The sequence below is a fragment of the Sphingomonas sorbitolis genome, assembly GCF_036663875.1.
Taxonomy (GTDB): Bacteria; Pseudomonadota; Alphaproteobacteria; order Sphingomonadales; family Sphingomonadaceae; genus Sphingomonas.
Map to the genome: position 1 here is coordinate 1 of NZ_JAXOJS010000009.1, position 57,671 is coordinate 57,671.

The 57,671-nt window shown below is 61.1% G+C and carries 55 protein-coding genes and 3 pseudogenes (1 of these 58 running past the window's edge); 34 read left to right on the plus strand and 24 right to left on the minus strand.

All coding sequences use genetic code 11. The features are described from left to right. Together U1763_RS19085 and U1763_RS21145 are read right to left on the minus strand one after the other, a co-directional pair. A partial coding sequence (locus U1763_RS19085; protein WP_503676875.1) for a transposase occupies window positions 1-151 on the minus strand: 151 nt, incomplete at its 3' end. A 567-nt stretch (window positions 152-718) separates the two neighbouring features. Further along, window positions 719-1,018, minus strand: coding sequence for a transposase (locus U1763_RS21145; protein ID WP_443026944.1), 300 nt, complete (start codon window positions 1,016-1,018; stop codon window positions 719-721). Window positions 1,019-1,653: 635 nt separating this feature from the next. Here U1763_RS21145 and U1763_RS19095 point away from each other — a divergent pair. The 10 genes from U1763_RS19095 (at window position 1,654) to U1763_RS19140 (ending at window position 10,586) form a co-directional block, all read left to right on the plus strand. Further along, window positions 1,654-2,508 (plus strand): manganese catalase family protein, encoded by an 855-nt coding sequence (locus tag U1763_RS19095; protein ID WP_332756509.1) that lies wholly within the window; start codon window positions 1,654-1,656, stop codon window positions 2,506-2,508. A gap of 75 nt (window positions 2,509-2,583) precedes the next feature. Further along, a complete protein-coding gene (locus U1763_RS19100) occupies window positions 2,584-2,757 on the plus strand; it encodes a hypothetical protein (RefSeq protein ID WP_332756510.1) in 174 nt (57 codons plus the stop codon). A gap of 339 nt (window positions 2,758-3,096) precedes the next feature. After that, on the plus strand, window positions 3,097-5,052 hold the full coding sequence (locus U1763_RS19105) for a hypothetical protein (protein WP_332756511.1): 1,956 nt from the start codon (window positions 3,097-3,099) through the stop codon (window positions 5,050-5,052). A gap of 2 nt (window positions 5,053-5,054) precedes the next feature. Then, window positions 5,055-5,795: an SDR family oxidoreductase gene (locus U1763_RS19110; RefSeq protein WP_332756512.1), complete on the plus strand. Its 741-nt coding sequence runs from the start codon at window positions 5,055-5,057 to the stop codon at window positions 5,793-5,795. Window positions 5,796-6,165: 370 nt separating this feature from the next. Beyond that, the gene (locus U1763_RS19115) at window positions 6,166-6,570 is read left to right on the plus strand and encodes a hypothetical protein (protein WP_332756513.1); all 405 of its coding nucleotides are present in this window, start codon (window positions 6,166-6,168) and stop codon (window positions 6,568-6,570) included. 88 nt (window positions 6,571-6,658) lie between these two features. Then, a complete protein-coding gene (locus U1763_RS19120; RefSeq protein WP_332756514.1) occupies window positions 6,659-7,201 on the plus strand; it encodes a DUF4142 domain-containing protein in 543 nt (180 codons plus the stop codon). Between the two features lie 80 nt (window positions 7,202-7,281). Further along, window positions 7,282-7,644: a hypothetical protein gene (locus tag U1763_RS19125; RefSeq protein ID WP_332756515.1), complete on the plus strand. Its 363-nt coding sequence runs from the start codon at window positions 7,282-7,284 to the stop codon at window positions 7,642-7,644. 190 nt (window positions 7,645-7,834) lie between these two features. Further along, a complete protein-coding gene (locus U1763_RS19130; protein ID WP_332756516.1) occupies window positions 7,835-8,500 on the plus strand; it encodes an HAD family hydrolase in 666 nt (221 codons plus the stop codon). Between the two features lie 5 nt (window positions 8,501-8,505). Continuing rightward, a complete protein-coding gene (locus tag U1763_RS19135; protein ID WP_332756517.1) occupies window positions 8,506-9,543 on the plus strand; it encodes an SDR family oxidoreductase in 1,038 nt (345 codons plus the stop codon). Continuing rightward, the gene (locus tag U1763_RS19140; RefSeq protein WP_332756518.1) at window positions 9,540-10,586 is read left to right on the plus strand and encodes a patatin-like phospholipase family protein; all 1,047 of its coding nucleotides are present in this window, start codon (window positions 9,540-9,542) and stop codon (window positions 10,584-10,586) included. Before U1763_RS19135 ends, U1763_RS19140 begins: the two co-directional genes overlap by 4 nt. A 27-nt stretch (window positions 10,587-10,613) precedes the next feature. Here the strand turns inward: U1763_RS19140 and U1763_RS19145 are convergent, their stop codons facing one another. The 3 genes from U1763_RS19145 to U1763_RS19155 form a co-directional block, all read right to left on the minus strand. Beyond that, complete coding sequence (locus U1763_RS19145) at window positions 10,614-11,126, minus strand: sensor histidine kinase (RefSeq protein WP_332756575.1); 513 nt, start codon at window positions 11,124-11,126, stop codon at window positions 10,614-10,616. Continuing rightward, window positions 11,111-11,371, minus strand: a complete 261-nt coding sequence (locus U1763_RS19150; protein WP_332756519.1) for a hypothetical protein — start codon at window positions 11,369-11,371, stop codon at window positions 11,111-11,113. Before U1763_RS19150 ends, U1763_RS19145 begins: the two co-directional genes overlap by 16 nt. A 116-nt stretch (window positions 11,372-11,487) precedes the next feature. Then, a complete protein-coding gene (locus U1763_RS19155; RefSeq protein ID WP_332756520.1) occupies window positions 11,488-11,805 on the minus strand; it encodes a hypothetical protein in 318 nt (105 codons plus the stop codon). 948 nt (window positions 11,806-12,753) lie between these two features. Between U1763_RS19155 and U1763_RS19160 the strand changes: the two genes are divergently transcribed. From U1763_RS19160 to U1763_RS19170, 3 genes are all read left to right on the plus strand, one after another. Continuing rightward, window positions 12,754-13,926: a zinc-dependent alcohol dehydrogenase gene (locus U1763_RS19160; protein WP_332756521.1), complete on the plus strand. Its 1,173-nt coding sequence runs from the start codon at window positions 12,754-12,756 to the stop codon at window positions 13,924-13,926. An 80-nt stretch (window positions 13,927-14,006) separates the two neighbouring features. Beyond that, window positions 14,007-14,471 (plus strand): hypothetical protein, encoded by a 465-nt coding sequence (locus U1763_RS19165; RefSeq protein WP_332756522.1) that lies wholly within the window; start codon window positions 14,007-14,009, stop codon window positions 14,469-14,471. 358 nt (window positions 14,472-14,829) lie between these two features. Continuing rightward, window positions 14,830-15,030, plus strand: coding sequence for a hypothetical protein (locus tag U1763_RS19170; RefSeq protein WP_332756523.1), 201 nt, complete (start codon window positions 14,830-14,832; stop codon window positions 15,028-15,030). Between the two features lie 28 nt (window positions 15,031-15,058). Here U1763_RS19170 and U1763_RS19175 read toward each other — a convergent pair. After that, a pseudogene (locus U1763_RS19175) lies at window positions 15,059-16,079 on the minus strand (IS3 family transposase); the annotation flags it as partial. Between the two features lie 23 nt (window positions 16,080-16,102). After that, window positions 16,103-16,405 (minus strand): hypothetical protein, encoded by a 303-nt coding sequence (locus U1763_RS19180; RefSeq protein WP_332756524.1) that lies wholly within the window; start codon window positions 16,403-16,405, stop codon window positions 16,103-16,105. Between the two features lie 176 nt (window positions 16,406-16,581). Between U1763_RS19180 and U1763_RS19185 the strand changes: the two genes are divergently transcribed. Next, entirely contained in the window at window positions 16,582-17,307 is a 726-nt protein-coding gene (locus tag U1763_RS19185; protein ID WP_332756525.1) for a Crp/Fnr family transcriptional regulator, read from the plus strand. Between the two features lie 528 nt (window positions 17,308-17,835). Beyond that, window positions 17,836-18,579 carry a Crp/Fnr family transcriptional regulator gene (locus U1763_RS19190; RefSeq protein WP_332756526.1) on the plus strand — a complete coding sequence of 248 codons (744 nt, stop codon included), beginning with the start codon at window positions 17,836-17,838 and terminating at the stop codon, window positions 18,577-18,579. A 137-nt stretch (window positions 18,580-18,716) separates the two neighbouring features. Here U1763_RS19190 and U1763_RS19195 read toward each other — a convergent pair whose 3' ends face one another. From U1763_RS19195 to U1763_RS19205, 3 genes are all read right to left on the minus strand, one after another. Then, window positions 18,717-18,953, minus strand: coding sequence for a DUF6894 family protein (locus tag U1763_RS19195; RefSeq protein WP_332756527.1), 237 nt, complete (start codon window positions 18,951-18,953; stop codon window positions 18,717-18,719). Window positions 18,954-19,113: 160 nt separating this feature from the next. Next, the gene (locus U1763_RS19200) at window positions 19,114-21,291 is read right to left on the minus strand and encodes a sensor domain-containing phosphodiesterase (RefSeq protein WP_332756528.1); all 2,178 of its coding nucleotides are present in this window, start codon (window positions 21,289-21,291) and stop codon (window positions 19,114-19,116) included. Between the two features lie 447 nt (window positions 21,292-21,738). After that, window positions 21,739-22,194 (minus strand): Lrp/AsnC family transcriptional regulator, encoded by a 456-nt coding sequence (locus U1763_RS19205; protein WP_332756529.1) that lies wholly within the window; start codon window positions 22,192-22,194, stop codon window positions 21,739-21,741. A gap of 123 nt (window positions 22,195-22,317) precedes the next feature. Here U1763_RS19205 and U1763_RS19210 point away from each other — a divergent pair, with 123 nt between their 5' ends. Both U1763_RS19210 and U1763_RS19215 read left to right on the plus strand, forming a co-directional pair. Beyond that, window positions 22,318-23,187, plus strand: coding sequence for an EamA family transporter (locus U1763_RS19210; protein WP_332756530.1), 870 nt, complete (start codon window positions 22,318-22,320; stop codon window positions 23,185-23,187). A gap of 54 nt (window positions 23,188-23,241) precedes the next feature. Next, window positions 23,242-23,742, plus strand: coding sequence for a B3/B4 domain-containing protein (locus tag U1763_RS19215; RefSeq protein ID WP_332756531.1), 501 nt, complete (start codon window positions 23,242-23,244; stop codon window positions 23,740-23,742). A gap of 685 nt (window positions 23,743-24,427) precedes the next feature. Here the strand turns inward: U1763_RS19215 and U1763_RS19220 are convergent. Next, window positions 24,428-24,832, minus strand: coding sequence for a BLUF domain-containing protein (locus U1763_RS19220; protein WP_332756532.1), 405 nt, complete (start codon window positions 24,830-24,832; stop codon window positions 24,428-24,430). Between the two features lie 334 nt (window positions 24,833-25,166). Further along, the gene (locus U1763_RS19225; protein WP_332756533.1) at window positions 25,167-26,114 is read right to left on the minus strand and encodes a manganese catalase family protein; all 948 of its coding nucleotides are present in this window, start codon (window positions 26,112-26,114) and stop codon (window positions 25,167-25,169) included. A 420-nt stretch (window positions 26,115-26,534) separates the two neighbouring features. On the opposite strand from U1763_RS19225, the gene U1763_RS19230 reads away from it, so the two are divergent. The 5 genes from U1763_RS19230 (at window position 26,535) to U1763_RS19250 (ending at window position 31,273) form a co-directional block, all read left to right on the plus strand. Further along, complete coding sequence (locus U1763_RS19230; RefSeq protein WP_332756534.1) at window positions 26,535-27,155, plus strand: OmpA family protein; 621 nt, start codon at window positions 26,535-26,537, stop codon at window positions 27,153-27,155. Between the two features lie 26 nt (window positions 27,156-27,181). After that, window positions 27,182-27,874 (plus strand): CsbD family protein, encoded by a 693-nt coding sequence (locus tag U1763_RS19235; protein WP_332756535.1) that lies wholly within the window; start codon window positions 27,182-27,184, stop codon window positions 27,872-27,874. Between the two features lie 111 nt (window positions 27,875-27,985). Beyond that, window positions 27,986-29,272, plus strand: coding sequence for a cation:proton antiporter (locus U1763_RS19240; RefSeq protein ID WP_332756536.1), 1,287 nt, complete (start codon window positions 27,986-27,988; stop codon window positions 29,270-29,272). A gap of 94 nt (window positions 29,273-29,366) precedes the next feature. Further along, entirely contained in the window at window positions 29,367-30,638 is a 1,272-nt protein-coding gene (locus U1763_RS19245; RefSeq protein WP_332756537.1) for a YihY/virulence factor BrkB family protein, read from the plus strand. 110 nt (window positions 30,639-30,748) lie between these two features. After that, on the plus strand, window positions 30,749-31,273 hold the full coding sequence (locus U1763_RS19250) for a DUF937 domain-containing protein (RefSeq protein ID WP_332756538.1): 525 nt from the start codon (window positions 30,749-30,751) through the stop codon (window positions 31,271-31,273). Between the two features lie 431 nt (window positions 31,274-31,704). On the opposite strand, the gene U1763_RS19255 is transcribed toward U1763_RS19250, so the two are convergent. Then, the gene (locus tag U1763_RS19255) at window positions 31,705-32,115 is read right to left on the minus strand and encodes a DUF3597 family protein (RefSeq protein ID WP_332756539.1); all 411 of its coding nucleotides are present in this window, start codon (window positions 32,113-32,115) and stop codon (window positions 31,705-31,707) included. A 156-nt stretch (window positions 32,116-32,271) separates the two neighbouring features. Here U1763_RS19255 and U1763_RS19260 point away from each other — a divergent pair, with 156 nt between their 5' ends. From U1763_RS19260 to U1763_RS19275, 4 genes are all read left to right on the plus strand, one after another. Next, window positions 32,272-32,856, plus strand: coding sequence for a DUF4142 domain-containing protein (locus U1763_RS19260; protein ID WP_332756576.1), 585 nt, complete (start codon window positions 32,272-32,274; stop codon window positions 32,854-32,856). A 157-nt stretch (window positions 32,857-33,013) separates the two neighbouring features. After that, window positions 33,014-34,897 (plus strand): AI-2E family transporter, encoded by a 1,884-nt coding sequence (locus U1763_RS19265; RefSeq protein ID WP_332756540.1) that lies wholly within the window; start codon window positions 33,014-33,016, stop codon window positions 34,895-34,897. A 199-nt stretch (window positions 34,898-35,096) separates the two neighbouring features. Beyond that, window positions 35,097-35,603, plus strand: coding sequence for a pyridoxamine 5'-phosphate oxidase family protein (locus U1763_RS19270; RefSeq protein WP_332756541.1), 507 nt, complete (start codon window positions 35,097-35,099; stop codon window positions 35,601-35,603). A gap of 78 nt (window positions 35,604-35,681) precedes the next feature. Next, a complete protein-coding gene (locus tag U1763_RS19275; RefSeq protein WP_332756542.1) occupies window positions 35,682-37,157 on the plus strand; it encodes a deoxyribodipyrimidine photo-lyase in 1,476 nt (491 codons plus the stop codon). Window positions 37,158-37,254: 97 nt separating this feature from the next. Here U1763_RS19275 and U1763_RS19280 read toward each other — a convergent pair whose 3' ends face one another. The 8 genes from U1763_RS19280 to U1763_RS19315 form a co-directional block, all read right to left on the minus strand. Then, window positions 37,255-37,434: a hypothetical protein gene (locus U1763_RS19280; protein ID WP_332756543.1), complete on the minus strand. Its 180-nt coding sequence runs from the start codon at window positions 37,432-37,434 to the stop codon at window positions 37,255-37,257. Between the two features lie 108 nt (window positions 37,435-37,542). Continuing rightward, complete coding sequence (locus U1763_RS19285) at window positions 37,543-37,929, minus strand: type II toxin-antitoxin system VapC family toxin (protein WP_332756544.1); 387 nt, start codon at window positions 37,927-37,929, stop codon at window positions 37,543-37,545. Further along, window positions 37,926-38,294 carry an AbrB/MazE/SpoVT family DNA-binding domain-containing protein gene (locus U1763_RS19290; protein WP_332756545.1) on the minus strand — a complete coding sequence of 123 codons (369 nt, stop codon included), beginning with the start codon at window positions 38,292-38,294 and terminating at the stop codon, window positions 37,926-37,928. Before U1763_RS19290 ends, U1763_RS19285 begins: the two co-directional genes overlap by 4 nt. A gap of 125 nt (window positions 38,295-38,419) precedes the next feature. After that, complete coding sequence (locus tag U1763_RS19295) at window positions 38,420-38,935, minus strand: hypothetical protein (protein WP_332756546.1); 516 nt, start codon at window positions 38,933-38,935, stop codon at window positions 38,420-38,422. 236 nt (window positions 38,936-39,171) lie between these two features. Further along, complete coding sequence (locus U1763_RS19300) at window positions 39,172-39,465, minus strand: hypothetical protein (protein ID WP_332756547.1); 294 nt, start codon at window positions 39,463-39,465, stop codon at window positions 39,172-39,174. A gap of 402 nt (window positions 39,466-39,867) precedes the next feature. Continuing rightward, window positions 39,868-40,875: a family 43 glycosylhydrolase gene (locus tag U1763_RS19305; RefSeq protein WP_332756548.1), complete on the minus strand. Its 1,008-nt coding sequence runs from the start codon at window positions 40,873-40,875 to the stop codon at window positions 39,868-39,870. Next, entirely contained in the window at window positions 40,872-41,390 is a 519-nt protein-coding gene (locus U1763_RS19310; RefSeq protein ID WP_332756549.1) for a hypothetical protein, read from the minus strand. The genes U1763_RS19305 and U1763_RS19310 overlap by 4 nt, the downstream gene beginning before the upstream one ends. Window positions 41,391-41,448: 58 nt before the next feature. Continuing rightward, on the minus strand, window positions 41,449-44,289 hold the full coding sequence (locus U1763_RS19315) for a TonB-dependent receptor (RefSeq protein WP_332756550.1): 2,841 nt from the start codon (window positions 44,287-44,289) through the stop codon (window positions 41,449-41,451). 330 nt (window positions 44,290-44,619) lie between these two features. On the opposite strand from U1763_RS19315, the gene U1763_RS19320 reads away from it, so the two are divergent. Next, a complete protein-coding gene (locus U1763_RS19320) occupies window positions 44,620-45,759 on the plus strand; it encodes a cellulase family glycosylhydrolase (protein ID WP_332756551.1) in 1,140 nt (379 codons plus the stop codon). Window positions 45,760-45,807: 48 nt separating this feature from the next. Here the strand turns inward: U1763_RS19320 and U1763_RS19325 are convergent, their stop codons facing one another. Next, the gene (locus tag U1763_RS19325) at window positions 45,808-47,598 is read right to left on the minus strand and encodes an IlvD/Edd family dehydratase (RefSeq protein WP_332756552.1); all 1,791 of its coding nucleotides are present in this window, start codon (window positions 47,596-47,598) and stop codon (window positions 45,808-45,810) included. 31 nt (window positions 47,599-47,629) lie between these two features. Next, window positions 47,630-48,775, minus strand: coding sequence for an aldose epimerase family protein (locus tag U1763_RS19330; RefSeq protein ID WP_332756553.1), 1,146 nt, complete (start codon window positions 48,773-48,775; stop codon window positions 47,630-47,632). A 155-nt stretch (window positions 48,776-48,930) separates the two neighbouring features. Between U1763_RS19330 and U1763_RS19335 the strand changes: the two are divergent. Next, window positions 48,931-50,241 (plus strand): annotated as a pseudogene (locus U1763_RS19335) (sugar MFS transporter). 65 nt (window positions 50,242-50,306) lie between these two features. Here U1763_RS19335 and U1763_RS19340 read toward each other — a convergent pair. Beyond that, window positions 50,307-51,080 (minus strand): FadR/GntR family transcriptional regulator, encoded by a 774-nt coding sequence (locus U1763_RS19340; RefSeq protein WP_332756554.1) that lies wholly within the window; start codon window positions 51,078-51,080, stop codon window positions 50,307-50,309. Between the two features lie 108 nt (window positions 51,081-51,188). On the opposite strand from U1763_RS19340, the gene U1763_RS19345 reads away from it, so the two are divergent. The 6 genes and pseudogenes from U1763_RS19345 to U1763_RS19370 all read left to right on the plus strand — a co-directional run. Further along, entirely contained in the window at window positions 51,189-52,739 is a 1,551-nt protein-coding gene (locus U1763_RS19345; RefSeq protein WP_332756555.1) for an aldehyde dehydrogenase (NADP(+)), read from the plus strand. Between the two features lie 58 nt (window positions 52,740-52,797). Continuing rightward, window positions 52,798-53,790 (plus strand): AraD1 family protein, encoded by a 993-nt coding sequence (araD1, locus tag U1763_RS19350; RefSeq protein WP_332756556.1) that lies wholly within the window; start codon window positions 52,798-52,800, stop codon window positions 53,788-53,790. 2 nt (window positions 53,791-53,792) lie between these two features. Beyond that, entirely contained in the window at window positions 53,793-54,719 is a 927-nt protein-coding gene (locus U1763_RS19355) for a Gfo/Idh/MocA family protein (protein WP_332756557.1), read from the plus strand. Window positions 54,720-54,726: 7 nt separating this feature from the next. Further along, window positions 54,727-56,301 carry an alpha-N-arabinofuranosidase gene (locus U1763_RS19360; protein ID WP_332756577.1) on the plus strand — a complete coding sequence of 525 codons (1,575 nt, stop codon included), beginning with the start codon at window positions 54,727-54,729 and terminating at the stop codon, window positions 56,299-56,301. A gap of 51 nt (window positions 56,302-56,352) precedes the next feature. Beyond that, entirely contained in the window at window positions 56,353-57,396 is a 1,044-nt protein-coding gene (locus U1763_RS19365) for an arabinan endo-1,5-alpha-L-arabinosidase (protein WP_332756558.1), read from the plus strand. Further along, a pseudogene (locus tag U1763_RS19370) lies at window positions 57,393-57,671 on the plus strand (glycoside hydrolase family 43 protein); its annotated part runs 756 nt beyond the window's last position; the annotation flags it as partial. The gene U1763_RS19365 and the pseudogene U1763_RS19370, both read left to right, overlap by 4 nt.

Here is a 57,671-nt window from a genome sequence, read left to right on the forward strand (position 1 = left end):
ACTCATGCAGCGTCTGCGGAACGCAGCCGATCTTCTCCGCGATCGACACCACCGCTGCCCATCGCGAGGGGTGATCCCGCTCGTGGTCGAAAACCATACGTACCGCGCGTTCGCGAATTTCCGGCGCAAACTTGTTCGTTGTCTTGCTCATACAGGCTCCACCTTCTCAGGAGTTGGAGCCTCCGACAAACCCGGTGCGGTTCAGTTGAGATTAAAATAGGTCAATGACCAATATTAATATACTGCATCAGGTTAGTATGACCGTTTGGCGGTAAACCGTTGATACTCAACCAACGCGACCGGAACGGCTTTCGAGATTATCTGCTTTTTTTGGTAGCGAAAAACGTCCTGCCGATCTGAATTACCAGCACAAAATCAAGAATGTTCGAGCGCGCGCGAATACGCTGACATTGCCCGATCGCGGGATTGGCTGAGCGAGATTTCAGCGCGCTGGCGGTCGGTAGAGTCCGTGACCCGGTTGATCAGCTTCAATTTATAAAGCTGCTCACTCCAGCGCTGCGACGTAGTGACCGGGGCGTCGGACAGGCTGGCTAGGGCTCAGACTCATTCATAGCCAAAAGGCGACCGCTGTGGCGAGCGCGGCAGCGGACAGGAAGTTAGCCGCGAGCTTGTCGTAACGGGTAGCGATGCGGCGGAAGTCCTTCAGGAGACAGAAGTCGTTCTTGATGAGGTGGCGGCCTCGGTATCGCTGTTTGTCCTAGCGAATGGTTCGCTTTCGGTTGCAGCGTCCAGGAATGGCGGGGATAGCGCCTGCCTCCCGAAGGGAACGGCGCAGGCTGATGGCATCGTAGCCTCTATCACCTAGCAGGTATCGGATTCGACTGGCGCGTCCGAGAAGGGCGGGCGCGGCCTTGATGTCGCTGACGTTGCCCGGTGTCAGCATCAGCGAGTAGGAACGACCGACAACGTCGGTGAGCGCATGGATCTTCGTGGTCCAGCCGCCCCACGACCGCCCGATCGCTTGCGCCGAGCGCCCCTTTTGCGCCGAATGCGGCACGCTGGATCTTGATATACGTACTGTCGATCGCGGTGCTCTTTGTCACCACGCCGGCGTCGACCAGCGCAGCGAGTAATTGCAACCAGAACCCCCGCTGCGACCAACGGTTGAAGCGATTATAGATTGTCGTCGAAGGACCGTAGTCCGCCGGGCAGTCGCACCATCGCGAGCCTTCAGCACGTGGATAATACCCGAAATCACCCGCCGGTCATCGACCCGACGGGCGCCAGGCTGGTTCGTCGGCAAATGCGGCTCGATTGCCGTCCACGCCTCGTCCGACAACCAGAACAACGCCATGTACCGCCTCCATCGTCACACACTCTGTGAATCAGGACGCCCCGTTCAGATCAATAGCCTGAATGGGTTAAAGCCTAACGCAGTCATAATAATCATCATCAACTACTAATACTATAGTTTTATCTTGACAACAAAATGTGTTGATTTGGATCATGACGCTCGCCGAAGAGAGGTATTGGTGAGATAATCTATTCATCTTTACTGAAGTACGCAGATTTTCCAGCCAGAAACTTGCTAACATAAATTAGCATACCCAAAAATGCTGGAAACCCTCTTGTGCTTATACGTTCAGACCGAGTTGCCAGCCAAGGCGATATTCAAAAACCTCGGAGTATTTCATGTATTATCATGACAATAAGCTGCAGTACCCCGTACAGGTCACCAATCCAGACCCGGCGTTCGCGCGCATGCTTCAGCAGGCGATCGGCGGTGTCGAGGGCGAAATCCGCGTTTGCATGCAGTATTTTTTCCAGGCTTGGGGCAACCGGGCGCCGACCACGAAGTATCGCGACATGCTGCTGCACACCGCGACCGAGGAAATCGGCCATATCGAGATGCTGGCGACGGCTGTCGCGCTCAATCTCGACAAGGCTCCCGCCGCGCTGCAGGAAGAAGGCGTAAAGGACAGCATCGTCGGTGCCGTCATGGGCGGCGAAAACCCGCGCCAGAGCATCGAAGGCATCATCCACAAGAACTTGCTGTCGGCAGGTTTAGCCGCGATGCCGATGGATTCCGACGGCGTGCCGTTCAATATGAGCCACATCTACGCAAGCGGTAACATCGCTGCCGACATGTACTGCAATGTCGCTGCCGAAAGCACCGGCCGCGTGCTCGCCGTGCGGCTGTTCAACGCCACGCAGGATGAGGGCATGAAGAAGATGCTACATTACATGATCGCGCGCGACACCATGCACCAGCAGCAGTGGCTCGCTGTTATCGAGGAACTCGGCGCCGAGGCGGTCAACCTGCCGGTTCCCAACAGCTTTCCGCAGGACATGGAAGACCAGCAGAACAACTACAACTTCTACGCGACTTCGGTCGACGGGACGTTCCCGGAGGGTCGCTGGACGTCGGGTCCGTCGATCGACGGCAAGGGCGAATTCACCGTGTTCCGTAACGAACCGCTGGGCGACGTACCGGTCCTTGGACCTGCGCGTCCCGACAGTGGTGCGCAGAATCAGCAGATCGGGTGAGGTTTCTAGAGGGGGCAGCGATGTCCCCTCTCGATACGTCGGCCAGATATCGGATCTCGTAAGTGGGGGAGTATCATGTCCACGGAAATGCCTAAGGATCAGCATCACGACAAACGCCTGACGCGTATTACGGCGACCGTTATGATCGCCATCGTGACCTTGGTCGTGATCGCCTTCGTCGGTCTGAATCTGCACGATGTGAAGAAATCGTCGGATAGCAAGGCTGGGAGTGCCCTCGAACGGGAATAGAAGCCGTCACAAGACATGCGATTTAAATTCGGCGAACATGCCGATCAGTAGCGGATGTAAGATACTAAAATGGCAACGGAAACACTAAACCCTGAGACTGATGCCGTCAGTCCCTATGTCCTCGCAGTACGCCAGGTCGTTGAGTCCAAGGACACGAAGACTATCACCAAATTCCAACTTGGTGAACTTACCGTCGATGTATGTTCTTCAGCCGACTCCGTCTGGGCGATCATTCGCCGACCGGGGCAGGGGGGCATTGCACTCAGAGCTGTTCATCTTGGCGCGCCCTTCACGTGCCGAGCTTTAAAGCCGCAGCCCGGCGAAACGTCACGCGTCAGCGTGGTCAGTTCCGTTGGTCGCTACATCCTCGTGTTTCGTGCCGGTACAAGCGCGCTGGAGAACCTGCGCATGACGGTGCACTTGACCCCCGATGCAGACACGTTGATCCCGTTCATGCCGCGCGATCTCTATCCCCTTGATGCCAAGGGGGATCCGCTCGGGGCAAGCGGGACCATCGAGGCGGAGCAGCGGAAGCTCAATGCCGGCGTCCTGTATTTCCGGATGGACGAACCCGCCTTCGGCAGCGTGCTCTATTTTCAGAACCTCACTGCGATGAACGATTATTACCGCGCTACCAAGACGACGCCGGACGGTGCGGTCGGCGGGGTATGGCCCGAGCTCGGCTATCTGCTACCCACGCCACCGCAGACCGAGACCCCGCCGACCGAGGCACTGGCGGCCGGCGTCGAGGTGACGCTGTCCGACGCGATCCTGGTATTCCGGCACGACGCGCCCCCGCACGAGCGCGAGTCCGCACGACGGTTTCTGCAGATGCTGGGGGTCGCGTATCAACTGCTCGAGCTGCCGCACATCGAGTATCACGACTGGGTCGACCGTGCAGAGCGGACGCTGCGCGATCTCGATCAAGCGCCCGAGGCGACGATCGAGCATTACGGTCATCGCTATATTCACCCCTACACGAACGCCGAATATCCCGACATCATGGTTCAGATGTCGATCGTTGCGTCGATCCACGCCTGGGGAAAATGGTCGGGCATGCCGCATCCGCTAGAGGCGGAGTTCAAGGCGGGGTTAGAAAAATTCTACGATTCCAAACTGAAGTCGCTGCGGCGCTATCTCCCGAATGTCGGGGACGACAAGGACGCCGATGCGGTCGACAGCTGGTATCTCTACCACCCGATGCTCAATCTCGGCGTGCTAGCGCTCGACGGCGACGAGGACGCGAAGGCGCTGCTGCTGAAGTCGCTCAATTTCGGGATAGAGGCGGCGCGGCACTTCGAGTACAAATGGCCGGTCCAGTACAAGGTTACCGATTTCAGCATCATCACTGAGGTCGCGGGCGCGGATGGCCGCGGGCAGACCGACGTCGGTGGCATCTATGCCTGGGTGATGTTGCAGGCGTTCGAGCTAACCGACGACAAGCGCTACCTCGACGAGGCGCGCAACGCGATCGACGCGGCGATGGGCCTGCGCTTCAACGTCAATTACCAGGCGAACCTGACCGCGTGGGGTTCTGCGGCCTGCATGCGGCTGTGGCGGATCACGAACCAGCCGGTCTATGTCGAGCAGAGCTACGTGTATCTCGCGAGCTTCTTCCACAATTGCGAAATCTGGGAGAGCGAGATCGAACTTGCGGTGCACTACCGCAATTTCCTCGGCGTGACCTGCCTGCAGGATGCGCCGTACATGGCGATCTACGAATGCTTCGATTCCTTCTCGGCGTTCGAACGCTATCTGGCCGATAGCGGCCCCGATCTCGAACCCGCCGCGCGAATGCTGATCTCGGAATTCTGCAAATACGCGCTCGATCGCGCCTGGTATTATTACCCCGATGCGCTGCCTCCCGAAGTGCTGTCGCCGAAGCAGCGCGAGACCAACGGCCATATCGACCGCAAGCTCTCGTTTCCGCTCGAGGACCTGTACCCCGACGGCCAGCTTGCCGGGCAGGTCGGGCAGGAGGTCTACGGTGCTGGCGCTGCGTTCATCTTCGCGACGCACAGCGTGCACCCCGTCGAGGGCGCGCCGTTCCGCCTGTATTGCGATCATTTCGTGCGCGCGATGGAGCGGACTGGCGACCGCGCGTTGACGTTGACGCTCGATGGCGGCGAGACCTGCAACGCGCATTTGAGCGTGGTGCGGCTGGCGCGACGCAAGCTCGGCAAGATCACGGTGACAGCGGTCAGCGGCGACGTCCTGCGACCCTATGAAACCTCCAACGACCGCGTGGCCTATCATGTGCCCGCGAGCGGTCGTCTCATCCTAAACTGGGAATAGGCATGCAAGATCACATCAGTCTCGACGGCAAGCGGATTCTCGTCACTGGCGGTACGACCGGCATCGGCCGCGCGACCGTTGCAATGCTCGTTGCGGAAGGCGCACGGGTCTTGACGTTCGGCAGACACCAGCTGGAACTCGACAACGCGCTTATCGAGGCACGAACCGGACGCGGCCGTGCCGATGGACTCATTGCCGACGTCGCCACGAAGGAAGGCATCGACCGGGTGTTCGATACTGTCGATGCGACGCTGGGTGGGATCGACATGCTCGTGACCTGTGCCGCGCTCGGCGCCGAGCCGATCCATGAAATGGATGAGGACGCCTGGCGGTACGTGGTCGAGACGAATCTGATCGGAACGCTCGCCAGCGCCCGACGCGCGATCCTCCGCATGGGTGCGCAGGGCGGCGGGCATCTGGTGTTCGTCGGATCGATCAGCACCGAGATCAAGGCTGCCGGCGAGAGCGTCTACTCGGCGACCAAGGCTGGCATCCAGGCGTTTGCGGAAACGCTGCGCAAGGAAGTCGCCGAGAAAAACATCAAGGTCAGCGTTATCCAGCCCGGCTCGGTCGACACGCCGATGCAGGAATGTAGCGCAGAGCAAAAAGCGCAGGCGGTCGCGGATCACAGGATGCTTCATGCCGTCGAGGTCGCCGAGACGATCGCGTTCGTGCTGACCCGGTCTGCCAGCGCGGACATAGTCAATCTGCGGATCGAACCTCGTATTCAGAAGACAAGCTGATCCCTCGGCACTGATACGTTTCAACGTCGTAATGCTCGTTCACGTTGATATAGGTTAGCGTGGCTTAGGTCGTAAATCAGAAAATTTTTTGGATACTGAAACGATGCAAACCTAGTAGCTCTGTATAAATATTCATGCGCCGCAACGAACGTTGATGAATCAATTGAAAATCTAATCATAGATTTAGATCAGTACGGATCGTGTGAACAATTCATCATCGAGTACGTTATTAATTGGAGCGGATTGGGGCTTAGTATTTATTGGCAGGAGTTGGCTTGTGGCACTGGATCATATCGTCGAATCCGTGGCCGCTGGGCTGCGATCCCTTGTCTCGACGGGGGCTGGGGACATCACATCCGATCGCGCGGACGTGCTTCAGGATTTGCATCTTGCAGAGCAGGCGTGGGCGACCGACGGCGTGCTGAGCGGACCCTGGTTCCTGCGCGACGGCGATCACGTGGCGTTCACGCCAACAACCCGCAACGGTGCAGCGCTCACCATCGGCGGGCAGACGACGAATTTCATCCCTGCCGACCGCTTCGCCGACTATCTGGTAAACGTTCGGGACGGCATCGAACGCGGCGACTTCGATACCGAGATTTCCAATGCCTTGCACGGGTCTGCCGGCGTCGGCGGGATCGCGGAAGTGCTGATCCCGCTGCCCCGCGAGGGCGCCCAGGATCAGGTCCGGCAGTCGCAACAGGACGAGGCGCTCGCGCGAGGCGGTCGCAATCCTGACGGGTCATTAGCTGCGATCGTCGGATCAAGGCCTTAGCGGGCGGGGATCGCGCAACGCCTTTTGGCTTACCGGCCAGCTTAATACGCCAATTCACTATGAACACGTTCGGAGAAAAACGATGCCAATGAAGTACGTCGTCCTGTTGCTCGCTGCCGCAACGTCCACCGTAGCGCTGGCGCAGACGCCGCCACCACCACCGCCGGCTGAAGCAAAGACTGCGGCAATGCCCTATGTGATGGCCGCGGGTATGAGTGACCTTTATGAGATCAACTCGAGCCAAGTGGCGTTGCAGAAGTCCCAGACGCCTGCAGTGCGCCGGTTCGCCTCCATGCTGATCAAGCACCATCAGGCAACGACTGCGGCAACGTTGAGAGCTGCGACGAAGGCGGGACTCACCCCTACACCGCCCGTTCTTGACCCCGGCGCTACCGCTTCGATTAACGAGTTGCAGTCCGCCCCCGCAGTGGACTTCGATCGCCTTTACATCGGGCAGCAGATTCCGGCGCATCAGGCTGCGCTCGATCTTCACCGTAGCTATTCGACCGGCGGTGATCAGGCCCCGCTTCGGATGTCGGCCAAAGCCGCGGTGCCGATCGTCAAGCAGCATTTGGACGCTGCGATGAAGCTGCAGAACGGCAAGCCCATGGCCAAAATGTCGGGCATGTAAGTGTTATGGAGCGCCGTCCACCGCGCTTCAAGCCGTTCAGGTTCGCACGAGGCTCGAAAATTGACGAGCGGGAGTAGATTATGGTCACCACCCCACTGCCATCGCCCGAAACGGATTCCGGCCCCAAGCTCGTCGGTAACAAGGACGGAACGGAGGGTCATTATTCCGGCGAGGAATATGACAGCTACGAGAAGACGCAACCTCGCAACGTCGAAGTCGGCGCAAGTCGCGGCAATCGTGAAGCGAATGTCCTGGCGTCGAATGCGGCACCTGGCGAAAGCATCCCAACCGATGCAGGACGTCGCGCGTACATCGACGAGAAGACCGGCGAGGTACACGGCAGTGGTGCTGGCGCGGGCGGTGGGAACCCGACCGAGGATTATGGTGCAAACACCACGGGTGGCGGCGGCGAAGTTCGCGAGACGCAAAGTCCCAAGCGTTAAGGCTTAGGGGTTTGCCGTAGGGGCAACCGAAAAGCCGCTTGGATCTCATGGGATATCGCGCCTTCCGAGTCCAGATCGCTCTCCCTTCTGAAATAGCCGACCCCGCCAGGACCACGGCCGGCCTGCCAGAAAATTGGCACACTCCGCTGTCGCGTCGCCGAAAATTCTCGATCAAGATTGCAGGACATCCATGCGCATCAAGGCCATTCTCTTCGATATCGACGGTACGCTGGTCGATACGAACGACATGCACGTTCTCGCCTGGGAGGAGGCGTTTGCCGGCGTAGGCGCGTCGTTCGACCGCCAGATCATTCACGACCAGATAGGCAAGGGGACCGACATGCTGGTGCCTACGCTACTGCCGGACTTCGGCGACGATGAGGTAGACAAGCTGGGCGACGCGCATGGCGCGATCTTCAAGGCGAAATACCTGGAGGCGGCCAAGCCGTTCGCGCAGGCGCGCGATTTGCTCGCGCATGCGCACGGGCTTGGCCAACGCGTCGTATTGGCGTCATCCGCGTCGGGATCCGAGCTCGACCATTATATCGACCTGCTCGACGCGCGCGACCTGATCGCTGCGACGACGAGCAGCGACGATGTAGAGAAGACCAAGCCTGCGCCGGATATCTTCGCGACCGCGCTCGAAAAGCTGCCAGGGATCGATCCGTCCGACGTGATCGTGGTAGGCGATACCCCCTATGACATCGAAGCTGCGGCCAAATGCGGTATTGCCGCGGTGGCAGTCCGATCTGGCAAGTTCGCGGACGAGCAACTGCGCGATGCAGGTGCGATTGCGATCTACGACGACGTGGCGGCGCTGCTCGCTGATTATGCAACCTCACCGCTGGGACGCTGATAGACATGGCAATTACGCTCAAACCGCTGCGTGATCAGGTTATCGTCGTTACCGGCGCAACCAGCGGCAACGGTCTCGCAACGGTCGAAGAGGCCGTACGGCGCGGTGCAGCCGTTGTCGCCTCCTCGCGTAACGAGGCGGCGCTGGAGATCCTGCGCGATCGCCTCACCGCCGAGGGAGCGCGTATCGCGATCTGCGTCGCCGACGTCAGCGACATGGCGGCGGTGGAGCGTATCGCCACCGTCGCCATCGACGCGTTCGGCGGGTTCGACAGCTGGGTCAACAACGCCGGCACCGGCACCTACGGCACGCTCGAGCAGGTACCGGTCGACGACCATCGTCGCGTGTTCGACGTCAATTATTTCGGCGTGCTGCACGGATCGCTCGTTGCAGCACGGCATCTGCGGACGCGCGCCGGGACGCACGGGCGCGCGCATGGGAGCGCGATAATCAATATCGGGTCGATCCTCAGCGACCGTGCGATCGTCCAGCAGGGCCCGTATTGCGCGACCAAGCATGCGGTCCAGGCCCTGACCGATACGTTGCGCATGGAGCTGGAGCAGGAGGGGGCGGACATCTCAGTGACGCTAATCAAGCCCGGCGCGATCGACACGCCGTTCCCCGAACACGCGCGCAACTTCATGGTTCAGCCGCCACGGCTGCCACCACCACTCTACGCGCCCTCGGTCGTCGCCGACGCGGTGCTTTTCGCCTGCGCAACGCCGCGGCGGACGCTGTATGCAGGGGGCGGGGGGCTGATGTCCTCGCTCCTGGCGCGCGCAGCACCGCGGCTTAGCGACAAAATCATGGAACTGGTCGGCACGTCCGCGCAGCAGAAGCCGGACGATCCCGGCGATCCGTTGCGCCGCGATATTCTTTATGCGCCGCGCGTCGATGCTTTGCGCGGTAGCCAAAATCTTCACGCCCGCAAATCAAGCGTCGCGTTACAGGTCCAGAAGCTCCATCCAGCATTATTGGCGCTAGGCGTGCTGGGTGCCGGTGTCGCGGTGGCGCTCAGTCGCCCGAGGGATACCCGCGGTTGACGCCGGATGCGGCAAGGGCAGGGGCCGGGCGCGACTTCGATGTCGTGCTGGTCCTCGGCGGAGGAAATGCCTTGGGCGCGTTCGAAGCGGGCGTGTACGAAGCGTTACACGATCACGGGCTGCGGCCCGACTGGATCATCGGCGCATCGATCGGTGCGATCAACGGCGCGCTGATCGCAGGTTCTGCGCCGGATCGCCGGATCGAGACCTTGCGCACTTTCTGGCGGCCCGCCCCACCGCTGTCGGCACCGCCGTTTGCATGGCCGAGCATGTTCGAAACGAGCCGGCGGACGACTGCGGTAGGATGGTCCGCGATGTTGGGTCGGCCCGGTATTTTTGGACCGCTTCTCTCCGCAATGACGCCCTGGGCGGACAACCAGCCGTCGATCTTTGAGACCAACCAGCTTGCTGCCACGCTGGAAACGCTGGTGGATTTCGACCGTCTTAACACCGGCCCCTGCCGTTATACCGCAACCGCGGTCGACCTCGACACCGGGGATGACGTCGTGTTCGACACCGCCGACCTGCAGATCCGCGCCGAGCATGTCCGCGCCAGTGCGGCGCTACCGGTCGCGTTTCCAGCGGTCGAGATCGATGGCCGCGGACTGGTCGATGGAGGATTATCCGCGAATCTCCCCCTCGATCCGGTACTTGGCGATCCGCCCGCAAGGCCGACACTGTGCATCGCGGTCGACCTATTGCCGCTGCACGGGCCGAGGCCGACCACGCTGGGTGAGGCCGCCAGCCGCCTGCAGGATTTGATCTTCGCCGCGCAGTCCCGTCGCACGATGGACCGGTGGCAGGCCGCCCATGCCGACCGTCGGGATTTCGCGCTCTCGCTCGTCCGGCTTGCCTATACCGAGCAGGATGACGAGGTTGCGGGAAAGGCGCTCGACTTCTCGGCCGTCACCATCGAACAGCGCTGGTCGGCGGGGCGCCGGGCGGGCATGCTGGTCGTCGCCGGAATCGAGGCAGGCGCTCTATCGATTGCCGTCCCGGGTCTCAGCGTCGTCGACATCGCAGGGGCTGGCACGTCCGAGTAAAGGTTTTCGCATCGAACCGCACCCCGGTCACTTCGCTTCGTCGCGGGTCTGCGGGAATATTATCGTGATCTGGCGGACCAGCGTCCGAATGATTCCATACCCCAACGACCCCTCACGCCCGCCTGCCATGCCGATACCGTCGTCACAGATGACGACCTCGACCTTGTCCTCGTCTCGACGGCGCAGTTCGGTCAGCAAACGTCCAGACCGCGAGTCCGGAAAGGCATATTTCAAGGCGTTGGTAATGAGCTCTGTAAGGACGATCCCGAGCGGCACGGCGGTGTCTGGTTCGACGAGAATGCCGCTTTCCAGGTCCGTTTCGATGCGGATCCGGCCTTCGTCGCCCGCGATCGGACGATGCGCTTCGCAAAGATCGCGCAGGTAACTCGATACATCGACAAGCTGCGCCGTTTCCGACTTCGACAGGAGGTCATGGACGCGAGCCATCGCGACCAGTCGCTCCTGCGTCTCCATGAACATCGATTTCACCGTATCGTCCGGCTGCCGGTGCGCCTGTAAGCTGATCAGCGAAGCGGCGATGGCGAGACTGTTCTTCGCCCGGTGATTGACCTCCGCACCAGCATCTCGCGTTCGTCGACCAGCTGGGACAGCACCTGGTTGGCAGCTTCCAGGTCCTGCGTTCGTGCGGCGACCCGCGCCTCGAGTTGCTCCGTCATGCGTCGCAGATTTTCTTCCGCTTCATGCCGGGGGGTGATGTCCAGATAGGACAGGAAATGGTTGGTCACCATTCCCTCGTCATCGCCAAGCGGCGTCGCGAACAGCATGGCGCGGAACGTGCTGCCGTCCTTGCGGTATTGCAGGATCTCCAGCGTGGCGTTTTAGCCTTGCCGCATGGACGTCTCGTAGCTGTCGATTGCGGACGGATCGGTGCCCTCGCCATTCATGAAATGCGGGTCCTGTCCCAGCATCTCATGGCTCGAATAGGCCGACAGCTTGAGCAGGGCTTCATTGGCAAAGATGATAGGATGCCCGGGAGCGTTGCGTCGGTCACCATCATCGGCATGCGCGTCACGCGTACAGCCTCGACGAACATGCCGCCCCGAAGGCGTACGGTCTCGAGCTGCCGTTCCGCCTGATCGCGCCCTGTCGGGTCTTTTAAGGTCTCATCAAACTTGTTCATCAATGCCCCTTTCTGGTTGATGTACGATTCCACCGCGTTCTTGCTTTCGAACTGTTGACCTGTGCCGGTGCCATCCAACTCGCGTTATTACAGCATGCCGGCGACCTTGAAGCTCAACGCCTCAATCGTGAACAGCTTGGTCAATAACTTATACCGGGTTCGACATCGCCATCCCCGACCGCGGCATTCTCGGCGTACCCCGTGATGAGCAGGATCTTGAAGTCGGGGCGCAGCGATCGGGCAGCGTTACCGACCTGGCGACCGTTCTTACCGTTGGCAGTTCGATATCGGTGATAAGCAGCTCAAACAGCCCTGTGGGTCGTCGGAGTGGGTGCCTGCCTCCTCACTGCCTATGTCAATTTGGTCATGGATTACCTGTCGGGCGGAAGACACGCCGACGGTCGCGAAGCCTCACCCCAGGCGGAAACGTACATACCGTTCATATCGACCATCGTAGCGGCGGCCTCAAAGAAAACGGCTTTGATACGCACAAGCCATCTCGAACTTTTGAGTTATGCGCCCGGCAAAGGAGATGACTCACTCCGTTGAAGGCGAAGCGGGCAAACGGCGCCTGTAGCGGAGCGAAAGTTTGCAAACATTCCAATCTTCGAACTACCCCCGTCTTTCACAGTCTCGTCAACACATTCTCGGCTCACTAAAGCAGTTATCCTGGTTGAGAACCGCGCTTGCAACGTAGTTATGTATAATCTAGCCACAAAAATTGGAAATTCATAGCCTCCGTCATGCCTAGATGTCTAATCTGCATACTAATATAGATTAGTAACAAATATAAATCGGCGAAATCTGGCCAAGCTAGGAACTATGGTACGACATTGATCGCTGTACATTGGGTTAAACAAGCGTGTGGCCGTAACTGAGCCTGGTAAGGTCTCATACTAGAGACCGCAGCTCTATTGCGTGGCAATGCCGATAATCGGTGTGTCGTCCTATTTTACGATTTTTGCCTGATACGACGCTGTGCCGCGCGTGGGTGAAATGCCGCAATCTCATAACGGGAATTTACTTATGCGCGCACTGGTTTGGCATGGAAAAGGCGATGTTCGGGTCGATACTGTTGCAGATCCCGAAATCAAGCATCCGCGCGATGCGATCATCAAGGTCTCGGCCTGTGCGATCTGCGGATCCGACCTGCATCTGCTAGACGGCTATCAGCCGACCATGCAGGCAGGCGACATTCTCGGTCACGAGAATATGGGCGTGGTCGTCGCGCTCGGCTCCGAAGTCACCAATCTGAAGATCGGCGACCGCGTCGTCGTGCCGTTCACGATCAGCTGCGGCGACTGCTTCTTTTGTCGCAAGGGGCTGTTCTCCGCCTGCGAGCGGACCAATCCCAACTCCGAGATGGCGATCAAGGCGATGGGTCATTCGCCCGCCGGACTGTTCGGGTTCAGCCACATGCTGGGCGGCTATTGCGGTGGCCAGGCCGAGTATCTGCGCGTGCCGATGGCGGATATCGGCCCGATCAAGGTGCCCGATAGCATCACCGACGAGCAGGCGCTGTTCCTCTCCGACATCTTCCCGACCGGCTATATGGCCGCCGAGAATGCGCAGATCGAGCCAGGCGATACCGTGGCGATCTGGGGCTGCGGTCCGGTCGGCCAGTTCGCGATCCGGTCAGCGCTGATGCTCGGCGCGGGCCGCGTGATCGCGATCGACGAGGTGCCCGAGCGGCTGGCCATGGCCGAGGCCGGCGGTGCGGAGACGATCAACTTCGCCGAGGTCGACAGCGTCTATGACGAGCTCCAGTTCCGCACCAAGGGCCGCGGTCCCGACAGCTGCATCGATGCGGTCGGCGCCGAGGCTTCGGGTCATGGCGCCATCGATGCGGTGATCGATAAGGTGAAGGCGGCAACGTTCCTCGCCACCGACCGTGTCCACGTGCTGCGCGAGGCGATCATGAGCTGCCGGATGGGCGGTACGGTTTCGATTCCCGGCGTCTATGTCGGGATGGGCGACAAGATCCCGATCGGCGCGATGATGAACAAGGGGCTGACGATCAAGACCGGGCAGACCCATGTCCAGGCCTATACCAAGCCGCTGCTCGCACGGATCGAGGCGGGCGATATCGACCCGAGCTTCGTCGTGACGCACCCGGCCAGCCTCGAGGATGCGCCCGAGATGTACCAGAAGTTCCGCGACAAGCAGGACGGTGTCATCAAGGTCGTGCTGCGGCCGTAACCCCGTCCCGACCCGGTCCGCTCCCGTCGAGCGGACCGGGTCGGCCTCTTTTGATCCGCTACATTCAGAAGGACGTACCGATGAGTGACAAGGTTCAGACCCCCGTGCCAGGCAACCCTGAGAGCAAGGGCGCACCTGACGGCGTCTCGGACTCGCCGCGCGGCACCGATGGCGCCGACGTTCACGGCCGCAGCGAGGGCGGCGAAAGCGGTGGTGGGTCCTATCCCAACCCGCATGCCGGCAAGACCGAGACGAACACCGGTTTCATGGCTCATGGGGGCCAGACCGACATCGCCTATCACGGTGGCGGCCAGGCCGGCGAAGACGGCGGCAATGCCGGAAACGGTGTCGCAGGCTCGGATGGCGGTGACCGCACGACGATCGCCGCTGACCCGGATGCTGATCGCACGCCACATGCGATTGCGACTAAGGGCAATGCCATCGAGGTTGTCGAAACGTCAGGCATCGCCGAGGCTGAGGCCACTGGAAAAGTCGGTACCGACGCGCGGTACGAGGAAGAGCAGAAGCAGCCAGGCTCAGGCTAACTTTGAACGCCTAAATAAGCGGCTTGTGCTGTTCAATGCGCCCGAAAGGTAGACCTCTGGATCGTAGTCACGATGTCGCCCGACTGTCGGGCAATGACAGAGGCCTACGCTTACCTAAACGGTCCATGATCATGCCGCCAATAGAGGCTTTACCATAAATCAAGGATTTAAATGGTGTCTAACAATAACCCAGAATTTGATAGGTCGAATGACACAAACGAGCAGGAATACGTCGACATTTTATCAGCCGACGATGCTCACAAAACAGAGAAAGTTACAAAGCCCGGACGGGAAGATATGGATCCTGATGAGGGCAGTGATTAACTATCCGGACAGATTTTGGCTTTAGGAAATTATCATGGGTAAAGATTACGACGCTACGCAGAAAGGCTTTAACGCTAAGATTGAGCGTGATAGTGACGATAATCAGGTTGACAAATCGGACACCACGGGCGGCGAGAGCGGTGCCGGTGGCGGTGAAGACGATAGCAGCACCGAGATCGAAGGCGATGATAGCCACCTTCACGAAGACCAAAAATCACGACGCTTGGAGGTTTGACAGCATTGTGCTTGTATGTTGTTGCCACCTAAAGGCCTGACAAAGCCTCGCAGGTTTGCGCGATGAACTTGCGTGGGGATCGATAGCGCAAAGCGCGGTGTGGATGCACCTCGTTATAATCGGCGAACCAGCCGGGCAGTTGGTCGATGACGCTCTGCGCATCCGGCCTGGGGTTCACGCGGACATAATCGCGCTTGAGAGTGCGAACGAACGCCTCAGCCATGCCATTCGATTGAGGACTGCTGACTGGGGTCGTGCGCGGGATCAACCCGATGTCCCGGGCGAACGCACGTGTGTTGCGAGCGGTGTAGCAGCTGCCGTTGTCGGTAAGCCACTCGATCGGTTCGGGTACGCGGTTCACCTGTCCGTAGCGATGCTCGACCGTGGCGACCATCAAGTCCTGGACGTCCTCTGCGGTGATGCCGCCCGTTGTCGCCACGTGTCTCATGGCCTCGCGGTCGCAGCAGTCGAGCGCGAATGCGACACGCACCTTCTCGCCATTGTCGCAGGTGATCTCCAACCCGTCGGAGCACCAGCGGGTATTGCGCAGATCGACGGCGACCCGGCCATCGTGACGCCGTTCCTCGCGGCGTTCGCCGGCCCGCTGTAGCAGCAGCCCGTGCACCTTCATGACGCGGTAGACGCGTTTCGGATTGGGCACTTTTCGGCCTGGCGGCGCAGCAGAGCATGAACGCGGCGATAGCCGTAGGTCGGCAGATCGGCGACGAGCGCGCGGATGTCGGCGACCAGCTCGGTATCCGGCAGCGGCGGTCGTCCGCGTGGTCGGGGCGCCGGGCGATGGCGCATTGCGGACAGGTGTGGGCGAGTGATGCCGACCGCCTCTGCGACCGCGCTCACCGTCCATCCCGCAGCAACGAGATCGAGCGCAACAGCAGTTTTTTTGGGCCTGCGGCCCGGGACACGGCCTCGCGGAGCAGCTCGTTCTCCATAGCCTTCTTGCCGAGCAGCCGGTGTAGTTCGCGCACCTGCGCCTCAAGCGCTCGGTACTCGGACGCCGGCACCACTTCCTCGCCCGCTGTCGCAGCTGTAGGCGATATCTTGTCGATGTTTTTTATAAAACCAGATGTGGAAATGGTCGATCGTCGTCGGCATCGATACCTAGCGATGCAGCGATAGATTGCAGCAAGGTATGGGAATGCCAATGGGGCTCCCCTGCGTCATCGGCTGCGATGGCAAGATCATACTGAACCTCAACGGCGCGTTCGACAATCTCGACAGCCTGATTTGTGTTCAAAACAGAATGCTCGCAAAGGCCGTGAATCAGGCTTTCGACGAGTAGTAATGCCGCAGCGCCGTGCGCATCGGGCACAGAAGGGATTGTCCCTTGCTCAAAGTTGTTGTCGTTGGTTGTCATTGGACGACTTTCGATACAGGCGGGAGCACACGTGGCTCTCAGCGGCGACGCCTGGTAAAAGTGGCCGACGATGCTCTGTACTACCCCGCCTTCGCGCTCAAAACATCAACCTGCAACAATAATGAACAATAACATTAGGCAATGTTTTAAACGTGGCAGGGGCGGTAAGGCTACATATGATCAATCCGTTTGTGAAAAAATTGAGCGGGTTGGCCGAGCTGACGCCTGGTGACGTTACGTCATTGGAAAAAGCGACATCGCGGCCCCGTCGATACACGGCCCGAAAAGATCTGATCCGCGAAGGCGACGAACCCGGGCCGATGTTTGTCGTGCTTGAAGGCTGGGCGTGCCGGTACAAAATCCTGCCGAGCGGGACGCGCCAGATCATGGCGTTCCTGATGCCTGGTGACGCTTGCGATCTGCACATCAAGCTTCTGGCAGAGATGGATCACAGCATTCAGGCGATCACGCCTGCCCTGGTTGCCACCGTTACCAGGGACGAGATGCACGCGATGATGAGCGCGCATCCGAACATAGCGAGCGCAATGTATTCAGCGCAGCTTGTCGATGAAGGTATCATGCGGGCCTGGATCGTCAGCATGGGGCGGCGCAGTTCGACAGAACGGGTCGCACATCTGATTTGCGAGCTTTACCTCCGCGCGCGTACTATCGGACTGACGGAGGACGAGGAGTTTGCGTTGCCGCTATCTCAGCTGATCCTCGCTGACGCACTTGGCATGACGGCGGTCCACATCAATCGTGTTTTCAAGGAACTACGTTTGACGGGAGCCATGGCGCTCAAACGGGGCAGTGTGACAATTCAGGACCCCGTGAAGCTTGTTCAGATCGCAGGTTTCGACGAGAACTATCTGCATCGCCGGCTGCGCCGAACTGACCGATAATCTGACATGACCGATCGACCGACCGACCGATCGTTCATTGTAGCAGGACACTGTAGAGATCGCGGCGTCGATCCTTCGCTACTGAAACCGGCTCTGTCGACCACTGAACCGCTCCCAGTTGGGAGCGACGTTCGGGACGGACCCGGCGGTCTCAAACAGGAGTTTCGGGAACTGCAAGATTGTTTAAAAACAAAAGGCCGCCCCTTCCGGGACGGCCTTTCCATTGTCAGCCAGTAACGGCTAATTCCTTAGAGCTGGACTTCCCCGCCAGCGGGGGTCGCACTCACAAGGTTCGCCATTAGCGGCGTGATACAATGAGACATTTGACCACCTCCTTCCAGTTGTTGAAACAGTGATTACGAGATGGGTCGGCTGGATCGAGATGCAAGGCGCGAAAGGGTAAAACGAGACCACATCATCAACATTAAGCATTGATCTTGATGTATGTTCGAGACCCTTTCAGACACATCGGTCAAGCGCGGCGGGAGAACGAGTAGGGCCCGTGCGCCCGTTAGACCGGTATCGCGTATGACGCCTGCGTTTCCCCTCCACCGCTTCGCAGAATTTTCCGATCTCACAGTATGCCAGTGCTCGGCTCTCGAAAGCCTCACGTCCCGGCCGCAGCGCTACGAGAAGCGGGCAATAATCCGAACAGAGGATTCGCCTACGTCGTGCGTTTGGCTTTTGCATTCCGGTTGGGTTGGCGCAGCGGTCAATCTCCCCAACGCAAAGCGTCAACTGGTCAAGGTCCACTTGCCTGGTGACGTGCTGGGATCGTCGAGCATGTGCCTCGAGCGGGCTGGTGATACCCTGGAGGCTATATCGGATGCTGTGGTCAGCGCAGTTTCCTACAGCACGCTTGGTCAGATTTTTGTCAACGATCCCCGGCTGGCTGCGACCTTCCTACTGAGCGTTCAGAAGGAGCGCGTATCGTTAATGCACAAGCTGGCCGAAGTCGGTCGGGTATCGGCTTACGAACGCGTTGCGGGGATGATGCTCGACTTGTTGGTGCGCTGTCGCCAGGCAAATATGGCGGACAGTAACGTCATCCATTGCCCTCTCACTCAGGAACAGATCGGCGATATGCTTGGCCTGACTAACGTCCATGTCAACCGGATGCTTCGACAGATGAATGATACAGGCGTAATCGAAGGTATGCATACGCAATTTAGAATTGTCGATGAACCCCGACTTCGATCTCTTGCAATATTTCAAACTAGATTTGCTAGATCGCCGTCCTGGCTGCCGGGAAATACTCCCGATCACGGATAGGTAGACGTATATAGCGCGATAAATCAAACAGCTCGCTGCGGCCTCGGTTACAAGGCTGTTTTAGAGCTGAATCGAACAAGCGTTATATGATTTGTCGGTCCATCGTATTTACGAAGCCGCCAGGAGCTCGAGTAGCGTCATAAAAATATAATGGCGTCCTGAAACGCAACGCTCAGGATAAAATTCCCCGTCTCGTCCTGCACTTCGATGTGACAAGCAAAGCATAGATGACCGTTGGAAATGTCAGCTGCCATTAGCTGACGCGCTTCATGAAGCGCGTTTAGGCGTGCTGCATCGGCATTTATGAAATCCGCACCTTCCTCATCGATAAGAGCATAACCGCGCTCATGGAGATTGAAGAAGAATCGTGCCATTTCAGCATCATGACATGCTTTTGAGCTGGTGTCTGAAATTTCGATCCGCTTTCCATGCCCGGGTTCCTGCGCATTTATCCTCGGCAGCTACTGACGATGTGCAAACCCCAGGCACGGAAGCGCTAACCGTTCCATTGACCTAAAGCGACCCGGTGGCAGCTTATCCGACGTCTGGAACAAGCTGCAGCCCGGGCAACCGCGTCCAGCGCATGATGGCATTGGCATCCATCGGTTTGCCGTACATGTAGCCCTGACCCTCACCGCAGCCGATCGCCAGCAGCGTGCGTTCCTGATCCATTGATTCTATTCCTTCGGCAATCACCGACAGGCCTAGGCCCTTTCCAATGGCAGCGACATTCTCAACGATAACGGCACTTTGTGCGTCCGTTGCGATGTTCATGACGAATGAGCGATCGATTTTGAGGCGCGTCAGCGGGAAGCGCTGTAACGTGCTGAGCGAGGCAAAGCCGGTACCGAAATCATCCAGCGCAATTCCAACGCCGGCGTCGAACAGGCTGCGCATCGGTCGCAGCGCATCGTCATCATGGCGAATGGCGATTGTTTCGGTAATCTCCAGTTCGAGATCTTGCGGACGCAAGGCGTGCGTCATTAGCGCGTTGCTTACCATCGCCTCGAGCGTTCCGGCCCGAAATTGGGAGCCGAACAAGTTTACCCCGACCCGGCCGACATCCAGCCCCAGCTCTCGCCACGCAGCGAATTGCCGGCATGCCTCGTTTAAGACCCAGCAGCCGATCTCATAGGCGACAAGATGGGTCTCAAGGATCGGCATGAAGGTAGCAGGCGGGAGAAGGCCGCGTGTGGGATGTTGCCAACGGAGCAGGGCTTCCACGCCGATAAGCCTACCGTCACGCAGATTGACCTGGGGTTGATAGTGCAGGCGCCACTGACCAAGCTCATAGGCTCGGCGCATTTCGTCCTTGAAGGCGCGCCGCGCCGTCTGCTCGCTCGCCATCGCGGTATCGAAAAGGCAATAGGCGCGTCCGCCCCGCTTTTTGGCACGGAACAGGGCAAGGTCGGCGCGAACCATAAGTTCGTCGACTTCCCCAGCATGCAACGGTGCAATCGCAATGCCGATGCTCGCTCCAACCGAGACTTCATGATCACCAATCGTGAAGTCGTCCGCAAATGCGTCCAGCAAAGCTTGAGCGGCTGCCACAATCCGGAACAGGTCCGTGCACCCGGGCAAGAGTAGCGCAAATTCGTCACCCCCAACCCGCGCCAGCAAGCCGTCGTCGATGACCGCGGTCATGCGAACGGCGATCATTTGAAGAAGCGCATCCCCGGCATCATGCCCGAACGCATCATTGACCAGCTTGAATCCATCCAGATCGATCGCCAGCAACGCTCCCGAATTCTGGTCTTCGAAGCATTGCTCAAGGCCTTGACGAAAACCACCACGGTTCAGCAGGCCGGTAAGATCGTCATGGAGGGCAAGATGCTGGAGTCTGTTCTCGCGCTCACGCCTCTTGGTAATGTCGTGAATTTGACCACCAAATTCGATACCGCCAGGCCCCTCCCAGACCGATAGCGCAAGCTCAGCCGGGAACTCCGAGCCATCACGGTGCCGGGCGATTACCTCCACCCGCTTACCGTTCAAACGAGGTTTGGCCGATCGAGACATGCGCGCGAGACCAGCCGCATGCGCCGCTTGGAAGCGGGCTGGCATGATCAGCTCCAAGGGCCGCCCAATTGCGTCCGATGCCTCGTACCCGAACAGCATGCTGGCCGCCGCATTCCAGTATGTGATTAATCCTACGGCGTCGCATGTTACCAAGGCGACTCCTGTGGCTTCCGAAAGGCTGTTGAGGATCCTGCCAGTCCGGCTTGTGCGGTGTTTTTCAAGACGTTCGGAAACGATGCCGGCAAAGCTGATCAATCGGTCAATTTTGGTCGCCGTAAAATCGAACCGCGGCCTTCGATCCAGAACGCAGAAAGCGCCAAGGCGTACGCCGTCATAGCTGACGAGCGGGGCCCCGGCGTAAAATCTTATTTGCTCGGGCCCGGTAACCAGCGGATTGCACTGAAACCGCTCGTCGAGGGTTGCATCGGGAACAATCAGCGGCTGATTGGACAGGATCGTATGTGCACAGAACGCAATGTCCCGCGGCGTTTGAGAGACACCAAAGCCCCGTTGTCCGTAAAGCCACTGTTGCTCATCATCCATGAGCGTAACGAGGCAGAACGGTACATCGAACAGATCGGCCGCAAGATCGACGATCCGGTCAAACGCATCCGTGGCAGGGCTACCTAGGTCGTAGCTCGGCAAGCTGAGCACCCGCCGTTCTTCATCGGCCGGCTTGCGAATGGGATTAGACAACTGGCACACCTAACACGCTAACTGACGTACTTTATCGGCGCGAAACTGATAGATCACATTGTCTAAAGTTAATATAAACGGTTCTCATCCGGGATCTGAAAGGCATACTGCTCTGACCGATAGCGATGATCCAACACGTCAAGCAGTGGGTAACAGGCATTCCTCGCGCAACGTCAGATAGGTCCGGTTTCCTCCAAAGTGACCGTGATCAAGATAGCCGCACCGGCCCGAGGCGGGAACACCTGTCTCAGCCAGCCAATTTTTCCACAACCTGTTCCCGATCAGATTCCCTGGTAATGAGCAGCCGGCGAAGGAATGGAAAAAGTTCGCGTCGCAAATGTCCTAAGTTTCGAACGTCTCGAATGTCGCTACTTTTGCGACAACGATTAGCACTTTGCGCGTACGCAGAAGTGCTTTTGGAAGACTGCCACGATGCAACGCGTTTGGTCAGTCGGTAGGAACAGGGCTGAAGGGTTTCACCTCCCGGATCACCACCAGCGTCTTGAAGCTGCGGACGCGCTCGTTAGCCGAGAACAGCCGCTGCGCCAGTTGGTCATACCCTTCCATGTCACGCGCAACGATCCGGACCGCAAGGTCGTGATCACCGGTGACGTTCCACGCCTCGATCACCTCCGGCTCCACCTGTAGCAGGTGCCTCATCTCATCGATGGTCCGCGCGTCTTCGCGTTCCAGTGTGACCATCACGATCAGGGAAAGTGGCCAACCCAGCGTCCGCGGCCGAACGATCGCAATCTCTCGTTCGATCACGCCAGTTTCGCGCAGCCGGCGGATACGGCGGTAGCAGGCCGGCGCCGAAAGCCCGACAGCTTCCGCCATATCCGCCATGGGTCGATTTGCATCGAGCTGCAGCAACTCGACCAGCTTCAGATCGAACATATCCATGGCGACCGCTTTTCGCATGGTTACCGGCGTATGCGATAAACTTTATCAAATCACTGCCAATTTTGACCGCACAGATCGTACTCGCTCGGTACATTCGTGCTTCTGATTACTTGCGAGCACTTGATGATCACAGCTACTAGCTCCCGGCGGTTCGGCCAGGGCATCGACCTGACAGCCGTCGGGGCTCTGTTAGGCTCGCTTCTTGCGATCAGCATCGGCGCGTCGTTCGCCAAGGGCCTGTTCCCGGCGATCGGCCCTGAGGGCGCGACTGCACTTCGCCTGATCGTGAGCGCCTGCATGCTATCGGCCGTGTTCCGGCCGTGGCGGGTGATGACCCGATCGGACTGGTGTTCGCTGCTGCCCTACGGGCTGGCGCTCGGGATCATGAACCTCCTCTTTTACAAGGCGCTGACGTTCATCCCGTTGGGGATCGGGATCGCGATTGAGTTCAGCGGGCCGCTCGCGGTCGCGCTGCTGACATCGCGGCGCAAGGCGGACTTCCTGTGGATCGCATTGGCGGTGGCCGGCCTGCTCTTGCTGCTGCCGATCTGGAAGGGCGTCGCCCATCTGGACTGGCGGGGGGTCGCGCTAGCCGCCTCGGCAGGCGCCTGCTGGGCAATTTATATCGTGGTGGGAAAACGGGCGGGGCAGGACCATGGAACCGCCGCGGTCGCGGGCGGCATGATCATTGCGGCCCTGATCACCGCGCCCATCGGAATCTACCACGCAGGGGCGGCGATGCTGCGGCCGGAGGTGCTGGTGCTGGGCGTAATCGTGGGTCTAGTGTCGAGCGCGCTTCCATATACGCTCGAGATCATCGCCCTCCCGCGCTTGCCAACGAACACATTCGGTACGCTCCTGAGCGCCGAGCCCGCGGTCGGTGCTCTGGTCGGCCTCGTCATCCTAGGCGAGACGTTGGCAGGATCGCAGTGGCTGGCAATTGGATTGATCGTCTGCTCATCGGTCGGCGCCGCGCTGACCGCGAAGCGCTAGAAAGCCTGCTGTGGCCTGGATCGTCATCATCGTCGCGGGCCTCTTCGAGGTCGTGTGGGTACCTACACTCGCTTTGGCGCCAAGCCGAACCGGACACCGTGTTCGGCACAGGCTCTGCGCAAGCGCGTGTTGAAAGACGGGACGCTGCCAACGATCAATCCGGTAGTGGACCTCTACAATGCCATCAGCCTTCGCTACGCGGTGCCGGTCGGGGGTGAGAACCTCGGTGCCTATGTGGGTGTGCCGCACCTGACGATCGCCGACGGCAGCGAACCGTTCGATGCAATGTCGAATGGTGAGCAGGTGATCGAGCATCCGTCACCTGGCGAAGTCATCTGGCGCGATGAGGTGGGCGTGACGTGCCGCCGCTGGAACTGGCGGCAGGGCACACGAACACGCCTGAACGGTGGGAAGCGATTCATGTGGTTCGTGCTCGAGGCACTGACCGGGATGTCGCACGACCTGCTCCAGGAAGCCGGCTCGCGGCTCGCTGACGATCTGACCGACCGGTTGCCAGCTGCTTCCGTCAAACTCGTATCGATGCCGCCCGCCTGATCCTGCATCCGCAATCGCAATCGCAATCGCAATGACTGGTCGCGTATGTCCTGATTTTCGCGACAGCCTCACTACGACCAGCGAGCCGAGGGCTGGGCTGTCGCGAATGTCGTTCGCGAAATGCATGCGGGTCGAAACACTTCCGACACCATGACCCCGTTAGGGCGATTTATGACATTCTCATCGATAGCCCCACTCAGGCACCGTCAATATGGGTATAACCAAAAATTACGCCGAGAGTCTGAGCTGTACGATCAGGGTCGATTTGGCAACTGAACAGGTGTCATTTCCATACCCTGGCAGGACAGCTGAAAGGGCAGATTGGCGTCATTCGAAGCGGGGCAGGGGAAGAGGGGCCTCCCTCGCGACCATGGTCTGCGCTGCCCTCTCCAACTGGAGAAGCCTACCCAGCTCATGCATGGGTAAATCCGCCGCCTCCGGAACCAACGTAAATTATAGCGTTTATTGCAAGTCACGGTCGTCCTCCGACTAAGGCCGGTCCGTCCTTGCTACCCTGTGGGGGCGGGCCGTTACCACCCGTAATGGAGTGGTAAGTAGGGCCGGTGCTGTCAGATCCTGCGAACAGCTCTGTCTTGACTGTCTTTTGGTATAATCCATCGGAAAGTTCTCGATCGCGGCAACCTGGTGCATGCTAGCGATCCGTGCCCCCAAGATGGTGATGGGATCACACGGCATGTTTTTTCGAAAATTCCGCAAAGTATGCATGGACTATGGGATCTGTAATCGGGGCGATGAGTGCGTCCACGTCACGAGCGACTGTGCCCGCAGCATGAGGCGTGCTAGCCGGTTGATAGCCCATCGCCCATCCGGAAAAGCTACGCTCAGAGATTTCCCGATCGCTCAACACGACCGAGGCAAAGTGCCGATCATCCGCTTTGATACGGCCATACGTGTTCCTGACCGCTTCCGAGGGGCCTTCGAGCGCCTGAAGAAACCGCCGACCGCCAACGATCAGAAGGCCTGTGACGCCGACCGCCTGGTTGTTACGGCGCGACACGCGCAGAATCTCGTCCAGTGCCTGCGTTGACAGTGCCACGCGCGCGGTACTGATATATATCAATCGTATCAAAGGCCGCCTCCGTGAGGGGAGACGATACAGTCTAAATCATAAACGCCCCGTCAATCCGCGCATGAGCATGCCAGCGACGTACACCAGCACTCTTGCCGTCCCGGTAGGCGCCTGATTCTTGGAAGAGCGGCTGTCCCGCGTTAATTTAATCGATGCCACCAGTTTCCCGAGAACTGTCTGTTCGCCTTGTCTCCGGTCGCGCCGCACGGGACGCGTCGACCGCTGATCATGTCGCCTTGCGACTTAAAAAGATAAGCGTCCTCCTGCCAACCTCAAGAATGACGTCGACATGCGAGTCGGTCGGGCCGGCACCGAACGATGCCGGCCCGCTCCGTCACATTGCGTTTGCCATTGCAGTGGCTTCGGCGATATCCTTGGCGCCGCCAAGATCCTCGCCCGTGATAAGTCCGGCACCCGGCCCCGCACCAAGATCAACGCCCGTTTCCGGATCGCTCGAGGGATCAGAAGCAGTTCGCGCTGCCAGCTTATCGGCAACCGCCTGATCGTCCTTGGTAAGCCTTACCGATGCCGTGCCATCACCTTCGTCGATCGGCATGGTTTGCTCGAGATCGTCGATACGCTCCCACTGATCGCCCGAATTCCACGGGCCTGAAGTGTCCCCTTCACCCTGCGACGTGTTGACGTACAGGTTCGCATATTTCTCGATCCCGGGCAGCTTGCCCGAGGGGAAGTTGTCTTCCATCGCATACAGTGCCTTTTCGAACGACTTCTGATGCGCGACTTCGCGCGTCATCAAAAAGCCGAGCGCGTCTTTGATGCCTGGATCGTCGGTGATCGCGATCAGGCGCTCGTAAACGATTTTCGCGCGGCTTTCAGCGGCGATGTTGGAGCGCAGATCACAGCTCGGATCGCCGCGGCTGTCGACGTATGCCGCAGTCCAGGGAACGCCGGACGAGTTGGTCAGCGATGGACCGCCGCCATACAACAGCGACTGGGTGTGGCTGTTACCGCCCGACGTCATTGACATGTAAAGGTCGGCCTCTTTCATCGACGCCTCGGCAAGCTGTGCCTTGGCACCCTTGTTGAGCATCGCAACGATCGAGCCGATGACTTCAAGATGGCTCAACTCTTCCGTCGCGATATCGAGCAACAGATCCTTGCGTCCCGCGTCAAGTTCACCCAGGCCTTGCGTAAAATACCGCATTGCTGCCGCCAATTCGCCATCGGCCCCACCAAATTGCTCGAGCATCAACGATGCAAGTACCGGGTTGGGTTCCGCAACACGCACAGTGTATTGCAGTCGCTTGTTGTGCATGAACATTATCATAATCCTTCGATCGTGCTTCGAAGGCATCAGCGATTTCGCCGTCGCCATCGTTCCTTTTGCGATGCATTCTCAAGCAATTATATTTCGTATTGATCATCATCAATACAAGATAATATAAAATCTCTCAGTATATCCGCGAGCAAGTTAAGAAATTAAAATGATTTAGGTGTCAGTATTGCGCGAGATCAATATGCGGCATCTGTTATCTGATATTGGGTATATCTGGTAATCCCGTGCAAGATATATGATTTGGACTGCCAAGATTTGACGCCCCCTCCAAAATCAAAAATTGTCTTACGCGATATCGTATAGATTTGGAGCAATAGGTCCGAAATACCGGAACCCGAATAACGGCTCTGGTCGTTACGCGTCGGTACCAAATCAGGGCCGCACCAGCGGTAGGAGGGGAATAGAATGGCTGATCCAGAAAATACCGACGGAGCGCCTCCGCGGTCGATACACATCGAAAAGAAGAAAACGAATTGGCTTGCCTGGATCGCGCTAGCTGCAGGCGTTCTGGCGCTCTTGTTTGCGCTGAGCCGCTGCGGTCATGACGAGAGCGTCGCCGTTGCACCGTCGCCCGGCTCGACGCCGACCGAAGTCGTAGCGACGACGCCAGGTGTAGCCTCTGCAACAGCACTTGGCGGTACCTCTGGCCTCGGCAGCTACCTGGGCGGGACCGAAGCTGCGCCGCGGACATTCCAGTTCGAGCAGCTGACCTTCGATACGGCAAAGAGCACGCTGCGCCCCGGCGACGCGCAGGAGGTGGCGACCATTGCTACCGTTCTCAAGCAGTACGGTAACACGCATGTCCGCATCGCAGGCTACGCCGACGCTCGCGGGCCGGCAGCCGCCAACGTCGCTCTCGGCGAGGCACGCGCGGACGCTGTCAAAGCCGGCCTGGTCGCACAGGGCATCGATGCCGCGCGCATCGAGACCGTCTCTGGCGGTGAGGCCGACCCCGTCGACACCAACGCGACGACGGCTGGTCAGGCCGAGAACCGTCGCACCGAGCTTGTCGTGACCTCACGCTAATCAATTGACATATCTGGAGACTATCTATGACCCGTACCATCACCGCGTTATTCGATGACCGTAGCGATGCCGAAGCTGCACAGGCGCGGTTGAAGCAGTCGCGTGTCGATGCCGATCATATCCGCATTCATGACAAGTCCAGCGACGGTTACAGCGAAACCGCACACTCGACGCATGAAGATCGCGGTATCTGGGCATCGATCAAGAACGCGTTCTTGCCGGACCACGACCGTCATACCTACGAGGAAGGCGTACGCCGTGGCGGCTACCTTCTGACGGCGGACGTCGACGATGATGCTGTCGGCGAGGCCGTCAGTGTCTTGGAAGAAGCCAACACGGTCGACATCGACGAGCGCGCCGAATCCTGGCGTTCATCGGGCTGGGACTATGCGCCTGCCGAGGCTGCGGCAACCGCTGCCAGCTATGGTCTCGATGCTTCGCCGGATCGGGCGTTTGCCACGTCTGGCGATGACATTGCACCAGCTAATACGTCGTCGATCTACGGTCGCCGTGATCTCGACCGCGGTTCGTCGCGCGTCCGTTCGTACGGCAACAATCACAGCACCGGCAGCAAGGCCAAGGGCATGGCCGACGAGGCGCTTGGAAACGTCAAGCAGGCTGCTGGCAGCGTGTTCGGGAATGAGAGCCTGAAGCACGACGGTATCGAACAGGAACGTCGCGGCGAGATCGAGCAGGGCAAGGGCCCGGACCGCTCGTAAGCTGATGTGGAGCGGTGGCAGTGCCATCGCTCCTTTCTATTGCAATGTTTCACATCGACTGATGCGCGCGCTGCTGCGGCAAGGTTTCGTTACCTCCCGGGAAAACCCGTCATGATCGCCGCTTCCGGGTTTCCGGATACATACATCCTCGTTCTTACCGGCTTTGGCCTGCTTACTGCGCTTGTCGTGTGGTTGCCCCTGGCTCTCCGCAAGCTGCCGCTATCATTGCCGATCGTGTGCATCACGCTTGGTGCTGCACTGTTCTCGCTCCCGCAGGTCACGTTGAGGCCGCTGCCGCTTCTCTACCCCGAGATCACCGAACGATTCACAGAGTTCGTCGTCATCATCGCGCTGATGGGCGCAGGCCTGAAGATCGACCGGGTTTTCCGATGGAGCGACTGGGTGGTCACATGGCGGCTTCTCGCCATCACGATGCCACTTGGCATTCTTGCGATTACCGTAGTGACGGCATGGGGTATGGGACTGCCATGGGCGATCGCGCTGCTGCTCGCGGCCAGCCTGGCGCCGACGGATCCTGTTCTCGCAGCCGACATTCAGGTTGGCCCACCCAAGAGTGAGGACGAAGATGAAGTACGGTTTGGACTGACGTCCGAAGCCGGGCTCAACGATGGGTTTGCGTTTCCGTTCGTCCATCTCGCCATCATGCTGGCGGCCGCGGCCGGGACACATCAGTCGGTGTTGGGCGAATGGCTGAGTTACCGGGTCTTATGGGAGATCGGTGCTGGCGTGGGTGCCGGATGGCTGATCGGCCGCGCCTTTGGGTGGGTGACCTTTCATGTCCCGGCACAGACCAAGCTCGCCCAGACCGGTGACGGACTGATCGCGCTGGCGGCGACCTGCATCTCCTACGGCTTTACTGAACTCATCCATTGCTACGGCTTCCTTGCCGTGTTCGTGACAGCACTGACGTTTCGGGGGACGCACCGGACCCACGACTTTCATCACGACATGCACGACGTCACCGAGCAGATCGAGCGACTGGCGATGATGGTGTTGCTGCTGCTGTTTGGCGGTGCGCTGGTCAGCGGGCTCCTGGCGTCGGTTTCGCTGACCGATGTGGCCATCGCGCTCGTGATCCTGCTGGTCATCCGGCCGATCACAGGCCTTATCGGTCTATTCGGTCACCGAGCGGATCGCTCTGAGAAGCTGACTCTTGCTTTTTTCGGCATTCGCGGCGTCGGATCGATCTACTATCTGGCGTACGGGCTGAGCCACATTCACGTGGATGCCGCTGAGCGCCTTTGGGGCCTTCTCGGACTGGTCGTGCTGTTCTCGATCGTTCTGCACGGGCTCACCGTGACGCCAGTCATGCGTCTCCTCGATCAGCAACATGGTCGAGATCCAGACAAGGATGCGCCGCCAGCCGTGGGCGTGTGAGACAACTCTGAATCAGGGATCGTATCGAAACTGGCGTGTACCGAGAAAACGGTGATCGCATGCCAGGTGCAAGAAACGCGTAAAGGGACGAGGCATGACTGAGACGAGCAAGACGGACGCAAGGGGGCACGATGCCGCCAGTCCCTGGGCTATCCCGGCAAAGGGCTGGAAGGACATTGCGCTTCGAGCATGGAAGGAGGCAGGCCAGGATAACATCAGCCTGGTAGCCTCCGGCGTGGCTTTCTGCGGCGTCCTCGCCATGGTGCCCATGCTCGGCGCGGTGGTGCTAAGCTATGGGCTTGTAGCGACACCTGAGACGGTCATGAAGAATGTCCAGTCGCTGACGTCGGTCATGCCAACCGATGCTGCCAAGCTCATCGGTGAACAGCTGGCCAACGTTGTCACCACGTCGGACGGCAAAAAGGGGTTCGGCCTCCTCCTTGCGCTCGCCATTGCCTTGTACGGTGCGATGAAGGGCGCAACCGCGCTCATCACCTCGCTGAACATCGCCTATGACGAAGAGGAAACGCGCAGCTTCATTCGGCTGAACCTCATCGCGCTCGCTATCACTGCCGGCGCGGTCCTCATCGCGATCTTCGCGATCATAGCCATTGCGGCGATGGGAAGTCTGGATACGCTGTTTCCCTCAGCTCCCGCCATCCTTCTCATAGCGGGCAAGGTCGTCTCGTACATCGTCATGGCCGGAGTAGGCGCTGCAGCTGCTGCAACGCTCTACCGCTACGCACCAAACCGAGACGAGGCCAAATGGACGTGGCTGACGCCCGGCTCGGTACTGACGACGGTGTTGTGGCTGGTCGTTACTCTGGGCTTCGGGTTCTACGTGGCAAACTTTGGCAGCTACGATGCGACCTACGGATCGCTCGGCGCGGCGATTGTTCTGCTGACCTGGCTCTATTTGTCTGCCTACATTCTGTTGCTCGGTGCCGAGTTCAATTGCGAACTGGAACGCCAGACCACGCAGGACACGACCAAGGGAGCTAGCAAATCGCTGGGAGATCGCGGTGCATACGCGGCCGACACGGTAGCGTCCGGACCCGACGTAGCGCCGCAGCCGGGACCGGGCCCGCAGGCTTCGGCCAGTGACGAAGAAGTATCCCGTGCCTCACCGCCTACGCCGTCTGCACTAAGGGAATACGCGGCCAGCCGCATCGCCGTGCGCGTAGCGCGCATAACAGGCCTCGGCAGAGCCGGCATGGTGCCGTCCATCATCGTTACGAGCGGGCTCGTTCTCCTGCGACGTCGCGACAAGGCTATCATGGGGGCAGGGCTGCTGGCCATTGGCGGAGGGCTTAGTTGGCTCTCGGGACAACCGCCCCACTCTCGTACGACCGAAATGGCTGATTGAGCGCCGCGCCTTTGACGAAGACCTTCCACTCCAAGGGCCCAGCCCAGGCAGCGGTAGCCGGACCCATGGGCGCCGACATTTGTTGGTACCCATCAAATAAGGAAGCTGACGTGAACCTCAACGACTTACTGCCAGATGGCGGCATCGATGCCCTTGCTGCTCACCTCGGCATACCGCGTGATCAAGCTCAGCGTGGTGCCGCGGCCCTGTTGCCCGCCGTTCTTAGCGGCATGGGCAACAACACGGCGCAAGTGGATGCTCATGCAAACGAACTTGGTGGTGCGGACCTTGCTTCCAATGTGCTGGGCAACGAGCCGACGCAAATCGATCAGGGGAATCAGCTTCTCGGCGGTATCTTCGGATCGAAAGACGGTAGCCGTGAAGTCGCCAACAACGCTGCGCAAGGCAGCGGGCTCGCCCCCGAGCTGCTGAAACAGATGCTACCGATCCTGGTCATGCTGGTGGTCGGTCATCTGACCGGGCGGTCCGGTGGACAGCAGGGCGGCCTCGGTGGAATCCTGGGGTCGGTACTTGGTAGCCTAGGTGGTGCTGGCGCCACTGGCTCAGCCCCAACGGGCGGTCTTGGCGGCGGATTGGGCGGTATTCTCGGCTCGGTCTTTGGGGAGCGTCGATAACGCCGTTCGCCATCAGGCTGCCGTGTTGGCTTAACGGGTGGTTTGAACGGCGGGAACGGATCGCGGCATCGCCGGTCCGCATGCCATTGAGACTGCTGACATTACTGAGGAACGCGTACGGTGCAGAGACGAGGAAACAAGCGGGCTGGCCCCGTAGCGATCATCATCTTCATCATGATCGTAGCACTGGTGATCACGATTTGCTGGCTTGTCGCCCAGAGCCTGCAAAAAGATCCAAACGGTCCGCCGCGCGGTAGCCAGACGCTTCCGGCACAGGCTGCTCAGGGAACGGTGGGAACTCCGCCTCCGGAAATGGGGCCCGCGCATTAAGGGCAAGAATGATGTTGGTCCATCATCCTCGCAAAGGGTGAGTACGGCGAACTAAAGCCAGAGGAGCTGCAGCTTGTGCAGCTTCCTCTGGACTGACGCACTTAGTTGCGCAGGCTGTCTGGAACTATACCGCCGTTGTCGGCAAGCTTTTGCATCACAGCCTTATGAAGGGCAATGTTCTGCTCGGCAGAGCCGTCGTCTGCAGCATGGACATTCAGTTCGCTGGCAAGTTCCTTGCGGGCTGTCAGACTGGAATCGAGGTCGAGCAGCTTCAGAAGATCGACGATCGAGCTCTGGTAGTTGCCGCCGCCATCTTTCATCGATGCCATTTCGCTGAGGACCGCACCGACATCGACGGACTGCTGAGGCGCTGCTGGGGCGGGCTGAGCGGCAGCAGCTGGCGTTGCCTGTGGCGCAGCCTGGGGTGCAGCGGCAGGAGCCTGAGCCGGCGCAGCCGCTGGCGCGGCATTGTGATGGAAAACCTTGTTCATGATCGTGCTGAAGATGCTCATTGCCGTGTCCCGATAAGGCCGGCAGCGGTGCCGGCAGACAGGGTAAACGAACACGCCCTACGATCGGTCCGAAGTTCGTTGCAAGGGCGGAACGGTCCCATCGAGGCACGCGTTGACCCGCCAGCAACGAACGACCGAATGGAGACGATAATGAATATGAAGACCCTGGCACTGGTATCGGTAGCGGCGCTCTCATTGGCTGCCTGCGGCAAAAAGGCTGAAAATACGCCCGCCGTCGATAACAGCACCTATGCCAACACGACCGCCATGGACGCGAACGCCACTGCTTCCAACGACGCCATGGCAACACCCGCCTCAGGTGGCCAGGCTTTCGTAAACATGGCCGCTGCAAGCGACGCGTACGAGATCGAGACATCGAAGCTCGCTGTAACCAACGGTGGGTCTGCTGCAGTGAAAAAGTTCGCTGGCCAGATGATCACGGCGCATGAGGGTTCGACTGCCAAGCTGAAAGCTCTGACGGCTACGCTCTCGCCAGCCCTGACGCCCAACCCGGCGCTCAATGCCGAGCAGCAGCAGAAGCTTGCTGATCTGAAGACCAAGCAGGGCGCTGATTTCGACACCGCGTATGCAGCTGTCCAGGTCGCGGGGCATCAACAGACGCTCGATACGCTCAAGGGTTATGCCGCAACCGGTGACGTGCCCCAGTTGAAGACGTTCGCGGCGAGCTTGGCGCCTACGGTTGCAGCGCATCTCAACATGGCGAAAGCGCTCAAGTCTTAAGTCCGTCATTGGACGATAGTGTTCTCATCCGAGAGGTGCGTCATGACGCGAACCTCTCGGTTTTGTCTGTCCCGACATCGGGATAGCGATACTGTGCAATACCTCGTGCCGGGTCTCGACGTGACCGATACGCGAGCTCCGGCAAGAAGGTTTTCGTATGAGCAGTCCTGACAACATAGCCGGCTACACCGATGTGGTGACCGGTAGTCGCGACTCTCCCGGGGATAATCCTGGTGCGGCGCAAATCCGATCAGCCTCAGCGCCAGAACTCAAGACGTTGGCCGGCGTAGCTGTCGGTACGCTTGTCATTGCCGCCCTGTATTTTGGTCAAGACGTACTCATACCAATCACCCTGGCGGTGATGCTTTCGTTCGTTCTGTCACCCGTCGTGAACCTGTTACAGCGTCTGCGCCTTTGGCGGGCGCCTGCCGTGATCTTGACCGTCATAGCAGCTCTGGGTCTCCTGGGTCTGTTCGGCGCGCTCATCGGCAGTCAGGCGGCGTCGCTGACTGTGAACGCGCCGCAATATGCCCGCACCATCGAAGCCAAGGTTCAGGGGGTTCAGGGGTTTGCTGTTGCACGCCTTGCCTCGATCACAAAGGAACTGGGGGGCTCGCGACCAACTACCCGGCCACGTGCCGCGCCGCCAACGCTGGCAACACCGTCGGTTGTGACAGCGTCCGACCAACGCCACCCTATTCCGGTGGAAGTCGTCCAAGGCAGCACGTCGCCGTTTGCGATCGCACGTACGGTTCTCGAACCTATCCTAGGCCCGCTGGAAACGACGGTCATCGTACTCATCGTCGCGATCTTCGTCCTGATGCAGAAGGAGGATCTGCGCGATCGCTTTATCCGCGTGTTCGGATCGAGCGACCTGCACCGCACGACGCGTGCTATCGATGACGCCGGTCAGCGCCTGAGCAAGTACTTCCTTTCCCAGCTGGCCGTAAACACGTGCTTCGGTGTCGTTATCGGCCTTGGTCTATGGCTGATCGGCATACCATCGCCGGCCATGTGGGGCGTGATGGCGGGTCTGCTGCGCTTCGTACCCTATATCGGGCCGTTCCTGGCAGCAGTGGCTCCTGCGGCGCTCGGTGCGGCCGTGGATCCAGGCTGGGGCATGGCGCTGGAAGTCGTAGCGCTCTTCGTGATCATTGAGCCGCTTACCGGTTATGTCGTCGAACCATTGCTCTATGGCCACTCGACGGGCCTTTCGCCCGTATCGGTGATCGTATCGGCGATCTTCTGGACGTGGCTTTGGGGGCCGATCGGGCTGATCATGTCCACACCGCTGACGCTATGTCTGGTGGTCATGGGGCGCCATGTGAAGAGCCTCGAGTTCTTCGACGTCCTCCTGGGTGACAGACCAGCGCTGACACCTGTTGAAAGCTTCTATCAGCGCATCCTGGCGCGGAACCCGGACGAGGCTTTGGCACAGGCCGAGATGCTTCTCGCTGACCGCTCTCTTACAGAATACTATGACGGCGTCGTGCTCGAGGGATTGAAGCTGGCGGTCGAGGATGAGGCGCGTGGGACGATTGACCAGGCTGGCGCAGATCAGATGACCAAATCCATGATGTCCGTCATCGAGGACCTACAGCCGGCGCCCGAAGTGACACAGTCTGACAGGACGATACCGGCCCAAACGGTTGCCTGCGTTGCCGGGCACGGTCCGTTCGATGACGCCGTGACCGCAATGCTTGCGCAGTTGCTTGGCCAACAGGGGGTGCAAGCACGGCGTGTCCCCAATAGCGCGGTCTCAAGGGATAACGTTCAGACGTTGGACCTTGCCGGCGTCGATGTGATCGCAGTCTCCTATCTGGAGGTATCCGGCTCACCTGCAAAGCTCCGTTACCTCGTTCGACGATTGCGCGCGCGTGCTCCGAACGCGCGTATTGTTGTCGGTTTGTGGCCACAAGGAGAGGCGGCCCTCAGCGATACTTCGATCCAGCAAGTTTTGGGCGCGGACCGATATGTCAGTTCGTTGGATGGTGCGGTCGCAGATATTGTAAAGTCCGAACCCCACTCAAAAGCGGCCTAGCCGACTAAATACGTAAACGTTCCCGCAACGACGCCAGATATTCACGCAATGTTCCGGTATGTTACAGAGCGACTGTTTTATCCTCGCATTGCAGCGACGTCAGGGTGAAGTCAGCGCGATTAGGTTGGCGTTCACCAGATATTTCGGGGGTCGCCAGGGGTCGGGATGGTCCTGACTTTTTGGATGGGACGGAAACGGTATGAGCAAGCCAGCAGACCACTTGGGCGCCACAGAAGACGAAAACCTCAGCATGCTCACGGTCTTAATGGCGGACATGCGGGTGGCGATGATCACAACCACGGACGCCGATGGCCGCATGGTGAGCAGGCCGATGGCGCTTCAGACAGTCGAGTTCGACGGAGACCTTTGGTTTTTCACTAAGCGGAATGGTCGCAAGATTGAACATGTCAGCAGGCAGCCGCGCGTCAACGTGGCCCTATCGTCCAGCAGCGCTTGGATTTCTCTGACCGGCACGGCCGAAGTCATAGAAGATACCGAAAAGGCGAAGGCGCTTTGGAATGCCGGCATCTCGGCCTGGTTTCCCGACGGCCCCGAGGACCCCGAAATTGTTTTGCTTAAAATTCACGCTGATGGAGCCGAGTACTGGGATACCCCCGGTGCGGCGATCGTGACGGCAATCTCTTTGATCAAGTCGCGCATCACCGGCAGGCCGCATCACATTGAGGACGTGAAGATCAATCTTTGAGGTGCTCAGTACGGCCTATTTCCCGAGCCGCATGATCCGGCTTGGCGTTCCTTGTAATTAACCGAAAGACTGTTGAAAATGACCGGACGTTTGCCTGAGTCTTTGGCTGGCTGGCAGGAGGCGCCGCGTGTGCGGGCTCTGAACGGCAACACGATCAATACCTCAGGCCGCTACGTGCTATGTTGGCTGCAGCAAGCGCTACGGGCGGACGACAATCCTGTCATCGATGCAGCCGTGCGATTGGGCAATGCGCTAAACATCCCTGTGCTGGTTTACCACGGGTTGAGAGAGGATTACCCGTACGCATCAGATCGGCTTCATCGCTTCATTCTTGGTGCAAGCGTGGACCTTACCGAGGGATGTCGAGCCCGCGGCATCGCATGTGTAACCCATGTCGATCGCGCCGAACGACGCGAGAAGGGGCTGGTCTACCGTCTCGCGGCGATATCCGCAGCGGTGATGCTTGAAGACCAGCCTTCGTTCGTTGCTCAGTGGCAAGCGGAGCGGGTAGCTGGAAGAGCAACTGTTCCGGTTTTTGCTGTAAATGCCGCATGCCTCGTGCCCCCTGCAGTGATTGGTGTCGACGTACGGGGTCGGTCAGGTTTTCTACGCCGACACCAGCCGGAGCGTGCCGTCTGGGCTGCGTCTGAGGCTGAAATCGTGCAGACTGATCCTTACGAAGGTGATTTACCGTTTACCCCGGACCGGCTGAATGAGCTCGACCTCGACGCACTGGTTTTGGGCCTAAACGTCGATCACTCGCTTCCAGTTAGCCAGATGCATCCCTGGGGCCGGGTGGCCGCAAAAGAGCGAGTTGCACGCTTGGTGGCCGACGTGCTGCCCAGCTACGCCTCCAAGCGCAACGATGCCACCATAAGCGAGGGAGCCAGCGGCTTATCACCCTACCTGCACTTTGGTGTTCTTGGCCCTCGTGAGATCATGGCTGCGGTCGACAGTGCGTCTGCGGGGAGCCAACATAAACGGAAGTTTGCCGACGAACTGCTCGGTTGGCGCGAGTGGTTCCACTACCAGGCACGCCAATTGAGCTGTCCCGAGCAATATGATCGTATCGCCGCATGGGCTCGTCAGACGTTGACGGAGCATGCCGGCGATGCTCGCCCGGAATGTGAAACCCTGACGGCCCTAGTTGCAGGCGAAACGCGAGACGAGACATGGAATGCCTGTCAGCGCCAATTTCTGGTCGATGGCTGGATGCATAACAACCTGCGAATGTACTGGTGCAAACGGATCATTGCGATGACACCGACACCCGAGGCAGCATGGGCAACCGCTTGCTACCTCAACGACCGGTTCAGTCTCGATGGTCGGGATCCCAGCACATACGGCAACATTGCCGCCATGTTTGCAGGCACACCGGCAGATCGAGAACGTCCGGTTTACGGACGCGTCACAACGCGCGGTGACGGTTCTACACGACATAGGGAAGGCGGCAGCGAGTGGCTCGCGGCTGCCGCATCGCGCCCAATACCTAGGGTATCAGTTCCGATTACCGTGCCGGTGGATGCATACCTTACCGGTACACCGACAGTTTGACGCTAAATAAAGGCCAGCGCGCGTTGTGGTTGAGCGGAGTGGACAGCTTGTGTTGGTCATAGCTGGCTTCGCTCAACGTTAGGCTTTAGTCAGCCAGTTATTCGGCCTCCGCGTCGGTATCCATGTCATCGCGACCCGCTTTCGCAAGATCCTCAACCTTATGGTCGCCGCCAGTTTCGCCGGTCTGATCGCCGGTCGTCGTTCCGGTCGGGTTCTGCTTCTTAACGTCGTCGGCGGGGCTCGCGCCCTCGTCGGAGTTCGGTTCGCTGTCGCTCATGATCCGCTCCTATGTGGGATATTGATAACGCTCGACTGGAGCGGGCAGGCCCGACCCGTCGTCCTAACTTCCGTCAACCCCGCGCGCTCTCGTATGCAGGATCGGCTGCTAGCGGATATGCTCCATCTTGAGCCCTTTGGCCTTTACCTTCTTCCACTCGCGATCGGCAGTAAGGGCGGGAACGCCAAGTAGGATTGCAAGCGCAAGACAGGAGCGATCACCAAGGCCGCGTCCAAATTCCCTCGTTTGCGTGTGCAGCTCAGCGGCCGCATACGCTGCCTCCACGTCGTGAGGACGGACATCGAGACGAAGCTCGTCAAGGATCTCGCGGATAGTGGCTGCGCCCAAACCACCAAGCAGGAGTTCCTTGATAACCTCCTGTAGGTTGACGGCGGAGATCGCTGCTCGTCCGACGTAAGGTGTGACCTTGTCGGCGCCTGGCTCATCCCGGACCAGCGCCAGCACCGCGGATGCATCCATCACAACAGACGTCATGCCCGATCGACCTGCCGGTCCAAATGCGAAGACTCGCCTGCCTCGGTGACGGCCTCTGCTTTACGATCAGATAAAAAGTCGTCGATTGTTCGGGCCTGCTTGGCATGCTCCCGATAAAGCGCCTGAGCGCGAGAAACCCCGTGACCGATCGGCGACAGACGGACCTGGTCGTCCTCAACAGTCAAGATGACCTTCGCATCTCCGCGGAGCCCCATCGCCTTGCGAACCGATGCCGGCAGGATCATCCGACCGTTACTAGCCACTTTAACGTCTATGGACTGGGTAGCCATCGCGGCGATCCTCCTAAGTGCTTCCGAGGAGCTCATGCCACTTTGTGCGATGTGACACAATGCGAGCTTCGGCATCAGGCCTTCACTACCACGCCATCTTCGTCAGTCTGGGTATGCCCTGAGTAGGCATAGGGTTTGGTACACAAAACACGTTCAAACAGGGTCGGTAGCAGCGAAATTGAACACCTCATTCAAGAGGTCTAGACCCTGCTTGCACACATTAGGGAGGCGTCTGGCTTACCCGAATGGATCGCTGGGTCAGCCTCTGCCTTTACAGGGCAATCACGGTATTCGTAGTAGATGGCATGAGGGTCGGCACGCATTGCATGTTTGAACCCTGTTTTCGCGACTGCCATCAGATCAACGTCAGTCAGATCGCGGCAATCGATCCACCATTTGGCGTCAGTGACCCGGAGGCATGCGTTACAGTCGGCGTCGCTATTCAGGTTGATTAGCGCTGCAAGCCGCTTGGTCCTGATCGCCGACGCCCAGCTGATTTGCCGATCGGTGCCGGTTAGCGGTACAAGATCAAGGTGTGAGACAGCAGCGCTGCTTACCGCTGATGCAGCGGCTTCCTCTGCTCGCTTTTCCGCAACGAAGCAGTCTCGACAGGTCGTCGTCTTCAGCCATTTGGCTTTCCGTTCCTGCTGACTTTCAAAGCCGGTAAGATAGTGAGCCTGCTCGTGACCGCAGGCATGAATGATCCGCTGTTCCATGGTTGGGATGATGGCTGTTCGTGGTTTGTGCGCAACGGCATTGAGTCAGGGTGAATCGGAATCGCGCTCAGTGGCTGACGACCGAGCCAAATGCATCCTCGACCGGCCAAGCTGGTGCGAGGCCGTCAACGCTTACGAAATCTGAGCCAACCAACGTACCGATAAACCGGACGCGCTCTTTGACCAAATTCAGCCCAGCGTGGACGCAAGAGCTACCTCCGCATAGTTTGCTGCCTTCAAAGGCTAATGTTGCGTCGTGCCATTTCGAGGAATGCCATATCGCCGATCGGGGCGCGGGGCTCGGCTTTGAATATGTCGGCGAGATCGAGCAGATCCTCGTCGGCAAGGTCGATGATGGATGTCTCGATTTTTGCAAGGCGTTCGACCGCGCGAACACTGCGACCGGTCAGCCGCTTCCTTTTTGTCTTAAGCATACGCTTTCCTACCAAGAGCACCCTTACCGTCCAGGCTTCCGGATCCATGTATGTCAGGTAAAGGTTGCCGAATGAGCGTATCGCAAACTGAGTCATTTCGTAACGCCGCTGCCAAAGAACGGTCCGAGGCGGAGCGGTCCTTGCTACCGCTTGTTCGAGCACGTCATCTTCGATCCGCGGAGGCATGGGACGCGATGGCCGCGCAGGGGGAGCTTCTTGAGCGTCTGGCGCAGGTGAACGCGGAAACTCGCGAGAAACAGCCCTATCACCGACGTCCTTTGGTCGAGAATACGTAGGGTCGTGCTTCCGTGCCGTAATCGCTCGTCGGACCGTCGAGAAAGCTGGGAATGTCTGTTTTTTGACGTCGGCGTAAAGAGCCGATCTTTGCATGCGGACCGTCTGCATTTAGGCAAAACTGGTGGAAAGCTGCCCGTCCGCTTTCGGGCGACGAACGGCGTAAATAGCCGTTAGGTCAGATGATGGGCAGCCGCCTATCCCCTAACTGCTCGCACAATTACCTATTTCGTGCAGCTTCGGGACCGCGTCGCCTTCGGTCATAACAACGGGCACAATAGTGCCGTCGGCGCCGTAGCATACCCGGTCAATCGCAACTTGGCGTTCGCCCTTGAGCGGCGCCGGACCGGGCGGCTGGTCCCAACGATGATACACGATCAACCACTCGTCCTCTGATGTGCGGACGAAGCTGTGGTGACCCGGCCCTTGATGCTGCGTGTCGCTCGTCAGGATTGCGCCGCGGTAGCGCCATGGGCCGATCGGGGAGGGCGCCGTTGCGTAATGGACCGAGTAATCGGGGCGGTTCCAGTGACCATGGCTGTACGAGAGATAATAGACGCCGTTCCACTCGTGCACGAACGCGCCTTCGGTGAAATTGGGCGGCTGATGTATCGGGATTTCGCGCGCGAGACTGACCATGTCGCGACCGAGTTCCCAGACACGCAGTTTCGCGCCGGCGCTGCCGCCGGCGTAGAGATAGGCCTTGCCGGACCGTGGGTCGACGAATGCCATCGGGTCGATCGCCTCGAACTCTCCGTTCGCCTGACGACCGCCGGTAACCAATGGGCGTCCGCTGTCGCGGTACGGGCCTTGCGGTGCGTCCGCGACGGCAACGCCGATCCGGCTCGGTGTCGGGTTCTGCGGCCCGACTGAGTAATAGAGATACCATTTGCCGCCCCGCGTCGCGACGCCCGGCGCCCACAGGAAATGTGCCTTTGCGCCGTCGTCGCCGATCCAGCGGATCTGATCGCGGCGCAGGATCTCGCCACGGGCGGTCCAGGTCTTGAGATCACGAGACGAAAAGGCACCGAACCGGTCCGCGGCCCAGCTTCCGCCCGGACCGCCGGTCGGGAAGATCCACATCTCGCCGTCGATCATCATCGCATGCGGGTCGGCGCCTTGGAACACCGGGTTGCGGGCGAGTCCTGGCGAGGCCGTGACCAAGGCGACACCGATCGCGCTGGCGATCCACGGTCCCCAACGCCGCGTCATTGCGCTGCCTGCCCATAATCGAGCACGAACACTGGCCCGAGGTCGAGCACCTGCTTGGCGACATCGAGGTGCAATGCAGCGTTGAGCTGCCGCGGACCATAGTCCTGATCTGCGACGCCTTTCACCTGATACATCTTCCACTCGGGGGTCACCTCGAACGACTTGTCGAAGATCGCCCGAACGACCGGTGTTGCCTCCAACTGAACCCGGCCGATCTTGCCGGGCGCGCCGTTTTCGGTTTCCTCCGCGCGGGCCCAGAAGGCGACAACAATCTGGTCGCCTTTCCGGATCGCTTTCAGGACCGGGGTGGTCACGCCAATCCGCCAGAAATCCACATGGCCCTTCAACGGCACGCGCAGGGCCTTGCCGAACTGCACGCCCTTGTCGGCGCGCACGGTTGGCGGAAGACGCAACCCGTACGGATTGAGTGCCTCCACCCGAGGATCGTTGACCAGCCGATCAGCCATGCTCGGTGTGTCGGCCGCCAGGATTGGCGTGGCCGACAGCATGGTCAACCCAAGCGCCGCGAAGAAAGCAATCCGCACGATAGTATCTCCCCAACAGCTGTGGTGTTCAGAACCGAAACCGGACGCCGAGCGAGTACGTGCGCTCGAGATAGAAGATCTGGCGTGCGAACTGATCGCCGGCGTCATCGAACTGGCGATAGCGTCGGATCGGATTGCCCAGCACGTTGACGATGTCGAACGCCAGCGTGACGCTCGGAACCGGCGTGACCGTTGCAGACAAATCGAGTTGCCCGCGCGCCTTCTCGATCACCCCGCCAGTGCGTTGTGCGCCGTTGACGTCGACGTCGAGCGGCTCCTGGCTGTAATATTGCACGAAGTCCGAGCGAAAATTATACGCGACCCGCGCCGAGAAGAACGGCCGTTCGTACAGCCCGACCAGATTGTACGTCCATTTCGATACGCCGTTGAAGCGCTGCTGCTGGCCGGCGACGTTGGGGGACGTCGCAAGCGTCGATGCCAGATCGCCCTTCGAGTCGACATAGGTGCCGTTGGCCTGCAGGCCGAAGCCCTTCGCCCAATCGGGCAGGCCGTCGATGTCGAGGAAGCTCGTAAAGCCGACTTCGACACCCTGGAACCGCGTCACGCCGGTGTTTTCGGGCTGGGTGAAGCGCACGCGGCCATAAGTGGGGTCGGTGGTGAAGACGGTCGTGTTCGAGATGAAGCCCTGCGCATCACGGCGGAAGATCGCGCCGGTCAGCGAACCGGTCCGCGAGAAATACCATTCGAGGCTCGCGTCATAGTTGTTCGACGTCAGCGGCGACAGGTTCGGGTTGCCCGCCGTAATATTGCGCGCGTTGCTATTGGGATCGTTCGTGTTCGGCGGATTGTTCGGATCGATCGTCGGCGGTGATCCGACGGTCAGCGCCGGATTGAGGTCGAAGAAGTTCGGCCGGGTCCGGGTCTGCGTGTAGGCGAGCCGCAATTGCAGTTCATCGGTGGCGGCGACGCGGGCGCTGACGTTCGGCAGGTAGTCGGTGTATTCGTTCTTCGCGGTGATCGGCGTGATGACGAAGTTTCCGGGGGTCTGTTCGTCGCGCAGGAAGCCGCTAATCTGGTTCTTTGTGCGGATCGCGCGCAAACCGACGACGCCGTCGACGACAACGCTGCCGATGTCGAAACCGTATTTGACCTGTGCATAGGCCGCCAAGGCCTTTTCGTTCGCGCGGAAATTCTCCGATGGATTGAACTCCGGTCGTCCTGCCGGCGCACCGTAGAAGCTTCGCAAGGCGACGAGATTATCGCGGATGCTGCTCGAGGGGATCGCGGTGAACGTGTGGATCGGCAGCGTGTTGTTATAGCCGAACCCAGCGAGCGTGCTCTCGGTGGTCACCGGCAGCGCGGTGATGGGGATCTGAGCCGGCAGGTTGAAGATATAGGGCGCGCCGCGATCTCGGTTGGCGTCGCGGTCATTGTAGCGAACACCGAACTGCAGGCGCTTCAGCAGGCCTTCGCCGATGTCGTACTGGACGTCGACGCGCGACTGGATGTCCTTGCCGCCGACCTTGGTATATTCCTGGAAGAAGCCGCGGCTGAGGTAATTGGCGGGGTCGGTCAGGTTGAACGTGCCAAGGTCGAAACTCGGGCCCCCGTCGGTTCCTGATGACTCGAACACGACGTTGCGGACCGGCGAACTGCGGAACGTGTAGTCGATGTTGACCGCATCGAACGTGTAGGTGCTGTCGGTATAGGCGATGTCACCCGAGATCTGGAGCTTGTCGTGTTTCCAGATCGCGCCACCGCCAGCCTGATACGTATTGGTCGTCCCGTTGGCCGATCCGTAATAGCCATCGGGGGCATTGGCACCCGAAACGGTCGCGCTTTGCGCGACGTTCGGGTTGCCGGGGCGCGTGGTCAGGTTGTTCAGCTGAAAATCGGCGCCACCGAAGTTTGGCACGAACATGAACCGGTTGGAGTCGCGTCCACGATAGCCCTGGTAGAGACCGTCGGCATAGATTTCGAGTTCCGGCGTCGGCTTCCACTGGAATGCGGCATTGGCGGACGGGCGCCAGCGTCTTCCATAGCCGAGGAAGAGCGATTGCGCGTCGGGATAGCGCACCCCGCCGGTCGTGCCGGGGGCATTCACGGCATTGGTGGTGGCAACGACCAGCGATTGCTCGCGCGTCGAATCCAAGAAATTGATGCCGACATAGGACGCGTTGACGAGCAGGCCCATCTCGCCGATCCCGGTGTTCCAGCGGTCGCTGACGAGCAGATTGCCGTTCCACGACATCTTGCCCGACTGTTGCCAGTTCACCCCGTTCAGCGATCCCGACAGTTCGAAGCCGTTGAAGTCGAAGGGGCGGCGACCGCGGACGTTGACCTGGCCGCCGATGCCGCCCTCGATCAGGTTGGCGGTACCCGATTTATAGACTTCGAGCGCTGCGACCGTGCCGGCGGGGAAATCCTGGATCTGGACGAAGCGCCCCTCGGCTGTGAAGATTTCGCGGCCGTTATAGGTGGTGCTGAGATCGGGCAGGCCGCGCACCGTGACGCCCGCCGACTCACCGCCACCGCGCGTCACCTGCACGCCCGACACGCGTGCGAGCGCGGACGACGCGAACGTATCCGGCAGCTTGCCGATGTCCTCGGCGACGATCGCATCGACGATGCCGTCGGAATTGCGCTTGATCGCCTGCGCCGACTGGAGACTGCGACGAAGGCCGGTGACGACGATCTCGCCGTCGCCCTCGGTCGGGCTTTCCTGGAGCGACGGTTGTGGTGCGGCGGGGTTGGCATTCTGGTCCGAAGCCGTAGTCGGTTTGGGCAGGTCCTGGCCGCCGACCTTGGTCTTCCCGGTCGCATTGTCGGAAATTTGTGCGGTTGCCGGCGTCACGGTAGCCAGCGTCATCGCGGCTACGGATGCGCACAAGCGTGCTTTCGTATTCATATCTCTCTCCCCCTAAGTGTCGATGGTTCTCCATGCGACTTGGCGTCACGCTAAAACGATCAAACGCCGTATTCAATTGTTTTGTAGGACAAGACTTCAACAATCTTTGCGGGGTCTTGTGGATCCGAGGCATGGCCCGCTAGGGTTGCGGCGGATGCGGCAACCGCACCGCGGTGACGTTGCGTATCGTCGACACGACGAGCGGCGAACCCGTTGAACAAGAGAGGAACGCCAGTGCAACATGGCAATTTAGCGTGGATATCCGCAAAGCGAACCGGGGTTTGTCGGACCGGAAGAATCGCGGCTGCTAGAAAATCACTCTGTCTCGTCTTGCTCGCTACCGCTGCGCTAGCCGCAAGTCCGGCCGACGCTCGGACGCGCTGGACCGAGACGCAGGCGAAAACCTGGTACGCGGCACAGCCCTGGCTGGTCGGCGCCAACTACGCGCCCGCGACCGCGATCAACCAGCTCGAGATGTGGCAGGCGACGACCTGGGATCCCAAGCGGATCGATTACGAACTCGGTCTTGCGCAGGGCATCGGCATGAACACGATGCGCGTGTTCCTCCACGATCAGCTCTGGCAGCAGGATCCGGAAGGCTTCAAGCAGCGGATCGACGCGTTCCTGACGATGGCCAAGGCGCGCAAGATCAAGCCGTTGTTCGTGCTGTTCGACAGTTGCTGGGATCCCGATCCGAAACTCGGGCCACAGCATCCGCCGATCCCCGGCGTGCATAATTCGGGCTGGGTGCAGGGCCCCGGCATGCCGGGCCTGCGCGATCGCACGCGCTATGCCGGCTACAAGGCCTATGTGCAGGGCGTGATCGGCGCGTTCGCGAAGGACGACCGGATACTCGGTTGGGACGTCTGGAACGAACCCGACAATGGCGCCGATCAATATAAGGGGCAGGATGGCAAGGAGCCGCTGGTCCGCGCGCTGCTGGCGCAGGTGTTCGACTGGGCACGCGATGCCGATCCGTCGCAGCCGCTTACCTCCGGGGTGTGGATCGGCGACGACTGGACGCCGGGCGGCAAGACGTCGCCGATGGAAAAGCTCCAGCTCGCGCAATCGGACGTGGTCACGTTCCACGACTATAGCTGGCCCGAGACGTTCGAGCGGCGGATTAAACAGCTGCTCGCCTATAATCGTCCGGTGATCTGCACCGAGTATATGGCGCGTGGCAACGGCTCGACCTTCGATGGATCGCTGCCGATCGGCAAGCGCTACAATGTCGGGATGATCAACTGGGGGTTCGTCGATGGGAAGACGCAGACGCGGCTACCCTGGGACAGCTGGCAGAAACCGTATGTCCTGGCCGAGCCGACGATCTGGTTTCACGAGGTGTTCCGGAACGACGGCACGCCGTATCGGCAGGCCGAGACCGATCTGATCCGGCGAATGAGTGCAGCGCCGAAGGGCGTCGTACCGGTGGCGCCGTCCGATAGTCCGGCCGTACGTCGCCAGCGGTAGGCGGCGTGCAGCATGGCTATCCCAAGGGATAGCGATGCTGCATACGTCCTAGTGATTGTCGCGCGGTAGGCCCATCGTCTGCGCGATCCGCTGATACTTCTCGGCGCCTTCGAGGATCGCGCCGGTCTCCATCTGGCCAACCGTGGCGCGCTGGATTTCCTGCCAAGGCGTCTGCGAGCGCGGGAAGGCGTAGCCGCCCGCCTCGGTCAGCGCTCGGCGGCGCTCGGCCAGGTCCTCGTCGGAGATCAGCACGTTGGCCGATCCCTTGGCGAGATCGATGCGAACCCGGTCACCGGTCCGGATCAGCGCGAGACCACCCATCGCCGCCGCCTCCGGCGAGGCGTTGAGGATCGAGGGCGACCCCGACGTGCCCGACTGACGACCGTCGCCGATGCAGGGGAGGGCATGCACACCCTCGCGGATCAGATACGCCGGCGGCCGCATGTTCACGACCTCGGCCGCACCCGGATAGCCGATCGGGCCGGCGCCACGCATGAACAGCAACGTGTCGGTCGTGATGCCGAGCGAGGGATCATCGATCCGGTGATGGTAATCCTCCGGCCCGTCAAATACGACCGCGGGGCCTTCGAAGGCTTCTGGATCGGCGGGGTTGGACAGATAACGCTCGCGGAACTCCGGTGAGATCACGCTGGTCTTCATGATCGCGCTGTCGAACAGGTTGCCGCGCAGCACGATGAAGCCGGCATCTTCCAGCAACGGCGTGGCGAACGGACGGATGACGCGCTCGTCCTCGATCGTCGCGGTCCGGCAATTGTCGCCGATCGACTTGCCGTTCGCGGTCATCGCGTCTTCGTGGATCAGCCCCTGCTTCATCAGCTCGGCGACCACCGCGGGGACGCCGCCGGCATGATAATAATCCTCGCCGAGATACTCTCCGGCGGGCTGCAGGTTGACCATCAGCGGCACCTTGTGGCCGTGCGTCTGCCAGTCGTCGATCGGCAGGTCGACGCCGATGTGACGCGCGATCGCGGCAAGATGGATCGGCGCGTTGGTCGAGCCGCCGATCGCCGAATTGACGACGATCGCGTTGTGGAACGCCTCCTTGGTCAGGATGTCGCTGGGCTTGAGATCCTCGGCGACCATGGCGACGATGCGCTTGCCGGTGCGATAGGCGACCTCCTGGCGGTCGCGGTACGGCGCGGGGATCGCGGCCGAGCCGGGCAGCTGCATGCCGAGCGCCTCAGCGAGGCTGTTCATCGTCGTCGCGGTGCCCATCGTGTTGCAGTAACCCGTTGATGGTGCCGACGAGGCGACGAGCTTGATGAAGCCCTCGTCGTCGATCGCGCCGGTCGCGAGCAGCTCGCGCGCCTTCCACACGATCGTACCCGAGCCAGTCCGCTCGCCCTTGTGCCAGCCGTTGAGCATCGGCCCCACCGACAGCGCGATCGCCGGAATGTTCACGGTCGCGGCCGCCATCAGGCAGGCGGGTGTCGTCTTGTCGCAGCCGATCGTCAGCACGACGCCGTCGAGCGGATAGCCGTAGAGCACCTCGACCAGCGCCAGATAGGCGAGGTTGCGGTCGAGCCCGGCGGTCGGGCGCTTGCCGGTTTCCTGGATCGGGTGGACCGGGAATTCGAGCGCGATGCCACCCGCCTCACGGATGCCTTCGCGCAGCCGTTCGGCCAGCACGAGGTGATGGCGGTTGCACGGCGACAGGTCGCTGCCGGTCTGCGCGATGCCGATGATCGGCTTGCCCGAGCGCAGTTCCTCGAGGCTCAGCCCGAAGTTCAGATAGCGCTCGAGATAGAGCGCGGTCATGTCGATATTCTCGGGGTTGTCGAACCACGCGCGGCTTCGGAGTTTTGGTGTGTCGGTCATCGAGAGGCTTTCTGGGAAGTCGGGGCCGGTATCAGCGGGCGACGGAAACGCGGTAGATCATGCGGTGGTGATAGGGCTTGCCCGGATCGACGCGCGCCGAGCCGAACGCGGGCTGGTTCGGCGTGTCGGGAAACTTCTGTGGTTCGAGCGCGAGGCCGTCGCCCATCCGGTAGACATGGCCCGACTTGCCGACCAGCGACCCGTCTAGGAAATTGCCCGAATAGAATTGTACGCCGGGCTCGGTCGTCAGCACTTCGAGCACGCGACCCGACGCTGGATCTTCCACGCGTGCGGCAAGGCCGGGCTCTGGCGTCGCACCCTTATCGAGCACGAAATTATGGTCCCAGCCGTGGCCGATCACGATCTGCGGATCGCGGCCGTCGCGAATGCCGTCGGACAGCGCGCGGCCTTTAGTAAAGTCGAATACGGTGCCTGCAACCGGCTTCATTTCGCCGGTCGGGATCAGCGTCGCATTGACGGGTGTGTAGCGCCGCGCTGGGATCGTCAGCCGCTGGCCGTAGATCCCGGTCGCCGAACCTTCGCCGGCCAGATCGAACAGCGCGTGGTTGGTCATGTTGACGATCGTCGGTGCGTCGCTGGTCGCGTCGAAGTCGATCGTCAGCGCGCCCTTGTCGTCGAGCGCGTAGGTGACCTTGGCCACCAACGTGCCGGGGTAGCCCTGGTCGCCCGCCGGGCTGGTCAGCGTCATCACGACCTTCGCCTGCGCGCCATTGGTGACCGACACGATCTTCCAGATGTGCTTGTCGAACCCGACCGTGCCGCCGTGCAACGTGTTGGTCTTGTCGTTGAGCGTGATCTGATAGGGCTTGCCGTCGAGTGTGAAGCGACCGCCGGCGATGCGGTTGGCATAGCGGCCGATTGTCTGGCCCCAGAAATTGGGTGCGGTGACGTAGCTTGCGGCATCGTCGTAGCCGAGCGTGATGTCGGCGGTCCTGCCGTTGCGATCGGGTGTGTTCAACGACTGGAGCGTCGCGCCGAGCGTCATGATCCGCGCGCTGACACCATTGGTGCCGGTCAGCGTGACGGCTTCGATCGCGGTGCCGTTGGGTAATTTGCCGAACGATTCGCGCTTCGCGGAGGCCGCCTGCACGGCCTGCGTCGACAACGCCGTCAGCACGGCCGCCACGATGATCCCCGTTTTTTCGATTGCGCGCATTTCGGTTCCCGTCCTTAATCGCTCGACGCCGTTGACGCGCCTTGTTCGGCTATATAGTCGGACAATATATTTCTGAGCAAGCCATGCGGTAAAAGACTGTCGTTCAGTCGCAGACATGGCGCGGAGGGTAAGCGATTATGGCGATGCCGATAGAGATGCGACGGCCCGTCGAGGACGCAGCGACACAGGGTCCGCCGGTGGGCAGTCCCAGTTATCACTCTGCGCTGACGCTGCTCGCCAGCCTGTTCTTCATGTGGGGCTTCATCACCGTCATCAACAACACGCTGCTGCCGCACCTGCGCAGCGTGTTCGACCTCAGCTATACGCAGACGACGCTGATCGAGAGCGTCTGGTTCATCGCTTATTTCTTGGCCTCGATCCCGTCCGCCAAGCTGATCGAGCGGGTCGGCTATCAACGCGCGATGGTGTTCGGGCTCGGCCTGATGGCGGTCGGCGCGCTGATGATGGTGCCCGCCGCGCGGTTGCCGTCCTACGGCGTCACGTTGTTTGCTCTGTTCGTAATCGCCAGCGGCATCACGTTGCTGCAGGTCGCGGCCAATCCTTATGTCGCGGTCGTCGGTCCTCCCGAGACCGCGTCGTCGCGATTGAACCTCGTGCAGGCGTTCAACTCGGCTGGCGCGACGCTGGCGCCGTTGTTCGGCGGCTATCTGATCCTCGGCCGCTCGACCTCGGGCACCGCGGTTGCCGGATCGACCGCGGTGCTGACCCCGGCCGAGCGGCTTGCCGACGCACAGTCGGTGGTGTTGCCGTACCTGATCGTCGCGGGCGTTCTGATGGTGCTCGCGATCGTTATCGCGCGCTTCCCGCTGCCGGCGATGGGTACTGCGACGCAGCGCTCGGCGAAGGCGGATCGCAAGGGGCTGTCGCTGTGGTCGCACCGCAACCTCGTGCTCGGCATCCCGGCGATCTTCATCTACCTGATCGCCGAGATCGGCGTCGCCAACCTGTTCATCAACTTCGTCAGCCAGCCGCAGATCGGCAATCTGACGCACGAGCAGGCCTCGCACTAACTGTTCATCCTGTGGGGCGGGATGATGGTCGGCCGGCTGGTCGGCAGCGTCGTGATGCGCACCATCCCCGCAGAGCGCGTGCTGGCGGTGGCGAGCATCGGCGCGTTCGTCGTGATGCTGATCGCGACCTTCACCACCGGACACGTCGCGATGTGGGCGCTGATCTCGGTCGGGCTGTTCCACTCGATCATGTTCCCGACGATCTTCACGCTCGGCATCCGCGGCCTCGGGCCGCTGACCGAGGAAGGGTCGGGGCTGCTGATCATGGCGATCGCGGGCGGTGCGCTGGTGATCGTCCAGGGCTGGCTCGCCGACACCTACGGGTTGCAGATCTCGTTCCTGCTGACCGCGGCGTGCGAACTCTATATCCTGTTCTATGCGGTGTGGGGCTCGCGCGTGACCGACGCGCTGCCCGATCCTGTCGCCGTTACCTGAAGTGGGGCGCCCTGAGACCGGGGCGCCGATCTAGCGGGCGACTACGCAACGGCGGTGGCGTGCGATCAGCGCGCCATCGCCAGTTTCGTATCCTCCAGCGCCAGATCGACCAGCGTCCGCATCGCCGCGCTGGCGCCGTTAGCATCGCCTGCGGCGATCGCGTCATAGACCAGGACATGATCGGGAATAGGGTTGCGGGGCAGGGCACGCGCACGCTGCTTGAACTGCGTCGTCCAGTTGACCGCGGCACCGATGCTCGCGCTCAGCACGATCAGCGCATCGTTACGGGTCGCCGTCAGCACCGCGTCGTGAAACTCGCGATCCGCCGCGCGCCCGGCTTCGGTGGCCAGCGTATGCCGACGCATGGCCGCCAGCGCGTCCTTCATGATCTTCAGGTCGGTCCGCTCGCGCCGTTCCGCGGCAAGCGCTGCCGCCGCAGGCTCGACGATCGCGCGCAATTCGAACAGCCCTCGAACGAAGGCGATGTCGGGCTCACCGGCAAACGCCCAGGCGAGCACGTCGGGATCGAGCAGGTTCCACCGGCTTCGCGGCAGGACGCGCGTACCGATCTTCGGACGGCTTTCGACCAGTCCCTTGGCGGTCAGGACCTGGACGGCCTCGCGGTAGGCGCTACGCGACACGTCGAGCGTTTTCGAGAACTCGACCTCGCCGGACAGCGTGTCGCCGGGCGCATACTCCCCTGACAATATCGCGGTGCCGAGCTTGTGCGCAACCGCACCGTGAAGGCGCCGACCGGTGCCGCGCGGAACGCGGACGGCCGGGGTTTCATCGTCGTTACCGCCCTCAACAGGCTCCTCAATGTAATCCACTTCCGTCATGCCGCTTGCTCCCTGGGCACGGCGTAACAGTCCCTGTGCGATCTAGGAACGACAAAGATTGCCAAAGCCCGGCGCCGCTTATATGTCGGAGTATAGGGAGTGGATACTATGTCAGACACAAGCACGAGCCAGGCCGAGCGTTCGGCGTTTCGATCCATTGATGCCGCCACCGGACTTGCGGTGGGTAATCCGATCGCGATCCATGGTCCAGCCGACGTCGAGGCCGCCTGCGCCGCCGCCGATGCCGCATTCGATACGTATCGCGCGACCGGCAATGACGCGCGGGCCGATTTCCTCGAGCGGATCGGCGAGGAAATCGTCGCGCTCGGCGACGATCTGATCGCCACCGCGATGCGCGAAAGCGGCTTGCCGCGCGCGCGTCTCGAGGGCGAGCGCGGCCGCACCGTCGGTCAGCTGAAGCTGTTCGCGGGCGTGGTTCGTCGTGGCGGCTGGATGGGGCTGCGGATCGATCCGGCACTGCCCGATCGCGCACCGCTGCCGCGTCCCGATCTGCGGCTGCGGATGATACCGCTCGGCCCGGTCGCGGTGTTTGGCGCAAGCAATTTCCCGCTCGCCTTCTCGACCGCCGGTGGCGACACCGCGTCGGCGCTGGCGGCCGGTTGCCCGGTCGTCGTGAAGGGGCATCCTGCGCATCCCGCGACCGGCGCGATGGTCGCCGGTGCGATCGAGGCTGCGGTCGCGGCCTGCGGCTTGCCGAAGGGCGTGTTCTCGCACCTGGTAGGCCCCGGCAACGATCTCGGCAGCGCGCTGGTGCAGGATCCGCGCATCGCCGCGGTCGGGTTCACTGGTTCGCGCGCGGGCGGCCTAGCGCTCGTCAAGCTGGCACAGGCGCGCGACGTCCCGATCCCGGTCTATGCCGAGATGTCGAGCATCAACCCGGTCGTGCTGTTGCCCGAAGCGCTGAAGGCTCGCGGCGCGGCGCTGGGGACGGCGTTCGTCGGGTCGCTGACGATGGGTGCGGGGCAGTTCTGCACCAACCCAGGCCTAGTGCTTGCGGTCGAAGGCGGGGGGCTCGACGCATTCGTCTCCGCTGCCGCTGCCGCGCTGCCCGAGGCGCCCGCTGCGACGATGCTCACCGGCGGTATCCATGCCGCGTACGAGCAGGGCATCGCCGCACTCGCGAGCCATGCAGCGGTGAAGGAGATTTCGCGCGGCAAAGTCGGCGAAGGCGTCGCACAGGGGCAGGCGGCGTTCTTCGAGACGACCGCCGCGCAGTTCCTGAGCGACAAGGCGCTCGGCCATGAGGTGTTCGGTGCGTCGTCGTTGCTGGTGCGCTGCACGAGCGAGGACGAGCTTCACGCCGTGCTGCGTGCCGCCGAGGGTCAGCTGACCGCGACGATCCAGATGGATGCGGGCGATGCCGACATGGCGACGCGGCTGATCCCGCTGCTCGAACGCAAGGCCGGGCGGATACTCGCCAATGGCTGGCCGACCGGTGTCGAGGTCGCCCATGCGATGTTGCATGGCGGTCCGTTCCCGGCGACGTCGGACGGCCGCACGACCTCGGTCGGTAGCCTCGCGATCGACCGGTTCCTGCGGCCGGTGTCGTACCAGAATCTGCTGCCCGAACTGCTGCCGGAGGTGCTGCGTGACGGCACCACCGCGCCGCGGCTGATCGACGGCGTTCCCGCCAACTGACCTGAAAATATCGGGGACGAACCGTAACAACGGCGTCTCGCTTAGGAGAGAGAGTGTGATGACTTTGCGCCTGTTGCAGCATGTTGGCGTCGACGGCACGCGATCGGTGATCGCTGCTACCAGTGAAGGGGCCGCGTTCGTTGCCGGCGTAGATAGCGTCCGTGGTTTGGCCGAACGCGCGATCGCCGATGGCACCGATCTCGCCGCCGCGATCGCGGCCTGCGGGACGGGCGACAGCGTCAACATCGCCGCCGAACTGGCGGCCGGCCGCCTGACCTCACCGATCGATCATGTCGATCCCGCGCACCTGATCATGACCGGCACCGGCCTGACGCATCTCGGCTCGGCCGAGGGTCGCGACAAGATGCACCGCGCCGCCGCGGACGCCGAGAAGCAGACCGATTCGATGCGGATGTTCCTCGAAGGCGTAGAGGGCGGCAAGCCCGCCGCGGGGACGCGCGGACAGCAGCCCGAATGGTTCTATAAGGGCGATGGCTCGGGACTCGTCGCACCCGGCGCGCCACTGACGATGCCCAACTTCGCCGAGGATGGCGGCGAGGAGCCCGAACTTGCCGGGATTTACCTGATCGGTCCCGACGGCACGCCGTTCCGCCTCGGCCTGTGCCTCGCCAACGAGTTCAGTGATCACGTCACCGAGCGCCACAACTATCTGTGGCTCGCGCATTCGAAGCTGCGCCAGGCATCGCTTGGCCCCGAGCTGCTCGTCGGCACGCCGCCTCAGCATATCGAAGGTGCGAGCCGCATCCACCGCGACGGCGCGCTGCTGTGGGAAAAGCCGTTCCTCTCTGGCGAGGCGAACATGTCGCACAGCATCGCCAACCTCGAGGCCCATCACTTCAAATACGACCTCTTCCGCCGTCCGGGCGACGTCCACGTTCATTTCTTCGGCACCGCGACGCTGTCGTTCGCCGACGGCGTGACGACGCGCGAAGGCGATGTGTTCGAGATCGAGGCCGCGCCGTTCACGCTGCCCTTGCGCAACACGCTGACCAAGGCCGCACCACAGCCCGTCGTCGTGAAGGCGCTCTGATCGTGGCCGCTATCAGAATCGCGGTCGTCGGCATGGGCAAGATTGCCCGCGACCAGCATCTGCCGTCGATCGCCGGCAACGCCGACTTCGAGTTCGTCGCCAGCGTCAGCCCGCGCGATCCGGGCGTCGAGGGGGTCGTCAACTTCAAGTCGCTGGAGTCGCTGCTCGCCGACGGTCCGGCGATCGACGCGATCGCGCTCTGCACCCCGCCACAGGTGCGCTACGAGTTGGCCTCGATGGCACTCGCCAAGCGCGTACACGTCTTCCTTGAAAAGCCGCCCGGCGCGACGCTCGCCGAAGTCGATGCGCTCGAAGCCCAGGCTGCCGAGACGGGCGCGACGTTGTTCGCGGGCTGGCATTCGCGGTTTGCAGCAGGCGTCGCGCCGGCCAAGGCGTGGCTCGCCGAGCGCAAGATCGAGCGCGTGTCGATCGTCTGGCGCGAGGACGTCCGCGTCTGGCATCCGGGGCAGGCGTGGATCTGGGAGCCGGGTGGGCTCGGCGTGTTCGATCCCGGCATCAACGCGCTGTCGATCGCGACCGAGATCCTGCCGCAGCCGTTCTTCCTGACGTCCGCGACGCTGTCGACGCCCGCCAATCGCGCCGCGCCGATCGCCGCCGACCTGACCTTCCTCAGTGCATCGGGCACGCCGATCAGCATGGATCTCGACTGGCGCCAGACCGGCCCGCAGAGCTGGGACATCACCGTCGAGACCGACGCCGGTACGCTCAGCCTAGCCAAGGGCGGTGCGGTGCTCACTTTGCCGAGCGGCACGGTGCACAATGACGACGAGGAATATCCCGGCCTCTACACCCGCTTCGCCGCGCTGATCCGCGGCGGCCGAAGCGAAGTCGATACGACCCCGTTCACACTCGTCGCCGACGCATTCCTGCGCGGCACCCGCAAATCCGTGGAGGCTTTCGATGATTGAGGCAAAAATGACCCGCACGCTGAAGGGCCTCGCCGCCGCACTCCTGCTGTCGACCGCCGGCATCGGCACTGCGCAGACCGACGCACCCGCCACCGCGCCCAGTTCGACCGGGGCAACCGTTACGGTCCACGCCGACACGCCCGGCCCGACCTATGATCGCCGCATCTTCACGCAGTTCGCGGAGCATCTCGGCACCGGCATCTATGGCGGGCTTTGGGTCGGCGAGAAATCGAAGATCCCCAACGTCCGCGGCTTCCGCACCGATGTCGTCACCGCGCTGCGCGGAATCGGCGTGCCGGTCGTGCGCTGGCCGGGCGGCTGCTTCGCCGATGAATATCACTGGCGCGAGGGGATCGGCGCCAAGGCCAAGCGTCCGGTCAAGATCAACACCAACTGGGGCGGCGTGACCGAACCCAACGCGGTAGGTACGCACGAGTTCATGGATCTGGTCGGCCAGATCGGCGCGCAGGCGTATATCTCCGGCAATGTCGGCAACGGCACGCCGCAGGAAATGGCGGAGTGGGTCGAATATATGACCTCGCCCGCCGGCACGCTGGCGGACGAACGTGCCAAGAACGGCCACAAGGCGCCATGGGCCGTCCCGTATTTCGGCGTCGGTAACGAGCTGTGGGGCTGTGGCGGCAACATGCGCGCGGAATATGCCGCCGACGTGACGCGGCGCTACGCCACATTCATCAAGGCGCCGAAGGACACGCGCGTGATGAAGATCGCGAGCGGCGCCAACGTCGACGACTATAACTGGACCGAGACGATGGCGCGCGAGCTGGTCGGCAAGGTCGATGCGCTGTCGCTGCATTACTATACGATCCCCGGCGGCTGGCCACCGCGTGCGTCCGCGACGGTGTTCGACGAGCGTGGCTGGGCCGAGACGCTGTCCGAGACGCTTCGGATGGACGAGCTGATCACCAAGCATTCGGCGATCATGGACAAGGTCGATCCGAAGAAGACGATGTGGCTCGCGGTCGACGAATGGGGCACGTGGTATGCCGGCGATCCGGGCACCAACCCCGGTTTCCTGCGTCAGCAGAACACGCTGCGTGACGCGCTGGTTACCGCGATCAACCTCAACATCTTTGCCAAGCATGCCGATCGCGTGAAGATGACCGCGATCGCGCAGATGGTGAACGTGCTGCAGGCGATGATCCTGACCGACGGCAGCAAGATGGTGCTGACGCCGACCTACCACGTGTTCGCGATGTACAAGCCGTACATGGATGGCACGGTGCTGCCGATCGACATCAAGTCGCCCTGGTACAACAAGGACCAGTGGACGATGCCGTCGGTCAGCGCGTCGGCCGTGCGCGGCAAGGACGGCGTGGTGCGGATCGCGCTCTCGAACCTCGATCCGAACAAGCCAACGAGTGTGTCGGCTGCGCTGACGGGCGTGACCGGGCAAACCGTCACCGGGCAGGTGCTGACCGCGCCGACGATGACCGCGCTCAACACTTTCGAGGCACCCAATGCGGTCGCGCCGACGGCGTTCAACGGCGCGCGGCTGAGCGGCGGCACTCTGTCGGTGACGCTGCCGCCGATGTCGGTGGTGATGCTCGAACTGAAATGATCGTGACGCCCGCCGGACCAACCGGCGGGCGCACCTACCGGGAGAGAGACGATGGCCGTACCAAGATGGGCGACCGGACTGATCGCGCTGACGCTGGCCAGTAGCGTGGTGGCGCAAACCGCGGATTCCCCCCGTGCACGCGGGGGCCTCAACGCTAGCCTGACGGGCGACATCGCGCCGGTCCACGACCCGGTGATGATCCGCGTGGGCAATATCTATTACGTCTATGGCACCGGGCTCGACGGCCAGATGTTGAGCGCGCGCACGTCCCCCGATCTGGTCCACTGGACCGCGGGGACGCCGCCGTTCGCAAGCCTGCCGGACTGGGCGACCAAGGCGGTGCCGGGCACCAAGGGGATGTGGGCGCCCGACATTTCGCGCAGCGCAGACGGGCGCTACCGGCTCTATTATTCGGTCTCGACGTTCGGCTCGAACCGCTCGGCGATCGGGCTGGCGACCAGCCCGACGCTTGACCCCAAGGCCCCCGGCTATGGCTGGCGTGACGAGGGGCTGGTGGTGATGTCCGCGCATTCGGACGATTTCAACGCGATCGATCCCAACCACGTCGTCGATGCGCAGGGCCGCGAATGGCTGTCGCTCGGCAGCTTCTGGACGGGCCTAAAGCTGTTCGCGCTGAACCCCAAGACCGGCAAGCTGCTCGACCCGAATGAGAAGCCCCACGCGATCGCCCGCCGTCCCGCACCCGCCGGCGGACCCGCTCCGGTCGAGGCGCCGTTCATCATCGGCCATGGCGGCTACTACTGGCTGCTCGCGAGCTACGACTATTGCTGCAAGGGCGTGAACAGCACCTATTACACCGTCGTCGGCCGATCGAAGGCTATTACCGGGCCCTATCTCGGCAAGGACGGCAGCGCGATGATGCAGGGCGGGGGGACGATCTTCCTGCGCGCCGACCTGCAGGAAAAGCAGCGCTATCGCGGCCCCGGCCACCCCGGCGTGATGCACGACACCGACGGCAAGGATTATGTCGTCTACCACGCCTATGATTCCCAGACCAAAGGCACCCCGACGTTGCGCATCGCACCGATCGCCTGGGGTACGGATGGCTGGCCAGTTGCGGAGAACCGACCATGACGATGGATTTCACACGACGGCTGTTCCTGGCCGGTGCCGGTGCTGCGACCGCTAGCGGTGCGCTCGCACGGGTCGCGACCAAGCCGCCGGTGCCGGTCAACCCACTGGTTCGCCAGCGCGCCGACGCGCAGGTCTTCCTGCACACCGACGGCTATTATTACATGACCGGCTCGGTGCCCGAATACGACCGGCTCGTGCTGCGCCGCTCGCGCACGCTGGCAGGGCTGTCGACCGCCAATGAGCGCGTGTTGTGGCGGCACGAGAAGACCGGGCCG

Bases quoted from the DNA above. Each gene is read 5' to 3' on its own strand.
- U1763_RS19095 (WP_332756509.1), top strand. From the start codon at position 1,654: ATGTATTATCATGACAATAAGCTGCAGTACCCCGTACAGGTCACCAAT.
- U1763_RS19100 (WP_332756510.1), top strand. From the start codon at position 2,584: ATGTCCACGGAAATGCCTAAGGATCAGCATCACGACAAACGCCTGACG.
- U1763_RS19110 (WP_332756512.1), top strand. From the start codon at position 5,055: ATGCAAGATCACATCAGTCTCGACGGCAAGCGGATTCTCGTCACTGGC.
- U1763_RS19120 (WP_332756514.1), top strand. From the start codon at position 6,659: ATGAAGTACGTCGTCCTGTTGCTCGCTGCCGCAACGTCCACCGTAGCG.
- U1763_RS19125 (WP_332756515.1), top strand. From the start codon at position 7,282: ATGGTCACCACCCCACTGCCATCGCCCGAAACGGATTCCGGCCCCAAG.
- U1763_RS19130 (WP_332756516.1), top strand. From the start codon at position 7,835: ATGCGCATCAAGGCCATTCTCTTCGATATCGACGGTACGCTGGTCGAT.
- U1763_RS19135 (WP_332756517.1), top strand. From the start codon at position 8,506: ATGGCAATTACGCTCAAACCGCTGCGTGATCAGGTTATCGTCGTTACC.
- U1763_RS19150 (WP_332756519.1), bottom strand. From the start codon at position 11,371: ATGCTGTTCGCGACGCCGCTTGGCGATGACGAGGGAATGGTGACCAAC.
- U1763_RS19160 (WP_332756521.1), top strand. From the start codon at position 12,754: ATGCGCGCACTGGTTTGGCATGGAAAAGGCGATGTTCGGGTCGATACT.
- U1763_RS19165 (WP_332756522.1), top strand. From the start codon at position 14,007: ATGAGTGACAAGGTTCAGACCCCCGTGCCAGGCAACCCTGAGAGCAAG.
- U1763_RS19170 (WP_332756523.1), top strand. From the start codon at position 14,830: ATGGGTAAAGATTACGACGCTACGCAGAAAGGCTTTAACGCTAAGATT.
- U1763_RS19180 (WP_332756524.1), bottom strand. From the start codon at position 16,405: ATGACAACCAACGACAACAACTTTGAGCAAGGGACAATCCCTTCTGTG.
- U1763_RS19185 (WP_332756525.1), top strand. From the start codon at position 16,582: ATGATCAATCCGTTTGTGAAAAAATTGAGCGGGTTGGCCGAGCTGACG.
- U1763_RS19190 (WP_332756526.1), top strand. From the start codon at position 17,836: ATGACGCCTGCGTTTCCCCTCCACCGCTTCGCAGAATTTTCCGATCTC.
- U1763_RS19195 (WP_332756527.1), bottom strand. From the start codon at position 18,953: ATGGCACGATTCTTCTTCAATCTCCATGAGCGCGGTTATGCTCTTATC.
- U1763_RS19205 (WP_332756529.1), bottom strand. From the start codon at position 22,194: ATGGATATGTTCGATCTGAAGCTGGTCGAGTTGCTGCAGCTCGATGCA.
- U1763_RS19210 (WP_332756530.1), top strand. From the start codon at position 22,318: ATGATCACAGCTACTAGCTCCCGGCGGTTCGGCCAGGGCATCGACCTG.
- U1763_RS19225 (WP_332756533.1), bottom strand. From the start codon at position 26,114: ATGTTCATGCACAACAAGCGACTGCAATACACTGTGCGTGTTGCGGAA.
- U1763_RS19230 (WP_332756534.1), top strand. From the start codon at position 26,535: ATGGCTGATCCAGAAAATACCGACGGAGCGCCTCCGCGGTCGATACAC.
- U1763_RS19235 (WP_332756535.1), top strand. From the start codon at position 27,182: ATGACCCGTACCATCACCGCGTTATTCGATGACCGTAGCGATGCCGAA.
- U1763_RS19240 (WP_332756536.1), top strand. From the start codon at position 27,986: ATGATCGCCGCTTCCGGGTTTCCGGATACATACATCCTCGTTCTTACC.
- U1763_RS19245 (WP_332756537.1), top strand. From the start codon at position 29,367: ATGACTGAGACGAGCAAGACGGACGCAAGGGGGCACGATGCCGCCAGT.
- U1763_RS19255 (WP_332756539.1), bottom strand. From the start codon at position 32,115: ATGAGCATCTTCAGCACGATCATGAACAAGGTTTTCCATCACAATGCC.
- U1763_RS19260 (WP_332756576.1), top strand. From the start codon at position 32,272: ATGAAGACCCTGGCACTGGTATCGGTAGCGGCGCTCTCATTGGCTGCC.
- U1763_RS19265 (WP_332756540.1), top strand. From the start codon at position 33,014: ATGAGCAGTCCTGACAACATAGCCGGCTACACCGATGTGGTGACCGGT.
- U1763_RS19270 (WP_332756541.1), top strand. From the start codon at position 35,097: ATGAGCAAGCCAGCAGACCACTTGGGCGCCACAGAAGACGAAAACCTC.
- U1763_RS19275 (WP_332756542.1), top strand. From the start codon at position 35,682: ATGACCGGACGTTTGCCTGAGTCTTTGGCTGGCTGGCAGGAGGCGCCG.
- U1763_RS19280 (WP_332756543.1), bottom strand. From the start codon at position 37,434: ATGAGCGACAGCGAACCGAACTCCGACGAGGGCGCGAGCCCCGCCGAC.
- U1763_RS19285 (WP_332756544.1), bottom strand. From the start codon at position 37,929: ATGACGTCTGTTGTGATGGATGCATCCGCGGTGCTGGCGCTGGTCCGG.
- U1763_RS19290 (WP_332756545.1), bottom strand. From the start codon at position 38,294: ATGCCGAAGCTCGCATTGTGTCACATCGCACAAAGTGGCATGAGCTCC.
- U1763_RS19295 (WP_332756546.1), bottom strand. From the start codon at position 38,935: ATGGAACAGCGGATCATTCATGCCTGCGGTCACGAGCAGGCTCACTAT.
- U1763_RS19300 (WP_332756547.1), bottom strand. From the start codon at position 39,465: ATGACTCAGTTTGCGATACGCTCATTCGGCAACCTTTACCTGACATAC.
- U1763_RS19305 (WP_332756548.1), bottom strand. From the start codon at position 40,875: ATGACGCGGCGTTGGGGACCGTGGATCGCCAGCGCGATCGGTGTCGCC.
- U1763_RS19315 (WP_332756550.1), bottom strand. From the start codon at position 44,289: ATGAATACGAAAGCACGCTTGTGCGCATCCGTAGCCGCGATGACGCTG.
- U1763_RS19325 (WP_332756552.1), bottom strand. From the start codon at position 47,598: ATGACCGACACACCAAAACTCCGAAGCCGCGCGTGGTTCGACAACCCC.
- U1763_RS19330 (WP_332756553.1), bottom strand. From the start codon at position 48,775: ATGCGCGCAATCGAAAAAACGGGGATCATCGTGGCGGCCGTGCTGACG.
- U1763_RS19340 (WP_332756554.1), bottom strand. From the start codon at position 51,080: ATGACGGAAGTGGATTACATTGAGGAGCCTGTTGAGGGCGGTAACGAC.
- U1763_RS19345 (WP_332756555.1), top strand. From the start codon at position 51,189: ATGTCAGACACAAGCACGAGCCAGGCCGAGCGTTCGGCGTTTCGATCC.
- araD1 (WP_332756556.1), top strand. From the start codon at position 52,798: ATGACTTTGCGCCTGTTGCAGCATGTTGGCGTCGACGGCACGCGATCG.
- U1763_RS19360 (WP_332756577.1), top strand. From the start codon at position 54,727: ATGACCCGCACGCTGAAGGGCCTCGCCGCCGCACTCCTGCTGTCGACC.
- U1763_RS19365 (WP_332756558.1), top strand. From the start codon at position 56,353: ATGGCCGTACCAAGATGGGCGACCGGACTGATCGCGCTGACGCTGGCC.